The following is a 55,095-nucleotide window of genomic DNA, read 5'->3' on the forward strand; positions in this document are numbered from 1 at the left end:
AGGATTTATCTTATAAAAACTTTCCACTTCTTCATGTTCATCACCTTCAATGAGTTCAAAGCTGCCCGGTACATTATACATTATTTTCCGTTAATATATCAATTCCGGTTAATAAATCACCTGCATCTTGAATTACGCCATTTTCATCTTTTACACCCTACAATTCATTATCTAAACCTTTTTAACCGGCTTAATCTTTCCAAGAGAATGGAACCGCGCCGATGTATTAAAAGCAATTGACGAAGCTTATCATACTAGAAAACAAGTACGTTCAAATAAGTATAGGGGAATCACTTCAACAGGAATTAAAATTGAAATGTATTTAAATAGTGACGGAACAATAGCAACAGCATATCCGTTATATAAAAAATAATCTTAAAGGTGACCGTGACACATGAAATATTCGTATAGGTTTGATAAAGATCCATTTGGTGATATAAAAATAGTTTTACCAGAAGAAATCAGTCTTTTCTCTGAATTCATTGAAAATATTACAACAATAGAACAAACTGATGAGTATATAGAATACATTCAGAATGTTTTAAATGGGATACATGAGGATTTTGAAATTGATTTAAATGGGGTAAGTGTATTGATAAAAAAAGATGTTACCGATGTTGAAAACCCTTTTTTAATCGATGACCCTTATAAAAACTCAATAGAAACAGACCAATTTAAAGAGTTGTTATTAATATGGAGAAATAAAATTCCTGAGATCTTTAAAGATTAAGTACATTCATTATTCTACACGGTGAAATGTGGTTCTTAACCTTTATTGAGCCGGTATTCAAATTTCCCAGAGTCTAAGATATTAAAGCCTTTCTCATAAGAGATGGGCTTTATCTGTGTTTTCAATAGGATAGACTTTCTTCAGTCCGTAGATCCCATCAGCATCAGGCTGGCGGCAAAGAACCTTGCAGTATACAGCGAATGTACTTCAAAATCAGCTCAAAAAAGTTTCATCGGCAAACGGATATGTAAAAAACCCTTGCTGTGCAAGGGTTTTGGTTATGATTCCGACTGGGCTCGAACCAGCGACCTCTACCCTGTCAAGGTAGTGATTAACTTCTGATACGAACAGACGTTTTATTTTGAAACCTTATTTTATAAGGTTTGCTGACCAGTCTTTCTGATAATAAATCTTCTGTTTTGGCTAAAAATGAACAAGTTGGTCCCCAATTCGTCCCCAACTGTCCCCAAATCAGATTTTCCGACAACGGAACCTACGTTCGTATATCATCCTTACAGGAGTTGAATTGCAATGACCAATTTTGAACGGAAAGTGTATCGGATTATTTTTAATATGACCCGCTTCGGGAAAAATCCCTCCATGGAACAATTAAAACCGGGAAAGATGAGCAGACGATCCGTGCTGCTGTGCGAAGCTTAATGATGAAGGGTGAATTGAAGTGGGATAAGCAGAAAAAACGTTGGGCTTTCAATTAATAAAAAAACTCTCTATATTAGAGAGTTTTTTAAGTTGCATATTGATGATATTGAATAATCAGATCATCTGTAATCTCACAATTTTGGCCAGGCTTGTAAGCTCTAGCCCATGGTCCACCTTCCTGATGAGTCTTGTCAACTAAATGAAAAGCATCTAATTCACCATACTTCAACAGAGTATCTTTTATGCATTGCAAAGCAGCTGTTCCATACTCAGAAGTCCAGATTTTTATTAGAGAGGGCGTGTATGCAACCTCTTGAGTTCTGAGTAAAAACGTTTCGTCTTCTTTATAATCAATTTCAGAGCTTCCGTGTATTCTATACCTATGAAATACGTCTTCGACCACAGGACCATATTTAAAGGCAACGATTGGATCTTTAAATAACTTTGATCCAGTTCTAAGTAAGAATTCAGAGTAAATATAGTAAAGTAATTTTTGTAATTTCAAATGTGATACAGGATAAATGGCAAGTACGAATTTAGCAACATCATAAGCAGAAAGTTGTTGATCGTTTGATACAACTTCTATAAAATCATCAATTCGATTTGTAATTATAACATCATCAAAGAAAGAGTCCATTTGTACTACCGAATCCCAAGAGATATCGTCTGTTGTTAACTTATGAATTCCGAATTGCACATGTCCACATTCTTTTTTTATCCTAGTTATAAATAACTTGATATATTCTTTATCAAGCTGGTCTTCACTCGAATAATGCCAACCGTATCTTCTTCCGCCAGAGAAATCACTTACGATTGCAATAAAATGAAAAGCCATAACTAAACACCTTCCATTTCCAGTTCAATTTCCGTTGAATTTTTGTAAATTTCAGCCCACTTTTTATGTTCTTGTTTGTGATCTTTATGTGACAAATCATTTTGTGTTCGATCTTTTAAACACCAGATTTGTATTTCCCAAGGAAAGTATTTCCATTCCTCGCCGTATAAATAAATATGAAAAGCTTTATAATCGCCTTTCGAAGAATCCATGAAATCAATTCGATTATTATAAATCTGTTTTAGTTGTTGACATGTTTTTTGAAAACAGTTCTTATTATGATCAAAAAACGTTGGGTGTATTCTAAATCCTAATAAATCATTTAAACATTTATTTATCGGGATTTTCCCCTCTTCCTTTTTGCCAACAAGATAATACTTAAGTTTGTTAACAATCGAAGTAGTTTCTTTCGTCCTTAACCTTAGAATTAATTCTTTGTATTTATTCTGCAAATCAGTATATGCACTGTAAAGAAGTAATTCCTCCCTGTAATTAGAAATTAACTGCAAGAATAAACTATCGACTGAAAAAGTATTCTCCTCATTAATATGAGTAACATGATTAATTTGTTTTCTTTTTAAATTTATTAGATCATCTTTCTTTTCTAGATGAAATTCAGTTGAAATTTCTTTATGCGCATTATTAATATCAATAATTAATTCATAAAAGGTATCACAGAATGATTCCATTTCACATGTACAATTAATCACTTTTATTCCCCAATTTAAAATTATCGGATTGGTGTTTAATTCATCTAATTCCTTTTGATTCCGTTTGATTCCGTTTGATTCCCTTTCATTTTACTCTTTCTTGTTTCCATCTACAATGATTTGGAACCAATTTTTAAAAATTCTATTACCTAAACTTAAATACATTAAACCTTATGCCAGTCTTTAATTCATCAAATCATTGAACCCCCCTTTTTAAATAAGCGAAAAAGTATGACAAAAAACCTTCCTCATCTCGAGAAGGGCTTCATTCATCATTCGGACGATACTTCTTCCGGCCGGCTTCTAATTCATTTTTAAGAGCTTGAACATGTCCGAGCAAAAACAATGCGACTGTCCCAACCTTTTTAATCGGCTTGAGCATTCCAAAAGTGACAAGGGGGCCTCAAACGCTGCCGGGTGATTCCAAGCAAGCTACCAGCTGATAACCCTCATTACTTAAATGTTTAATTACTCAGGGATAAGCAAAAAGACTCAGGCCAAACTATTCATTTTTCCCTTTTGAATCGCACAGCGATCTTTTTCTTCATTCTTCCATGGTAATATCTTGTTGAAGTATTTCGAATGAAAGGATATGGTCATGAAAGTTTTCGAAGCAACCACCCTCCTCGCTGCCGCCAAACAACGCGCAAACGAATACAAAGAACTCCGCAACCAAATGGTCAATCTAAAAAAAGCCTTTCAAGGCATGGCTGATCTCGGTGACAGCGACTTCTCAGGCCGGGGCGCTGACAATATCAAAGCGTTTTTCAAGGACCACGCCGGCGTCACAGACAGCTGGCTTGATCTGATCGATATGAAAATCGCATTTCTCACAAGCCTTCCCGGCAAGGTCGAAGACGCCGGACTTTCCAATTCGCATGTGGAGGAATCATTTCTGGAGCACGAGCTCACCCACGCCCTTAGTAAATCAAAGGCGATTATGGAAGAGCAGAAAAAGGACATGGGGTCCATCCTCGGAGAGATCGAAGGCATCATCTCGCTCGAATTGTTTTCAACCGAAAGCACAGATCAGAAGCTTTCTTCAGCTGACAAAAAAAGAAGCGAAACGATACATAAACTCGGCAAACTTGATCACGATCTAACGAAAGAATACGCAGAAACCGAAGCGAACGAACAGTTCATCCAAGCTGACTTCCAGCAGCTCCAAAACGCTACAGGCAAAGGAAAAAGCGCCACGCCGCTTCACTACAACGCCAAAGCGTATCGCGAAAGCGACATCCATAAGAAAAAAGGCGAGATTGCAAGACATTCGGATGCTTATTTGACGATTAAAAAGGAAGAAGCGAAAGAGCGGGAGATCAAGGATCTGAAGAAAAAGCTTGCTGATGGTGTCACCGATCCGGATGAGTACTTAGAAATCGCCAAAAAAGTTGGCTATGAGAATCTCACCCCTGAACAGCTTGAATTTGTTTCATTTCTGGAACAGCGTAAAGCTTTCATGGATAACGGAAAAGAAGCATTGCAAATCATAGGTGATGGCGCCAAAGGTCTGCTTGTTGGTGTATACGATCTTGCCAAGGATACCGGTGAAGGAGCACTTCAACTCGGACGGAATATCGGTTGGACAATTGACAACTTAAACAAAGATCCTCAAAAAGTTCTGGATACTGTTCTGGAATACGACTATCTAGGTGTCTTTCAAAGTATGGTTGACACATTGAAGGATGATTGGGATAAAAAGATGATTCACGGCGATGCATATACACGGATGCACTATGTTACTTACTTGGGCGGAAGTCTTCTGTTATTGAAAGGCGGAAAGTCCTCTGTCTCAACAGGCTCAAAAGATCTTGCTAAAGCTGGTGGCACAATTAAGAAAGGCGGAAAGTCTGTAAAACAGTTTTACAAATCTCCTGTCAATCGGTATACTCCTGCATTAGAAGGAATCCTTCAAGATGCTGAGAATACTATTAATGTGAAGAATACACCACTCCTAAAAAGAATAGCCGATTCCACTAAAGATAGTGTACTCTTTAAATCAATCAATGGTAAGTCATCAAAAAACAAGGCAGTTAAAAAAGGCCTTTCCAAAAAATCAAGAGAAGTTGCGCTTCCAAAGGTAGACACATATGAACAAGCTAGAAATGAGGCGCTAAATCTAATTGGTGATTTAGGAATAGATTCAAAGCCTTTTATAGGTACTTTATCTAAAAGCGCAGGCTTTGGTAAAGTTACTGGCCGAATGTCTGGAGATAATAAAGTCCTTTGGAGATTAGATTATGACCCCGAAAAGGGACCTCATATAAATGTTGAGGATTATAGAAATGGAAAAGGAGATAAGGCAAAGAAATATTATATACCTTTTAACGGAAACGAAGATACTTATAAATCCCTTTTAAAACATTTAAATAAATAGGAAGTGTTAATATGACCTTATACGAAGAATGTCTAGAAGCTCTTGGAGATAACAAAGAAGTCCTCACTATTTCTGAGACACGTAAATATCATGAGCAACTTGGCGAAAGTTTCCCCTTCACATCATGGGGAAGAATTAAATGGGATGAAGTAACTTATCACAGATCTATTGATTACGCTGAAGATATTGATGAATGGTTAGTTGAGAATAAAATATATAATAAAACTGTTATTCTCCTTTGGGCTTACGGTGATTATCCAGCTGTAAAAACCAGCTTAGACAACGCCTTAAACGTAATTGATGATGTAACTGCTGTAGGTTCAGATACCTTCATGTTCAGCGAATCTGGTTATGTTATTGAATTTTTCCATGATGGAGATGTAACAATAGGAAAAGCAATATGAAAATATTAGCCCTTCTTAGTTAAGAGAATCAATATGAATTTAGAGAAAAAAATGAAAGATATATTAATTAAAAGAAAAAAACTTAATCTTAATGATGACTATGGCATTCAAAAAAGTTGGGATGAAATAATTGAAGTGCTCTCAGAAAACGAAGAAAATATAATCAGCTATCTAGAAAATTGTAATAAAGAAGATTTATATTGGGTCAGTGAGGTATTTGAAGATTTAGCTGAAAGTTTGCAAAGTAAAGAACTTATTGATTATTTAAGAAAATTAGATGAAAAATACCCTGACCTAGAAATGACAAATGATATTGATATAGCAGAAAGTTATATAGAATAAGATACGCACCATTTCCCAGATTTGAAGTTAACATTTCTTGGTGGTGATAAGTAATGATTGAAATTAAAGTTTCTGATCCTGTATTTAGATTTCTCGGTGGACATTTTCACCAAGATATAGAGTCTCCGGAAAATACACTTGATGAATATTTAAATGAAGCATCACAAAAACTAAAAGAAAGAAATTTATTAGCACTAACTGAGTTTGTAAATAGTGATTATTCAGAAGAAGACAAGAATGAATTTATAAAGGAAGCAGCGGATGGTATATACTTTCCTGAAGATGATATAACTCCATTAGAATGGCTTAAGCAAGTCACTGAACAAATTAAAAAACACCTTAAAACAACATAGTTAGAAAAAGAGCCCTCTTATAAGAAGGGCTTCTTTTATTAATTCAATTTCGCTTCAAGCTTGCTTTCGTTTTTGGTCCGTAAATGCCGTCTGGCTTCAAACCATACATGAGCTGAATCGTACTGAATCGTTCAGCCGCATTTACTAATGTAAGTGTATTTGAATAAATTGCAGAAAAACCCTCCTCGTCTTGAGAAGGACTCTGACTTATACTTCTTTTTCTCTAAATCAGTCCGAAGCAAAAAACTGATGCCGCTCAACTTTTCAATCGAAGTGCTTCTCAGGTTCTCCAACTATTTGCCCCTATGCTTTTCTTTTGCTTTTTGTTTTCTGATTAAATATTTTTGTTCCTTTATTTTTTCTCTTTATTTTCTATTCAGTTGTTTTTTCTTTTCTTGTTTCAAGCTCCTGTTTTATCGCTTTTTATGCCTTAGTTGATATCCGATATTTTTCATCTCTTTAGAGGCTTGTCGTTGCAATCTTTTTGGGTTTAATTTCTTAGATTTTGCTTTAACACAAACCTCTTCTTGTCAGTGTGGGAGAGAGTCTGTAAAAAAGGAAAGGGTCTCCGCTTATTTTAACAACACTTCAAGTTTTACTTTGGTTCAAGCGCATAAATTCCATCAGCTTTTAATCCATTCATCAATTGAAATCGAATTACTGCATTCGCTGTCTTCGCTCCATATGCACCATCAATCCCGAAGTTCTTTCGCTTTAATGAAGGGCGACAGCGCCGTTCGAATCTGTTTTACGCTCTCCCCTCGGAATTTAATGGGTTTTCAACTTTAAAAAACCGGAAGACAAGAGGAAGGATGCTTTCTTGCCTTCAGATGAAGAGCCCCCTGAATCACTTCTTTATCATCGACGGCAAAATGATGGCTTGTCGATTCGCTGTTACCCGACATATAACTGATTTCATTGGCGGCCGCATGCGTCATTTCCTGTATTGTGAATGATTTTCGGAGTGCCGCTGTATTTGCCATAAAAAACTAAATATTCCGTTGCTAATCGTTATCACTTTAGCCGTTCAGTGATACGAAATTTCTGTATTTCTCTGAAATGAACAGGTTTCGGCAAAGACCGCCGCCTTAAAGGCGATGTTTATCTCCCTTGCAGTATACAGCGAATGTACTTCAAAATCAGCCCAAAAAGCAGTTCCGTCCCCAATTCGCCCCTCGATGAATGATGACAAAATCAATAAATAAGCATTGTCGGGCTCAAAGGTTCCGGCTCAGCTGTAAAAGTATCAAGCAAGCTCGCTAAAACAGGTGCCGCCAAAGTGGATAACGTCTTGGAAGCCGGTGTAAAAGCGGCTGCAAAACATGTAAAAACAGGGTTTGAAAAAGGAAAAGACTATATCAATTCTGTTTCGAAAAATAAGTACGAACCCGCACTTGCCGGAATAGCACAGGATATTGAAAATACTCATAATGTGAAAAATACTCCTTTGTTGAAAAGTATTATTGAAGATCAGAAAGAGAGTGTGCTCAGTAAGTCTGTGACTTCTGACAATAGCGGTATACATAGTGTTAAACAAGGAGACAGCAGCCCTCTCGCACCTGGCGGCGGATTAGCTGCTCACGAAGCAAAAGGCGGACACCTTATAGAAAGACATGTTGGGAAAACAGATAAAGAATTAATAGAAAGACTGAAAACTGATCCTAACCCACATATTACAGCTTCATCTACTTTTAAAGATAGGGCTACCGCTGAAAGAATTGCTAATTCAGTTTTAAACGATCCAAAAAATATAAAGAAAATCGAAAATTGGATTGATGATCCTAAAAAACCTAAATTAATGTTAAGATACATGGGCGATGGAGAAATAATCGGCAGAAGTGTATCAAGAAATTCAGAACTAGTAGAAAACGTTACAAACGCAAAAATTATACTCAAAAAAGATAATAACGGTAACTTTATTCTTACAGGATATCCAACCAAATAGAAAGAGAGGAAGTATCATGGATGAAAGGTATGATTTCTTAGATGAATTAGAAAATTTTTTAGGTGCAACATTTCATCAAGATATCCAATCCCCTGAACACGCCTTAGACGAATTTATTGAGGAAATTAGTAAAGAAGGTTTGCTATTTACAATAAAGTATTGCGAAGAGTTTCTAAATAGCGATCTAACTAAAGAAGAAAAGGAAGACATTATAAAGTGTAATGCAGAAATATATTTCCCGACAATTGGCTTACTCCCTATAGAATGGTTGAAAAGTGTAATAGAACAACTAAAAGAAGCTATTTAAAAGAAACACTGAAAGGCCCCCATTTTATGAGAGGGCCTTTTTATATTGATACCGAATTTTTTGGCTTTCTTATCCGGATAGAAATGCAATACCGACAGTGCGGTTTGGATCTACTTGACGGCATCACCAGCTGAACTTTTCAACAATTTTGACCCTAAAAAGAGATACGGACAATAAATTTCGAGCCAAAAAATCAAGTTCGCCAACAGTTTGCCAACAACTTGCGAATTTGATAAACCGGCTTTATTAAGAGAAAGTAAAAAACCCTTGCTACGCAAGGGTTCTGGCTATGATTCCGACTGGGCTCGAACCAGCGACCTCTACCCTGTCAAGGTAGCGCTCTCCCAGCTGAGCTACGGAATCATGATATGTATGTGTTGCTGGGTATGTTGTTGTCTCTCTGACATTTATAATTATATATCCTGATTTCTCATTCGTCAACACTTTTTTTATCTAAAATAAAAAAAAGGGCGCGTCGCAAAATTGACGGCGCCCTTTTCGTTTATGATCTCACTTGGGCGGGGGTTATTTTTTTCAATGCCTGTTCGAAGTCCCGTTCTAAATCTTCGGCGTTTTCGACTCCGACGCTCAGGCGCAGAAGGCCGTCTGTGATGCCGCGTTTCTCCCTCTCTGCTTTCGGCATGGCGGCATGCGACATGGCTGCAGGGTATGAGAGAATGGACTCGACGGCGCCGAGGCTGACGGCAAATACCGGAAGCGATACGTTTTCGACCAGCTTTTTGACGGCTTCTTTGCTTTCCAATTCAAAAGACAGGACGGCGCCCGCTCCGCTCGCTTGACGTTTATGGGTATCAGCTCCCGGGTGTCCGGCAAGGCCGGGATAGTAAACGTTTTTGATGGCAGGATGCCTGTTAAAATAGGCAGCCAGCCGCTCAGCCGTCCGGCTCGCTTTTTCCAGTCTGACCTGCAATGTTTTTAAGCCTCTCAATACGAGCCAGCAGTCCTGAACGCCGAGCACCGCTCCAAATGAGTTTTGCAGCTTATACAGCTGATTGCCGAGCTCTTCATCCTTTACGGCAGCAAGGCCTGACAGCACGTCACTGTGGCCGCTTAAAAATTTCGTCGCGCTGTGGAGCACGATATCTACGCCGAGATCAAGCGGACGCTGCAGAGCAGGCGTCATGAAAGTATTGTCAAGGTATGTCAGACAGCCGTGATCCTTTGCCAGTTTGACGACGCCCTTAATATCCGTGATGCCGAGCGTCGGGTTTGACGGTGTTTCCATATAGATGGCTTTCGTATTCGGCCGGATGGCGCGGGCGACAGCTTCTGTGTCCGTCATATCGACAAAGGTATGTTCGATCCCGAAACGGGACAGAACCTCAGTCACCATGCGGAATGTTCCGCCGTACACGTCCTCCGTGACGAGGACATGGTCGCCTTGGGATAAGAGCAGAAATGCCGTCGAAATCGCCGCCATACCGGAGCTGAAAGCAAAACCTCTCGTTCCGCCTTCAAGACCTGCGATCGTTTCTTCAAGCGCTGTTCTTGTCGGTGTGCCTGAGCGGCTGTAGTCATATGTCCCGAATTCTTCAAATGAAGACTGATGGAATGTGGAAGCATGCTGGATCGGGACGCTGACGGCTCCGGTGGCTCCATCTGTTTTAAATGGATTGTGCACGAGCTGGGTTTCCAGCGTCCAATTGTGATTACTCATATGACACGGCCCCCTCTTTTACTTGCTGTAATGCCTGCTTTACATCCCGCTTCAAATCTTCTGCATGTTCAATGCCCACTGAAAATCTCAGCAGACGGTTGCAGACACCGTTTGCGATACGGATGTCTTCCGGAATGTCCATGTGCGTCTGTGTCGCGGGGTATGTAATAAAGCTTTCCACCCCGCCGAGACTTTCTGCGAAACAGATCGTTTTCAGCGCCTTTAAAAACGGATTGACCCATTCCTCTTTTTGCAGCCGGAAAGACAGCATCCCGCCTTTTCCGGGATATAACACGTCGGCGATTTCTTCTTCCTGTTCTAAAAATTCTGCAAGTTCCCGGGCGTTTTCTTCATGACGGCGCATTCTGAGTCCGAGTGTTTTCATCCCTCTCATTAAAAGCCACGAATCAAACGGCGGGAGAACCGCGCCGATCGCATTTTGGTGATTAAACATGATCTCGCCGAGCTCTTCATCCTTAACGACAGCCAGACCGGCAAGGAGATCATTGTGCCCCGCTAAATATTTTGTGGCGCTGTGAATGACGATGTCCGCTCCCAGTTCAAGCGGGCGCTGGAGCACCGGGGTATAAAACGTATTATCCACAATTAAAAGCAGGCCGGCTTCTTTCGTAATCCGGGCGATTTTTTCAATGTCCGCCTCCTGCATTAACGGGTTTGTCGGTGTTTCAACAAATACCGCTTTCGTGTTTTCCGTTATTTTGGAGCGTAAACAGCCTTCATCGCTGAAATCATCGTAAATAAAGCTTAAGCCGTATTTTCTCCATTCGTTTTCAAACAAACGGTACGTGCCTCCGTATAAATCGGAGGATACAATCAATTCATCCCCGCTTTTAAACAACGCCATAATGGTTTGAATGGCTGCCATTCCCGAGCTGAAAGCAAATCCTCTCGCACCGTTTTCCAACACGGCGATGGCGTCTTCGACGAGCTGGCGTGTCGGGTTTTTCGTGCGCACGTAATCAAAACCTGTAGATTCTCCTATTCCTCTATGGCGGTAAGCGGTGGACAGATAAATCGGCGGACTGACCGTTCCCGTTGCTTCTTCGCTTCTATTTCCGATTTGGGCTAATTTTGTATCAACATGCTGCGTCATCAGTAAGCACCATCCTTTTTCAAAAATAAAAAAGCCCCCTCTTCATAAGAAGAAGGAGCTTTTCTCTTCCTCTTATCTTCCAAGCATGTGAATCGCTTGCTGGATTTAGCACCTTGGCACTTTGCCTTCCCGCGGCAAAGCAAACCGGTTGCTGAGGTTTCAAAGGGCCAGTCCCTCCACCTCTCGTGATAAGAATATTGTTTTGTATTTTCTGATTGTTCTATATTAACGCACTATAAAATGAATTTCAATAACTTTTTATTTATCTGAACTCTCGCAAGAAGTGCATCTGAAGAAAGAAATTTCTAATAATTCATGGTACAATAGGAAAAAACCATCAAGACAAGAAGCGGCCTGGAGGAATGCGATGTGGCATCAAAAAACGGAATCATTCACGAGAAAAAACTTTTCTCCCATGAGCTTGAAGAGGAAATGACCGTTTTGGTCTACCTGCCCGCCACCTTCTCCCCCCTGTATAAATATCATACGGTCATCGCTCAGGACGGCCATGATTATTTCAGATTAGGGAGAATCGGGCGGCAGGCGGAAGAGCTTATGTCAAAAGGGGAAATTGACCGCTGCATCATTATCGGCGTCCCTTATAAAAATGTGCAGGAGCGAAGAAACACATACCATCCAGAAGGCTCTAAATTCGCCTCATATAAGCGATTTATCGCAAATGAGCTCGTTCCTTTTATCGACAAAGAATACCCGACTTATCAAGTCGGATACGGCCGCACCATGATCGGGGATTCCCTCGGCGGAACCGTTTCGCTCATGACGGCGATTGACTATCCGAACATGTTTGGAAACGTCATCATGCAGTCTCCGTATGTTGACGGACACGTGCTGGATGCCGTCCGGCAGTCGGAGGATCTCAAACAGATTTCCGTTTATCATCAAATCGGAGAAAAAGAAACCGGCGTTCACACGACGGACGGCCAGGTTCTTGATTTCACCGCGCCGAACGAAGAGCTCAAACAGCTGCTGGAAAGCAAACAGTCTGAATACACGTATGAAACCTTCGACGGGGATCATAAATGGACCTACTGGCAGCCGCTCATCACGCCGGCGCTGAAAAAAATGCTGTAACCATTCATTTAAGGAGGGAACTTTCATGAAATACGGTATTGTTTTATTTCCATCAAAAAAATTACAGGATCTCGCAAATTCGTACCGGAAACGCTACGACCCGAGCTACGCGCTCATTCCTCCGCACCTGACGCTAAGAGATCCGTTTGAAGCGACAGAACAGGAAATCGAGCAGGTCGTATCACAGCTGAGACAGACGGCGAAAGAGTCGCATCCGCTCGTTCTGAAAATCACAAAATACAGCTCGTTTTCTCCTGTGAATAATGTGATATATATGAAAGCAGAGGCGTCGGAGGAATTAAAATCTCTGAGTGAGAAATGCTACTCAGGAGCATTATCCGGCGAGCCGGAATACAGCTTCGTTCCGCATGTCACGGTCGGCCAGAAGCTGTCGTCAGATGAACATTCCGACGTACTCGGACAGCTGAAAATGCTGAACATTTCCCACGAAGAAGTCATCGACCGTTTTCACTTGCTCTATCAGCTGGATAACGGCTCATGGACTGTGTATGAAACATTTTTATTAGGCGGAGGAGAATAACTGCTTGGAATCCATCATCGCAAAAACTGAAAAACAGCTGAACGACGCTTTTTTCGTCAGAAAAGAGGTCTTTGTTAAAGAACAGCACGTTCCGGAAGAAGAAGAGATTGATCAATTCGAAGACACGTCAGAGCATATAGTCATATATGACGGCGGCCAGCCGGTCGGAGCCGGCAGATGGCGCTTGAAAGACGGGCATGGAAAATTAGAGCGCATCTGCGTGATGAAAAGCCATCGTTCTTCAGGCGTCGGAGCCATCATTATGCAGGCGCTTGAAAAAGCGGCGGCAGCCAAGGGTGCCGACAGCTTTATCTTACATGCGCAGACGCAGGCGGTTCCGTTTTACGAAAAACAAGGATACCGCGTCACATCCGGCGAAGAATTTCTCGATGCGGGCATCCCCCATCTGGAAATGATAAAGAAACACAAACGATAAAATCAAAAGCGCTCCTGTTTATAGCAGGAGTGCTTTTTTTATGAAAATAATACTATTTCATGAATTTTATTGAATTTTATGGAAGGTTAATGTATGTTTAGTATACGAAGTATTACAATTCATACAAAAAATACAATTCACACAACGGAGGGATACACATGACAGCACCTAAAGGAAAGCATATATTCGGGACTGTTAAAGTGGGTACAAAAGGACAGATTGTCATTCCTAAAGAAGCAAGAGATGTTTTCGATATAAATCCGGGGGATTCACTGCTTATGCTTGGGGATGACCAGCAAGGTATCGCACTTGTTAAACAAGAACTCTTTTTCGAATTTGCAAAAGATATTTTAAACGCTAAGCAAATCGATGAAGATGGCGAGGATGAGTAAATGCACGCGATTGAGCTGAAGCAATTAACGAAACATTATAAAGAAACCGCCGCCGTTGACCGTCTTGAGTTCTCAGTTGAGAAAGGAGAATTTTTCGCTTTACTCGGTGAGAACGGAGCCGGAAAAACGACATTAATCAGTATGCTTTGCGGACTCCTTTCTCCGGATGACGGTGATGCATCAGTGCTTGGACACAGTATTTTGACTGATTTGGATAAAATAAAACCGAAATTGAATATGTCCCCGCAGGAAACAGCTATCGCGCCTCATCTAACCGTACGGGAAAACTTAGAATTTATAGCCGGAGTCTACGGAATTCCGAAAAAAGAAGCAAAAAAAAGAACAGATGAGATGCTCGAATTGTTTCAATTAAAAGAGAAAGAAAGAGCAAAAACAAAAACATTATCAGGAGGAATGCAGCGCCGCCTCAGCATCGCAATGGGAATGATTACAAAACCGGATATTTATTTCTTAGATGAGCCGACATTAGGGCTGGACGTCCGTTCACGCCGCGAGTTGTGGAAAAATCTTGAGGCATTAAAGGGAGACATGACGATTATTTTAACGACACACTATTTAGAAGAGGCTGAAGCCCTGGCAGATCGTATTTGCATTTTAGAAAATGGGACTTTAAAAGCACTGGGCACGGCGGAGGCTCTGAAAAAGCAAACTCATTCAGCCACATTTGAAGATGCCTTTTTAGCGATTTGTGACGGGGAGGCGGGTCTTTATGCTTGATTTCGCCATTCGCAACCGCAAAGAAATTTTTCGTGACCCCCTGTCTATTATCCTTGGAATCGCACTGCCTGTTATTCTATTGTTTCTGTTTACGGCCATTGAAAAAAATGCGCCGCTTGATACCTTTAAAATTCAGCACTTAGCACCCGGACTCATTGTTTTCGGTTTCGCTTTCCTTACGATGTTCTCTGCATTGCTGATCGCAAAAGACAAACAGACCGCCCTTTTGACCCGTTTGTTTGCTTCCCCTTTAAAAACAGCCGATTATGTCATCGGTTATGCACTGCCGATGCTGCCGTTAGCCATTTTACAAATCGTCATTTGTTTTATCGCAGCAGCGGCTGCCGGTTTATCCGCCGAGTGGATGAATCTTCTCGCAGGTATCGCTGTCTTGCTGCCGATTGCGATGATGTCCGTTTTCTTCGGTTTATGTTTAGGGGCTGTGTTTACGGACAAACAAATTTCAGGTATCGGAACGATTTATATTACACTCGTGCAATTTCTGGGCGGGGCTTGGATGGAGGTGAGCCTGCTCGGTGACACATTCAAACATATCGCTTATGCCTTACCGTTTGTTCACTCGATCGAGCTGGCCCAGGAAGTCATATTCGGAGATTATTCTTCCTTTCATCAGCATATTTGGCCGATAGCGGGATATACCGTTTTGGCACTTGCACTTGCTTTCCTCAGTTTTATGAAAATCAGGAAGAGATAAAAAAAGCCGGCACTCCGTAATGGGAGCGCCGGTCTTCTTTATTACGTTTCTTTCAGAAGGTTTATCGTATGCGGCAGCAGACGGTCATCCCCCGGACTGCCATGGCCCGGAACGACAATGCTGATGTCCTGATATCTTTTCATGACTTTGCTGACGGTGCGCGGCCACTGATCCGGATAAAAGCCTGGAGTAGGCACGATTTCCTTTGTTTCTAAAGCCTTGATTAAACATCCGCCGAATAAGAGCTTATCCTCAGGCAGCCAGACGGTCATATTGTCTTCCGTATGCCCTTTTCCCGGATAATACGTTTCAATTTTCATATCGCCAAACTGCAGCTTTGTCACGTTTTTCAAATCTCCGAGCGGCCGGTCATATCCCTGCTGTCGGGCGAAGTCGGCGGTCAGCTTCGTGCTGTGCACCTTTACACCGTATTTGTACAGGGTGTTCAGACCGCCGATACGATCGTCATGGGCGTGTGTCACAATGGCATCGGTCATCCTTTTGCCGGGAAACCGCTGTTTTATTTGTGTCATTAATTGCTCTGTGAGACTGTCATTCCACGGAGTATCAATCAGTACGATTCCTTTGGAAGTCTCAAGAAGCAATCCGTTCGCAGGGACGGGACTTCCGTCTGCCGTACCGGTGCTTGTATGCATCCAGACATGCGGCGCCAGCTGTGTGAGAGTGACATCTTTTGCTGCGGAGCCCTCCGCCGCGTGTGCCGGTTTCATTCCGGCAGTAAAGAGGCCGAATAGAAATAACCCCGCAATCAATAATGAAAGCCTTCTCAAATTGAATCATTCCTTTCCGCAACTTTCATATATACGACCAAAAAAAACCCGGGTATATCCGGGCTTTTTCACACGTATTGATTTATCAGCCGGCCTTTTCCCATGATTTGCGGCAGACGGGAAAGAGAGCGCTTACGTTTTTCCTCATGTACTTTCTTTTCTGCGGCTGCGGTGTTTTCCTGGCGGCGCTCCACCTCTCTGTACAACCTGTCATTGGCGAGGGCGGCCGCTTTCGTAATGCCGGCGTAATCAGGCTTATAACCCGCTGCCCGGTTTGCGTATTGAGAATACTGCTGGTTTTGAATCCGTCCTGCATAAATCATATGTACCCCTCCCCTTCGCTTTTCATTTCCCTTAATCTTACTTTTTGAAACGCGGTTCTTTTGTTATGATATTCTTTGTCTATCAAATGGATGAACACCTTTTAATGGGAGGACCCCTTTTTGAAATGCGCCCGACTGAATAACCGAACGATACATTTACATACATATTCCAGAGAACATTACCAATTCCTTTTTGAAGAAGCTCAAAAAGGAAATATTTTTTGCGCACATTGTGACCAGCCCGTCTTGATGCGGCTTTCAATTTTAGAGCAGCCGGCATTTTATCACCGGCAAAAGGGAGACTTCACCGCCTGTGAAAAAGCATGCGCGGCCGAGGAACCGCAAGCGGAGAAAGAAAAAGAAGAGTATAAGGAAGCCGGCATGTTCCGCCTGCCGAAAGGAAAAGCGATTTCAGAGAATCCGAAACCGATCGTCTCAGAATGGAAAAGCCCGAAAAAAGTGCCTGCGGCCGAACCGTTTTCACCAACATCCGAGGCGGCTGATACATCTTTGTTCCCCGGCATCGGCCTGAACCGTGAACAGATGAAGGCAGTTACTGAAACGGACGGGCCTTTATTAGTGCTTGCCGGAGCGGGAAGCGGAAAAACAAGGGTGCTGACAGCACGCGCCGCCCATATGATTGAACACCTCGGCATTTCACCCGAGAATATGCTGCTTGTGACCTTTACGACAAAAGCCGTCGCCGAAATGAAAGAGCGGATGGCGAATGAGTACGGTCTGGCAGCCGGAAAAGTCTCCCGTCTCGTGACCGGAACATTCCACAGTTTTTTCTATAAAATACTCTATCATTATGATTCTTCAAAATGGAACGGCAGCCAGCTTTTAAAAATGGAGTGGCAAAAAGAGCAATATGTGAAAAAGGCGCTCTATGAAGAAAATTTGGATGAAAAAGAGTTTCCCGTCGACCAGGCGCTTCAGCTTATCGGCTGCTGGAAAAACACGTATCTCCCCCATGAGACAATTCCGCTTGCGGACGACTGGGAGAAAAAAGTGTACAGGCTCTACGAACATTACGAACGGCAGAAGCGGGAAAAACACCAATTTGATTTTGATGACATGGCCCAAGGCTGTTATGAACTGTTTCAAAGCCGGCCTGATATTCTCGCGCAGTACCAAAACAGATTTTCTCATATTTTGATTGATGAGTTTCAAGATATCAACCCTGTTCAGTACAACATTATGCAAATGATCGCAAGCCCTGAGAATAACCTGTGCTGCGTGGGTGATGACGACCAATCCATTTATGCGTTCCGCGGCAGCAGCCCGTCTTTCATTCTTGATTTTCAAAAGGATTATTCGGCAGCAAAGACCATTTACTTAACGGCAAATTACCGATCGCCGCATCCGATCGTCTCAAGCGCTCATGCTGTCGTAAAGAAAAATAAAAAACGGTATGAAAAAACACTATTTGCCGTCAAAGACGGCGTTCACAATCCCGTGGTGTTTTATCCTTACGATGAAGAAGAAGAAGCGACCATGATCGTTTCGGATATGAAAGAGAAAATTCAAAACGGGGCGAGTCCTGACGATTTTGCCGTGCTTTACCGGACAAACAGCGCCGGACGGGCCATTTATGAAAGACTGCATCAATCATCGATTCCTTATCATGCCGACCGGGGCGTGCAGACGTTCTACAGCCGCAGAATCGTACGCCAGATCCTCGCCTACTTATATGCGAGTCAGAATGAAGATGATCCGGATGCGGTGAAAGACCTGCTGCCCGCCTTATTTTTAAAGCAATCCGCCCTGCAAACGTTAAAGGCGCTGTCAATCACGGAAGATTGCACGATGATTAAGGCCCTGACGAAACTGCCTGACCTGAAGCCTTTTCAAATAGGAAAGATCAAGCAGATCGTTCCGTTTTTCGCAAGCATCCGGACAATGAAGCCGGTTGAAGCCATCACCTTTGCAGAAAGCAAAATGGGTTTTTCCGATTATTTAAAAAAACGGGGCAATGAGGGAAACAAACTGGAAAAAGGCTCTGATGATCTCAGGGATGTCAAAGTGGCCGCCAAAAAATTCAAAACCATTCCCGATTTTCTTGCGCATGTCGATCATATGCGCGCCGCTGAGAATCTGAAAACCGATGAAAACGGCGTCGAACTGCTGACCATTCATCGCTCTAAAGGTCTTGAATTCAATACTGTCTATATTTTAGGCGCGGCTGACGGCTCGATCCCCCATGACTTCGCGCTTGAGACGGCGAGACAGGGCGATCCCGCTCCGCTCGAAGAAGAAAGACGGCTTCTGTATGTCGCAATGACAAGGGCCATGCAGCATTTATATGTATCTTGTCCCGCGTACAGGCGGGGAAAAACAGCGCGCAGCTCAAGATTTCTCGAGCCCCTTCTTCGGACGGACAGACGGAGCGCACTCAGGATATAAAGAACCCGGCAGATCACTGCCGGGTTCTTCTCACATAAAAAGGCCTTTTTAGCAAGGCCGGCTGACGCCTATTTATTGTTCAGCATTTTAGAAATGGTGCCAAAATCAAGTTTCTCTTTACCGCTTGTAATAGATTGAACGATTTTGTCTTCCAATTCTTTCGGAACACGCTTGTTAGCCAGCTGGGACACCTTCTGAATGACGCCTCTCACCGTGTTTTCATCTTTGAAATTGGCATTTTGCAATGATCCTGCAAGGTTCATGACATCCTTCATGCTGACGCCTGTTTTCTTCTCAATATTTTTGAAAAATTGATTATCCATGGTGTGCCTCCTTTTGTGGAGTAATACGATATTGTATGAATAAAGAGCGGAACATGTGCCCGTAAGACAAGGAAAAAATTCCGAGTGCCCCGTCTCTATACTCCTTCATACATCAGGGAAGCACGGGACTGAACGGTCCCGCGCTTATCCAAGGTCTTGCTAAGGTTTAGCCAAAAAAGGATGCACCGACAATGATCAGAAGGATGAACAATACGACAACAAGAACAAATGTTGAGCCGTATCCGCCTCCGACATAGCCGCCTCCGTATCCGCCGTAGCCGCCGCCGAATCCGCCATATCCGAATCCCATATCTAAGCACCTCCTTTACTCTCTATACTCTATGTGAGCCGACTTGTTTGGCTTGGATAAATGCATAGGGCCGGTGCGGATTTCATTCATTTTAGTGAGAATGCTCATTTTTTTTCAGTTTTGCTTCTGTTTCGGCGGCAAACACATCTATCCATTCCTCAAAGCGCGATCCCGCCTCATCAAACTCAGACAGCTGTTTTTCAATAGATAAGATATATTTGTCATGCTCCCGCTGGTTTTGATTGTGCCGGCGGTATTTACCGTTTATGAATGATTCAAATATATTCATAACATCCCCTCCTCCTATGATCTATGCCGAACAGAGGCCGGCGTTCGGCAAAAAACAAAAAAAACCGGAAGTTCCGGTTTTTTAGAAAACGGCTATTTCGGTTTTTTCTTTTGGCCGCAGCCGCAGCCTTTTTTCTTAATTTTTTTTTCGTAAGGCTGATGCACAGTTGATTTGTATGGAGAATGTTGGGAAGGTTTGCTTGATTGATTCATGGTGATCCTTCCTTTCCTTATGTCATATATGCCAGTTTATGCCGAAAGTGACGGTAAGTTGCTGGTGGAACCGCCTTATTCCTGCAGAAGACGAGAAACCGCAGCTTCAATGATCCCGGCCGCGCCGGCGATGGCTAACAGCAAAATCAGCCATTGCGCAGCCTCGGGTACCAAAATCTGCGCCGCAATTAAAAAGGCGGCACACCACACGCCCGTACACCAGTAGCAGCTGAGAAGTTCACCGATAAATGCCCTGATGCCTTTTCCTTTTATGACAATGTAGGTTTCTGTCGTGCCGTCTGGTGCGGTTTCTGTTTTTTCCTCGTGAAAAAGGCTCCGAAGCGGCGCCATAATGGTGTCAAATACGAAAAGCCTGGCCAGCCGGAAAACGGCAAACGATAACAGAATAAATGAAAGCCAATTGATAACCACCTGTTCACTCCTTTTCAAAACTTGACCTCTTTATACATATGCGAAAACCCTGATCTTCATGAATCGCACCTTGTCCGGTAAAAAAATAGGTGCGATTTAGTTGTTTTTCTTATTCCGCTCGGCGTTTCATTTGCATTATATAAAGTATGAATGAGAAAGGAGTGAAGGTTATGTCGTTTGAAGAAAAAGTCGAAACACTGCAACCGCAAATATTCGAACAATTATCCAACGAATTCGAGCAGAAGATCGAAGTGATTGATTGCGAAAATGTCACAATAGATACAACACTTATAACGGCCGCTCTTTCAATACAAGCTTCAGTTACTGCGGCGATTATCCTTGCGACACAGCTCGCGATCGCAGATGAAGACACAGCCGACCAAATGGCAACCGAACTGCTGATCCTCGATGATTGCCAAATCAAAAAGCGAACCCTCATTCAAGTCATTAACAGCCGCAATGTCAAAATCACACTGACAGCAGACGATATCATGGCCTTTGTACAAACTTTGTTTCAATTATTAAATATACTTTTTGCTGAACTAGACATCCTTTAACCTTTCTTTTCAAATATTTAAATAGAGGTGAGAACAAATGGCAGATAACGAAAAATTAAAAAAAGAACTCGAAAGTCTACCAGAAGTGGATCCGCTTTTAAAAGTGCTTGTCAGCAATGTCTTCAAAAAACACGGCGTGACAAAGGATAAAATGCGGGATATCCCTGATGAAGAAAAAGAAATGCTGATCGCATTAGTCAAAGACATGCAGGCGAAATCAGAAGCTTTTCTTGAAAGCCAGAAACAGAAAAAAGAGCAGGAAAAAGCGCAAGAACAGCAGACAAATCCAAAAACCCGCAGAGAACAATTAATCGAACAGCTCCGGCAAAGACGCCAAAATCCCGGTCAATAACTAAAAAATAGTGATTTTTATCAGGATAGATGCCTGAGTCAAAGTAAGGGGCCGGCTCATTTAATATTAGTAAAAGAAAAGGAGGAATAGATATGGAAAGCAGACCATACTCTTGGGTTGCACTTGATCCTGAATGCGAACATCCGCGAGAAGAAAAAGAAGAAAAAGAAGGCAGAAGATGCAGTGTTTGCTGTAACGGAAACGGATTCGGCGAAGATAATGCCTTCATCGACCAGGACCTGGCTCAAGCGAATCTCAACAAACAAGTTTCTGAAGAAGCGATTATTATCAGAGACTCTTGTGATATTAACGTAACGTCAACAGACGTTCAGGCAGTCGCTTCAGTCATGACAGCTCTTAATGCAGCAGTCGTAACAGCCACTCTCACTTCAATCGCTGACGGAGTCATCGCTGAATTGGTCGCACAAGACTTATTGCAGCTAACAGCTAACAAACAAATCAACCGTCAAAAACTGCTCATCGAAAACTCCCGCGGCGTAAACGTGACAACAGTAGATGCCGATATCGCAGTGTTGATCTCAACAGCGACAAATACACTGGTTGCCATCTTAGTCATCACCCTGATCCTCTAAAAAGAAAAAGCAGAGCTAAAAATGCTCTGCTTTTTCTTATTTTCTCCGCATATGATGAATATATAGACGTTCACCCACACCAAGTGAGGCTCGCGTACATATGTTGTTAAAGACAAAAGTCAAATACCCTAAAAGAAGGAGCTGAAATCCATGAGCTGCGGAAAACACCATGGCCGAGATGAAAGTTGTGTATGCGATGCAGTCGAGAAGATTTTAGCAGAACAAGAGGCTGTTGAAGAACAATGCCCGACTGGATGCTATACGAATCTTTTGAGCCCGACGATTGCAGGTAAAGACACCATTCCGTTTCTCGTATTTGATAAAAAAGGCGGATTGTTCTCCACATTCGGGAACGTCGGAGGATTTGCGGATGACAGCCAGTGCTTTGAGTCCATTTTCTTTCGTGTAGAAAGACTATGCGATTGCTGCGCAACGCTTTCAGTATTGCGCCCCGTAGATGTGCACGGCGACACCCTCAGCGTCTGCCATCCTTGTGATCCTGATTTCTTCGGTTTAGAAAAAACAGAATTTTGCATTGAAGTTGATCTGAGCTGCTTCAGCGCCATTCAGTGCCTTTCACCCGAGCTTGTTAACCGGCCTGCGCCGCACAAAGAGAAAAAGCATCACGGATAGTCATTGATTCGCATCTTTCCTAAAGAAGAATCCCCTTCCAACCTTCTATTACAGATGCAATCATCAGCCCGCCCGGACTTCCGGGCGGCTGACTCTCCGCTATCGTTTAAACCGGTACCATTTAAAACGTGAAGTCAGGAGGGATATTATGAGCAAGCATACAACATACTGTGTGCGTGAAGCGGTAGAAAATATTGAAGACCTGCAAAATGCGGTTGAAGAAGATTGCCCGACAGGCTGTTATTCTAAACTTTTATCTCCGGCTTATACATTAGGCGATACAGTGCCGTTCGCCATCTTCACCTCAAAATCGAAACCGTTCACCGCATTCGGAAACGTCGGCGAACTGGATAACGGTCCGTGCTTTAATACCGTTTTTTTCAGAGTTGAAAGGGTCTGTGACGGCTGTGCCACATTAAGCCTGCTTATTGCTTTTGACGAGCATAAGCACATTCTTGATTTTACAGATAAAGACTCTCTCTGCGATGTATTCCGTTTAGAAAAAACGAACTATTGCGTTGAAGTCGATCTCCATAGCTTCTGCGCCATCAATTGCCTGAACCCGAGACTGATCAACCGCACACATTCTTAAATCAAAAAGCATAAAAATAAGCTGCCGGATGAAAGAATTCAGGCAGCTTTTTGTATGGTTAAAATCCAAGCGGATGCAGCGAGGTAATATCGTCTATTGCGAGTTCTGCCGGCGCTCCGTTGCTTGTCGTCCGCAGGAAGATCGCATTATTTTTTCTGCCGACGATTACGCCTCTGTAGGTTTTCCCGTTGGCTTCTATCAGACAAAGGGTCCGCGGCATATTATGCGGCAGCTTCGTTAAGAAATCAATTTTTTCAAGAATGGACATTCTGCTCATCGGCTTTTTCACGCGCTTTGGCGGAACCTTTTCCTCTGGGGCGGCATTGTGAACCGCTTCAGGCTCTTTTTTAGCGGCATCAGGCTCTTTTTTAGCGGCGTCGGGCTTGGCAGTGTCCTGCTCCGCTTGCGCCGGAACTTCTTGAACGGCTTCTTCTGCGCGGCTGTGCTGTTCAGGTACTTGCTTTTCTGGTTCGACAGCCACTGCTCCTTCAGGCTGAGTTTGACATTCTTCCTCCCGCTTTCCATGCATCGGCTCTTCTTCCGGCGGCTGAGACGCTTTCCTTTTTTTGATTAATATGTCCTGCATTGATGATTGCGTGTCTGAATAATCCGCCTGAACAATATACATGAGCGGTTTTTTTTCCGCGTTTCTGTTTTGTTTTGACATCTTCATCCCTCCGATTCTGTCATGTTTTATTTATATGACGGAATGATTAAAATCAGAAGAAAGAAAAAAGCAATCCCTGAAAGGGACTGCTTGTTATTTAACGTGCGGTAATATGGAATCCTGAATCAACGTGAAGATTTTCGCCCGTGATGCCTCTTGACAGGTCACTGAACAAGAATGCAGCCGTGTCGCCCACTTCTTCAGGTGTTGTCGTGCGGCGCAGAGGCGCGCGCTCTTCAATTTCTTTCAGGATGGAGTTGAAATCACTGATTCCTTTTGCAGACAGCGTACGGATCGGTCCTGCTGAAATGCTGTTGACGCGGATGTTTTCTTTTCCTAGGTCAGCGGCTAAATATCTGACGCTCGCATCAAGAGACGCTTTTGCCACGCCCATTACGTTATAGTTTGAAACGACGCGCTCTCCGCCGAGGTAAGTGAGTGTAACGATGCTTCCGCCTTCAGTCATAATCGGACGCGCCGCTTTTGCGACCGCTGTCAGAGAGTAAGAACTGATGTTATGCGCAAGCAGGAATCCTTCGCGGTTCGTATTTAAATATTCGCCGACAAGCTCTTCTTTGTTTGCGAACGCGATGCAGTGCGCAATGCCGTGAATCACGCCGACCTGCTCTTTAATGCTCGCAAAGCAAGTTTCGATCTCAGCGTCATTTGTTACATCACACGGAAGGATGATGGAATCATTTCTTTCTAATGTAGCCGCAAGGTCATGAACTGATTTTTCCAAGCGCTCTCCCGCGTAAGTGAAAATGAGGCGCGCTCCGGCTTCATGCAGCGAACGGGCGATTCCCCATGCGATACTGCGTTTATTGGCAACGCCCATCACAACGATGTTGCGGCCTTCAAGTGAGAAATTCATATGTATAAAGCCTCCTGTAATCGTCTTAAAGACATAGTTTTAGTACCTGATCTTAATTTTTATCATATCATAACCTTGTCCAGATTGAAAGCATGGGAAAAAGACCGCGGATGTTGAAGCGGTCTCTTTTTTATCTCGTCTGCAGACTGTTCCTTTTAAAGGCAAAATGATTGGTCGGGCCGTGTCCCGCTCCGATGCCGAGCGTATGTTCCACGGCTTCCCGCACAAAATTGACGGCTGTCTCAAACGCGGTCTGAATGTTTTTCCCCTTTGCCGTTTCCGCCGTCAGCGCGGCTGCGAACGTGCAGCCTGTTCCGTGGGTGTGTTTCGTGTCAATATAAGCGTGGCTGATTTGGGTAAAAGACGAACCGTCAAATAATAAATCAACGATTCTCCCCTGTTCAGGCTGATGTCCGCCTTTTATGATGACATGCTTTGCACCAAGCTTGCAAAGGCGTTCGGCCGCTTTTTTCCGGTCCTCAAACGTGCGGATTTCCATTCCCGTCAATACCTCAGCTTCCGGAACATTCGGCGTCACCGCATAGCTGCGCGGAATTAACAGCTCTTTTAACGCAGCCTGAGATTCCTCACGCAGCAGGGAAGCGCCTCCTTTGGCAATCATGACGGGGTCGGTGATGACATGATCAAGCCCGTACTGATCCGTTTTTTCCGCAATTTCCGCAATCATTTCCGCGCTCCACAGCATTCCCGTTTTTACAGCGTCAGGCCGCAAATCTTCCGCCACCGCGTCAATCTGGCTGCCCAGCGCTTCCCGGGTGAGCGGATAAATGCCGTGGACGCCCAAAGTGTTCTGGGCGGTTACCGCTGTAATGGCTGACATCCCGAAAACGCCGAGCTCCTGAAAGGTTTTGAGATCCGCCTGTATACCGGCGCCGCCTCCTGAATCTGATCCGGCAATCGTCAATGCTTTGCATATGCTCATGATGTTTTTCGCTCCTTTCGCATTATCCGATCCATTTATGATAAAAGGATTTCGCTCTGCTGATATCACTTGTGCCGTGTATTAATGCTCTGCCGTCACGAAACAGTACCATCTTGAAATTGTCTGTGCAAAACGAAATTAAATACGGGTTGGCTGAAACATCAAGCCCTGCCTGTCTGAGCTGTCCCGCAAGTTTTTGCAGATCAACCTGTTCGGAGATCCCCGTTCTGATCTGCACCGTGTTCCGCCCGCACAGAACTGCCGCTTTTGTCTGATTTTCATAGGATAAAAACGGAAATTCGTTTGTGCCGCAGCTTGGGCAATCAGCCGACTTAAGACGGGCGATGTTTATTTCTGACCGTTCATTTTTCCATAAATCAAAGGAACGGAGAACATGCTCGATAGATCCGCCCGTTAACAGCTTCAGCGCATCTGCTGCCTGAAAAACGGCCGTCTGCAATACAGCCGGGCTGATGATTCCCGCCGTATCGCATGTCATACCGCCTAAAGGCAATGTTTCAAGCAGACAGTGAAGGCACGGCGTGACACCGGGAATGACGGTAAAAGAGAGCCCGTAGCTGCCGACACAGGCGCCGTACAGAAAGGGAATCCCTTTCTGTACAGCCGCATCATTCACAATCAGTCTCGTTTCAAAGTTGTCGGCGGCATCCACGATGAGGGAGGCGCCACGAATCAATCCGGGTGCGTTTTCCGCAGTGACATCCATGACAAATCCCTCGACCTCTACATCACTATTTATAGATCGAAGCCGTTTTTCAGCCGCCGCGGCTTTCGGCATTTCCTGTCTGACATCGTCTTCGGTATAAAGCTGCTGGCGCTGGAGATTACTCCACTCCACATAATCTCTGTCAGCGATCGTTACCTTCCCGACCCCTGCTCTGACTAGCATCTCCGCACTTGCCGTCCCAAGCGCACCCGCGCCGATAATCACGGCGTGAGACGACCGGAGCTTCTCTTGGCCGGAGGGACCGATCGGCTGAAACAGCTCCTGTCTGGAATATCTGTCCGTCATACCGGAAGACCGTCTCGCGGACTGCTTGCAGTTCCGTAATCTTTCACCGGAATTCTCCCGGCTTCATAAGAAAGGCGGCCCGCTTCTACGGCAAGCTTCATCGCCCTGGCCATCTTGACCGGATCATCAGCGCCTGACACAGCGGTATTTAACAGCACGCCGTCTGCCCCGAGCTCCATCGCGTAGGCGGCGTCTTTTGAAGATCCGACGCCGGCATCGACAATGACCGGCACCTTCGCCTGTTCAATGATAAAGGAAAGATTCAGCGGATTTAAAATTCCCTGACCGGAACCGATCGGCGAAGCGCCCGGCATAATGGCATGCACTCCGAGCTCCTCAAGACGTCTTGCGAGCACGACATCGTCTGACGTATACGGAAGCACGATAAAGCCCTCTTCGAGCAGCTGTTTTGATGCTTTCAGCGTTTCAACCGGATCAGGCAAAAGTGACCGGCTGCATCCGATGACTTCTACTTTTATCATGTCACAAAGCCCTGAAGCTTTGGCAAGCCTTGCGATTCGGACCGCCTCTTCAGCCGTTGCGGCTCCGGCCGTATTCGGCAGAAGCGTGTATTTAGACAAATCAAGCTGTTCGAGAAAGTTAGGCTGAGACTCTTCAAAGATGTTCATCCGCCGCACCGCAAAGGTTAAAATATCTGATTCCGAGACAGCCACCGCCTCTTTCTGAATCTCAAAACTCGGATATTTTCCCGTTCCTAACAGCAATCTTGACTGAAACTGTTTTCCGCCTATTGTTAACATCCTCATCCGCCTCCTACAAAATGGACAATTTCTATGACATCGCGGTCACACAAACTCGTATTTTCATAATTCTTTTTTTCAATAATTTCTTTATTTCTCTCCACAACTACGATTCTTTGATCAAGCTGGTACGATTCAAGCAAATCCTGAACCGTCCCCTCTTTTCGATTCCAATCAATTTGTTTTCCGTTCAGCTGAAGGATCATATATGAACAGCCTCCTTGCGATCAATTCGAAACGCTTCTTCCCATTCCTGTTTAATCTGTCTTTCCATGATCATATCCCGCACCATTTCAGCCGTTGCCGGCGCCAACAGGATGCCGTTCCGAAAATGGCCAGCGGCGAAGATGATGCCGCTGTCTTCAGGATGCCGCCCGATAAACGGCTTTCCGTCTCTTGTTCCCGGCCTGAGCCCCGCCCAAAACCGGTCTATTTTCATATGTTCGATGGCGGGAAGCATGGTTTTCGCTTTTGCAATGACGGCCTCAATTCCTCCGATGTCAGGCGTATCGCTCCAGTCGCCCTGTTTCATCGTGGCGCCGATGACTAGCCGGCCGCTTTTTCTCGGGACGACATAACAATGATCATGGTAAAGGGTTTTGATCAGCGGGGTATCGTCATTCCACACGGAAAGGCATTCTCCTTTCACAGGAAAAAAAGGCTGTCCCAAGCCGAGCTGGCTGAAAAACCGGCCGCTCCATACACCGCTTGCAACTGCGACTTTGTCAGCATAAACATCCCCGCCGGACATTGTGATGCAGTATTCTCCGTTCACCCGTTTTACGGAGGTGACTTGTGTGTGCTCATATATGTCAGCGCCATAGCGACGCGCCCCTTTTGCATACGCTTTGCAAACATAGTACGGTTCGACATGGACATCGTCTTTTATAAAACTTGCGCCGAGAATGTCTTTTGAAGCGTAAGGCTCTTTTTCAAGGGCATCTTCCGCTGAAAGCCAAGTGACGGAAGGCAGATCATCCATCTTCCGTAGACGGGCGATATCTTCTTCGGTATACGCCAGTTTAAGCATTCCGCCGTTATGGCGCCTGATGTCAATGCCGCAAGCTTCCTCAAGCTCTTGCCCCGCCGCTTCATACAGCCTTTGACTGTGCATGGCAAAATCAAAAAACGCATCCCGGTTTTCACATTCCGCATGAGCGCCCAACATTCCGGCGGCAGCGCTTGTCGTTTTTCGGCCGACTTCTCCGGCTTCAAACAAGACAACGTTCTGCTGCGTCTTCGCCAGCTCATAAGAAATGGCGCATCCGATAATTCCGCCGCCGATCACCGCTGTATCATAGTGCTTCTTCATAATCGGCCTCCCTTACCGCGCGTGCATACCGTTTTGCCGCCTCCTCAGGATTTTCAGCTGAGAAAATACCTGACATGACGGCAATTCCGTCCGGTTTCGCCTGCTTTGTGTGTCCGATCGTCTGCAGTGTCATTCCGCCGATTGCGATGACGGGGATGGAAAGCGTGCGTTTGATCTCTGAAAGCAGGCTGATGCCTCTTGCTTCAAGTCCCTGTTTACATTCGGTTTCAAATACATGGCCGAACACCACATAATCCGCATCTTCCTTTTCAGCTTGGATGGCTTCTTTCAGCGAATGAACCGAACGTCCGATATGAAGATGGGGAAATCTGCTTCGCACCTGCTTTACGGAAAAGCTGCGGGACGGAAGCTGAACACGGTGTATATTGGCAAAAAGCGCGATATCCGCCCTGTCATTGATGATCAATTTGTCCTTATCCGCACCGCCCTTTTTCAAAAGGGACAAAAGCTGCATGATTTCTCCCGCTGTTTTATCCCGCTCACGGATATGGATAAAGCTTACTTCGCGCTGAATCGAAAGAATATCCTCGGCCAGCTCGGCAACGGGTTTGCGATTATCAGTTACCGCGTGCAGCTCCAAAAGATTCCACCTCTTTTCCGCCCTTCTCGGACCAGCCTTCTTTTTGATAGGCCATTCCCCAAAATTGATATTCATAATAGCTTGAAATCACAAAATTCTCTTTCATTTTCGCGCGGATGTCCTCTGTGCTGTTTTCAGCAATCTCGTCAAAACGGCTGATCTGTTCTTCGACTTGCTGTCTGAACCAGTCTCCGCCGTATGTACCGATCCATTTTTCATAAATCGGATGCTCCGGTTTGCACTCCTTTAAGTGTTCGCCGACTTCATAATAAAGCCAATAACAGGGCAGAAGCGCAGCTAATATTTCTCCAAAATTGCCGCTCATCACCGATCTGTACATATGAGACGTATAAGAATAGGCGGTCGGTGCCGGTTTAAATGCCGCACGCTCTTCTTCCGTAATCCCTAAAAGCTCCGTAAACTCGCGGTGCAGCGCCATTTCCGCTTCATATGTCCCTTGAGCATGGCCCGCCATCCTGCCCGTCGTAAACAAGTCTTCCGCATATGCGGCGCCGAACGCCTGAACTTTTGCAAAATGCGTCAAATAGTAGGAATCTTGCAGCACGTAATAGCTGAAACAGTCTATCGGCAGGCTTCCGTCACCGATTCCCGTTACAAACGGATGAACAAAACTTCCGTCCCACCATTCGGAAGCCGCCTGTCTGCATTCTTCAGAAAATGTCATCATGTCTTCCCCCCTGTTAAAATAAAAAAACCACTTTCCTGCATCGGAAAAGTGGTTTGGAATTTAAATGGATAAAAGGAACCCCAAAAAAATACCGCTCCACTTCCCTACGCAGGTCTGAACCTGTTCAAGTTATGAGGGTCTAAAAGTCTCACTTTTATCTCAGCCCTTATGAAGGACACCCCTAGTGGTCATACGATTAATGATTTATTTGTTATGCCTTCTATATTATCACGAATTGCAATTTGGTCAAGCTTCAAGAATTTTTCTCAGTTCCGACACGTAGTTGCGCGAGCCCGTGACGATGAGACGGTCTCCTGTTTTCAGCCGCGTGTCTCCGTGCGGAACGATGCTGTCCACACCTCTGAAAATCCGGACGAAAATCACATCGCCCATCAGCGGAAATTCCCGCAGAATGATGCCGTTATACGCCGGGTTTTCCAGATTGATCTGATATAACGAAGACTCCTCATTCGTCAGGAGGCTCATCACGCCCGGCGCTTCAATTAATGCGCGCAAGAGTGTCTTTGTAGACAGAAGGATAGAAAAAATACTGATGCCCTCTTCTTTCAGTTTTGTTTCATGCTCAACCGAGCCGACGCTTGCGATGATACGCTCAGTCCCTTTCTCTTTCGCTATTAAGGCGATTTCGGCGTTCACATCTTCATTTCCCGTCGCCACGACAAGAATATCCGTTTTGAAAATACCGTGCGACTCAAGCGTACCGGGCTCGTAATCAGAAATCGTGTCAACCGAAAAAACCGATTCCGCAAGCGTTTCCCCGGTATTTTCCTGATACACATGGACGACCCGTACTTCATATTCCTCCTCAGGCAGTTCCAGCGTAACCGGAAGTGTCATTTGGTTGGCGCCGATAAATGTAATGCGCTTTTTTTCCTGCGGCGCGCTTTGCCGTTTGTATAATTTCTTAAAGCCGATCGGCGTGATGATGCTGGCAATAACCGCAACTAAAGTCAGCGCGCCGGACATATTGGCGCTGATAATGTGGAGCCTTTCTCCGATCGTAGCCGCCGCGATAACAAGCGACAGCGTGGACGTCAGCAAAAAGCCCGAAGCAAACACGGTTCTTTTGTCATACCATTTCTTTAAATAAAACACCGGAAACATTTTGCTGATAAACAGCGCAAGCAGAAGCAGCGGAATCATCGTTAATGTTTTCGGATCTTGGAAAAGCGTCCAAATGTCCAATTTCACCCCGACCATGACGAAAAAGATCGGAATTAAAAACCCGTATCCGAATGAATCCAGCTGTTCCACCATTTCTTTATTCGGAGACAGAAGCGATACCAGAACGCCTGCCAAAAACGCGCCGAGAATATTTTCCGCCCCGAGAGATTCCGATAAAGCGACAAGCACGATAATCAGTGTGAAAATGGCCCGCGTGCCGATCTGCACGGTGCCTTTAGACATCGACTGCACAAATGAACGGTGTTTAAAGATCCTGCCGAAGAAATACAGCACGACCCCCGCGGCAAAAAGGATCAACAGAAGCCACATATTTCCGCTGTCTTCTCCGTAAAGAGAAGAAAAGAAAGCGAGCAGAATCATCGTAGCCAAGTCCGCGATAACGGCGACAAGCAGGATGATCTGGCCGATATTGGAGTTCATGATCCGTTCTTCCTTTAAAGTCGGGACCACCACACCGAGTGATATCGTCGAAATAATAAGCGTCATTAAAAATGCGTTTTGTATAAAACCAGCTAATACAAAGGCATAGGACAGCAGCAATGATAAAATAAAGATGCCGAAAAAGATAATCAGTGCGGCAGAAAACGTGTTGGGCGCTTCCTTGCCATTCGGAAGGAATTGTTTTTTCTTCCCTTTCTCAAATGAAGAAAAATCAATTTCCAAGCCGCTTAAAAACATTAAAAAGATAAAGCCGAGAACAGACAGCGTCTCCAGCCACGTATCTCCCTGAACGACAAGATTCAGGCCGCTTTTTCCGATAATAAGCCCCATGATGATCTCCGCGACGACGACGGGGATGCTGAGCTTAAACCGATGTAAAAGGAGCGGCGTCAAAAAAGCGACGATCAGAACGACGACTAAAGATGCGACTGATGTGTGTTCCATTCGTAAATACCTCCTTAAAACAAGGGTTATAAAAGCCCGCTTAAAGCGGGCGAAACCTTACTTTTTTTTAAAAACATAACGCATATTCTAACAAGGCTGAACGCGAAAAAAAAGTGATAAGGCTTTATTTCTTTAATTCTTTTTTTAATTTGTGCAAAAACAGCGTAATTAGGTATAGGAATTAGCCCCATAATAAATAAAAAACCGTTAATAAGGAGGCTGACACGAATGGCTTATGACATCATCAGCGATATACACGGATGTTATGACGAAATGATCGCGTTAATGCAAAAGCTCGGATATGAAGTCAAAGACGGAACGCCCGTTCATTCTGAAGGCAGGACGCTTGTCTTTGCGGGGGATTTAACGGACAGAGGCCCAAAATCCGTAGAAGTGATGCGTTTTGCGGCAAAAGCATATGAAAAAGGAGCCGTCCGTTATGTCCCGGGAAATCATTGCAACAAACTGTATCGTTACTTAAAAGGAAACCCCGTAAAAGTGATGCACGGACTGGAAACGACGGCAGCCGAACTGAAAGAGCTGTCTCCCGCCGACAGAACGGAAGTCTCCAGACAATTTATCCGATTATATGAGTCAGCGCCGCTTTATGACATTTTACATAATGGCGATCTCGTTGTCGCCCACGCCGGCATAAAAGCTGACGATATCGGTAAATACTCGCGTAAGGTAAAAGAATTTGTTCTGTACGGCGATATCACGGGTGAAACGTATCCAGACGGCAGGCCCGTCAGAAGAGACTGGGCCGCCGCTTATGAAGGCAAGGCATGGATTGTTTACGGCCATACCCCGGTAAAACGCCCCCGGATCGTCAACCGTACAATCAACATTGATACAGGATGCGTCTTCGGGAATCAACTGACAGGCTTTCGTTTTCCGGAGCATGAAACCGTCTCTGTGGAAAGCTCAATGCCGTATGATGCTTCACGATTTCGCGAGGATCACGGCAGGGAGGCATGAAAAAAAGCCCGAAACCGGTAAACGGTTCGGGCTTTACATATGTTCAATTAATGTTTTCATATCGTCAGGCACCGGAGCGTGAAAAACGAGCGTTTCTCCGGTCATGGGGTGTACGAATGAAAGCCGCTCACTGTGAAGAGCCTGCCGCGCAATTCCCTCATTTTTTCCGCCGTACAGTGTATCACCGACTAAAGGATGGCCGAGGTAGCTCATGTGCACCCGGATTTGATGCGTCCGCCCCGTTTCCAGCCGCAGGGCTGCAAGCGTAAACGCATGTCCCGCTTTTTCCGTTTGAAAATGCGTCACCGCTCGTTGTCCCTCCGGCGTTACCATCCGCTCAATAATACTGTCGTGTTTTCTTCCGATGGGCGCGTCCACCGTTCCTTCCTTCTGCGGCATGATGCCGTGTACGACAGCGAGATACCGCCTGCTGACAAGCCCCTTCTTCTGCGCTGCTGACAAAAGAGAATGGGAAAGCCGATGTTTGGCGATCAGCATCGCCCCCGATGTATCCCTGTCAAGGCGGGTGACAAGATGAACCGTTGATGGCACGCCGCTTTTTCGGTAGTGGCTGATCACTCCGTTAGCGATGCTTCCCGACGGATGTTCTCTTGATGGAATTGAGGAGACATACGGCTGTTTATTGACCACAAGCACATGGTCATCTTCATAAAGAATATCAAGCGGAACCGGCTCAGGCAAAAGCGTTTCACTCACATGCTCCTTCGGAAATTCAATCTTAAGCACATCTCCGTCCGCTAACACGGTGCGGACGGTTACATGCTCTCCGTTCACAAGCAGGTCTCCCCCGCCGAATTTAATGTCAGCGAGAAGCCGCTTTGAAATGCCGAGCTGCGCCGTATATTCTTTTACCGTCATGCCGGCTTCCTGGGCAGTCATGTTCTTTTGGATAAAAAAGTTGTCCAATCCGTTTCCTCTTTCTATTCGCCTTTTCCGATAAAGGAATCCTGCACCCTTTTCCAAAACGGAAAAGGACGGAATCTTGCAAATCTGACTTTTTCATTTGCCACACGGCATAGAATGGACTTGACATCCTTATGCAGCAAGGTTAAATGATCAATTGTGACTTGAAAGTCGACGTCGTTTCTCGGTTTGATGACACAGTTATGATGATCGGGAAGCAAAAGCGGCGAGCCGACAGTCCTGAACACTCTGTTGTTGATGGATGCCATTTCCGCAAGCTGAATCGCCCTGATGGAAGGGTGGATGATTGCGCCGCCTAACGCCTTATTATAAGCCGTGCTTCCGGAAGGTGTGGACAGACATAAACCGTCTCCCCTGAACGTTTCAAACAGCTGGCCTTTAATTTCCACGTCAGCGACGAGACTGCCTTCTATGCTTTTGATCGTACATTCGTTCAAAGCCAGATACCGCTCCTCACGCTCTTCATCATGATAAGTGACAATCACCTCAAGAAGGGGATACTCCACGGTATGATACGGCGTTTTGGCAATGGCCAGAACGAGCTTTTCTATCTCCTGCGGAACCCAATCGGCATAAAAACCCAAATGCCCCGTGTGAACTCCGACAAACGCCGTTTTATCGAGACGGTCGCTGTACCTGTGAAATGCGTAAAGAAGTGTTCCGTCACCGCCGACGGAAATAACGATTTCCGGCTCTTTTTCATCCAAGGTCATATCAAAATCGAGTAAATACGCCTGTATTTTGCTTTTCAGTGTATCTGAAACCTCGTCTCCTTTTGAAGAAACGGCAAATTTCATGCCATTCCCCTCCTTTCCTACTGGTGGTCTCCCGCTTTTTTCTTTCGCGAGAACGCGGCTTGGGCTTCCTGGATTTCTCCGCGGATTTCTGACATTTCTTCATCGAGCCGTGATGCGGCTTCTGAGGCCCGCTGCAGCCTCAGCTTTACTTTTTCGGGAATGTTCCCGCTGTATTTGTAATTCAGTGAATGCTCAATGGTTGCCCAAAAGTTCATGGCAAGCGTCCGAATCTGTATTTCCACAAGAACGTGCTTTTCTCCGGACGTTGTTTGTAAAGGATATAAAACGACAAGGTGGTAAGACCGATATCCGCTTTCCTTATGCTCTGCTATGTAATCCCGCTTATCGACAACGGTAAAATCTTTTCTGGCAAACAGCATATTTTTGACGATCTGGATATCATCGACAAATTGGCACATAATACGCAGCCCCGCGATATCCTGCATCGTTTCAATCTGATGAAGCGGTATGCTTTTTCGTCTCGCTTTTTCAAGTATGCTCGCCACCGGCTTCACGCGGCCTGTCACAAACTCAATCGGTGAGTGGTCATCTTCATACTCATAAAGGGTTCTGACGCCTTTCAGCTTCACCTTTAATTCTTCAACAGCCTGGCGGTATGGCGCTAGAAATTGCTCCCATTGTTTGTCATCCATCGTACATCCCCCAATTCCGAACCTGTTCTAAAGAAATACGCTTTTCACTTTTTCTTCCATATCTCCGTAGTTTGCATTATCTTTAATATTTTCAAGAAGATAATCGAGTTCTTCATGCAGCCCTGAAAGTTCAACCGTTTTTCCGCCGGCCTCAAGGACCGCCGGTTTTCTTTGGTCTAAGGCTTCTTTCAGATCCGGCCAGATATGTTCTTTTATAATGACATATTCAAAAGAGTCAGCTGATTCAAGTATGTATACAAAAGCAAAGTGATCGGAATCAACAAGCATTTGACCTGAGGCTTTGCGTTCCGCTCCGCTTAAGTCCTCTCCGCACTTCAAGCGGAGCGCGTCTTCTGTTAATGATGCATTTTGGATTTCAATTCTCTTTTGCATAATGTTCTCCTTTTTTAACAAAGTACAGCATTTATTTTATCATATCAAGGTCGATATTGATAAACGTAACCTCTAAAGAGATAATGGGAATTATACAATTTTTCGTCCTGAAAGGAAGACTGTCATGACCCAAGAAATAGAAATTGAATTCAAAAACCTGCTGACAAAATCAGAATTTCTGAAGCTGAGTGAAGCACTCTGCATGAAAGAACATGATTTTAAACAGCAGGTCAATCATTATTTCGACACGAAAGATTTTTCCCTGAAACAAAAAAAATCAGCACTCCGCATCCGAGAAAAAGACGGCGCGTTCGTTCTGACGTTAAAAGAGCCTGCCGCGGTCGGTCTGCTGGAAACCCACCAAGAGCTTGCGGCACCTGATCTTGACGTCTTCAAGATCCCGGAAGGCTCCGTCAAACGTCAGCTGGAAGGTCTCGGAATCAACTCAGAACACATTTGCTATTTCGGGACGCTGTCGACCGCACGCGCGGAAAAAGAATCAGAAAAAGGCTTAATCATTTTAGATCACAGCCGATATTTAGAGAAAGAAGACTTTGAATTGGAATTCGAAGCTGCTGATTGGGATGAAGGAAAACGGGCGTTTGAACAATTGCTCAAGCAATTCGGCATCCCAGAGCGGATCACGAAAAATAAAATCCAGCGTTTTTATGAACAGAAACAAAAAAAGGTGGAATGACACAGTGAATATAACGAATTGGGCGGCCCTTCTCCAGCTGCAATCAATGGCGCTGCAATCAATCTCTCATACAAGCACGGCTTCAGGCGGACAATCTTCAGAAAGCCCGCTTGCCAATTTCAGCGCGCTTCTCAGCCAGTATACGGACACAGCCGTCCGGCAGCAGCCGGAATCAGGAATTTTAAACGGTGTGCGGACCGCTCACGCTTCATATTCACCGAGAATTCCCGTTTCATCCGGCTCCGCGGCTGCTTCACAGACCGCTTCCCCGGGCATAAAGTCTCCGGATGCGGCTTCTGATATCAGCACCGGAAACTTTTCAATAGACAGCGCCATTCAGAAAGCGGCCGAAAAATACGGAGTGGACGAAAAGCTGATCCGCGCGGTTATTAAACAGGAATCAGGCTTTAATCCGAAAGCGGTCAGCGGTGCGGGGGCAATGGGACTGATGCAGCTCATGCCTTCCACGGCAGAATCACTCGGGGTGTCAAACCCGCTTGATCCCGTCCAGAACGCTGAGGGCGGCACAAAGTACTTAAAGCAGATGCTCACGAAATACGACGGAAATGTATCTCTGGCGTTAGCCGCCTACAACGCAGGCCCCGGCAACGTAGATCGGTACGGAGGCATTCCGCCGTTTAAGGAAACACAGCAATATGTTAAAAACATAACCAAACAGTATTACGCGTAAACCAGAGAGGCTTCCTTCGCCCTCTGGTTTTTTTGCGGAGTGAAATCTTACACATGAATGAAGGCATGTGATATGATATGAAATACAAGCGCCTGACAGAAAGGCACTTTGTTTGTAGAAATAAAATGTTATTGCTAAAATATACAGTAACTGAAGATAGTAAAACTGAAAGATAAATTCGCAATGGGAATTATGATTCCTATTAGCCATATAAAGGAGTAGTCAACATGGGACAATCGTTTAACGCACCATATGAAGCGATTGGAGAGGAACTTCTATCGCAACTTGTTGATACTTTTTATGAGCGTGTCTCGTCTCATCCCTTGCTGAAGCCGATATTTCCAAGTGATTTGACTGAAACGGCCAGAAAACAAAAGCAATTTTTAACCCAGTATTTGGGCGGACCTCCTCTTTATACTGAAGAGCACGGACATCCCATGCTCAGGGCAAGGCATCTCCCCTTTCCGATTACGGACGAGAGGGCTGATGCGTGGCTAAGCTGTATGAGCAAAGCGATGGATGATGTCGGGCTGGAGGGCGATATTCGTGAATTTCTGTACGGGCGTCTGGAACTAACGGCCAGGCATATGGTAAACCAGTCAGAAGCGGAGGATCGATCATATTGACGAATTATCAGCATGAGCAATACTTCGCCCATTGCCACGGACATCCAAAAAAACCGCTCGAAATTTACATGTTTGTCGACCCTTTATGTCCTGAATGCTGGTCGCTGGAGCCCGCCATAAAAAAATTAAAAATCAAATACGGACGTTTTTTTACGCTGCGGATCATTGTTTCCGCGAGCATTACATCGCTGAATAAGCAAAAGCGGAAAAAACACCTTCTTGCCGAAGCTTGGGAAAAAATTGCGAACCGTTCCGGGATGCCCTGTGACGGAAGCCTTTGGCTTGAGCAAGATCAGCCTCTTTCATCGCCCTACCTTGCCGCACTCGCTTTAAAAGCGGCCGAACTGCAGGGAAGAAAAGCGGGCATTCTGTTTCTCCGCAACATGCAGGAAAGCCTGTTTGTTTCCAAGCAGAATATTACGGATGAAGACGTTCTTTTAGAAATTGCCGAAAAGACGAAATTGGATGTTGAAGAATTCAAGCGTGACCTCCATTCGCAAAGCGCGGTAAAAGCGCTTCAGTGCGATATGAAAATCGCGGCGGAAATGGACGTCACCGTCAACCCGACATTGACGTTCTTTAACAGCCTGCATGATGATGAAGGGCTGAAGGTCCCCGGCAACTATTCTTATGACGTATACGAAGAGATCTTATTCGAAATGCTCGGGGATGAACCGAAGCCTTCTGAAACGCCGCCTTTGGAATGTTTCATTGAATATTTCCGGTTTGTCGCATCGAAAGAAATCGCACTCGTTTATGATTTGAGTCTAGAAGAAGTTGAAAAAGAAATGAAAAAACTGGCATTCGCCAAAAAGGTCGCCAGAGTGGAAGCAAAGCACGGTCTGTTTTGGAAGTCTCTTTCCGGCACCCAGGAGGATGTCACCTGTTGTGATCATTAAAAAAAGCTGATTCCTTACGGAGCCGGCTTTTTTTGTGCAAATAAAGAAACCGCGCCGGGATAAGCGCGGTTTCATATGTCTTAACGACAACAAAGGGGATGGGAGAAATTTTTCACGGTCAAACAAAGGGGTAATGTTTGTTTGTGATCAATTTCACATCCTTATCATATCAAATCTTGTCGAGTTTTGACAAGCCATAAGATTAATGTTCATATTTTTGTCACAAAACATAACTGACTGCTTGTTTTCATAGAATATATCAATGAAAAACAAGGAGGGAAATCAATGCTCCGCACCGTATTGATCATCGGAATGATTGTGTTTTTCTTCTTTTTAAACCTGCTGGCCATGATGCATATGCTGCCGATTTACATTACATCTCCCCTGCTGTTTCTGTCCATATTGTTTGCCTTGTACCGGCTGAACCATAGAAAAACGTTTAAAGGGTTTTAGAAAAAGCCTGCGCATCTTATGCACAGGCTTTTTTGAATTACGAAGGGTTCACTTTCGAAAGAAGCTCTTCCATTTCATTCAGTTTCTCTTCAAACATTTTGCAGGCCGCCTCGATCGGTTCAGGCGATGTCATATCGACTCCCGCTTTTTTCAGTATGTCGATCGGATATTCCGAGCTTCCCGCTTTTAAGAATTCGGTATAGCGCTCCACCGCAGGCTTGCCTTCTTTTAAGATCTGGCTGCTCAGCGCTTGGGCCGCACTGTAGCCTGTCGCATATTGATACACATAATAATTGTAATAGAAATGCGGAATTCTTGACCATTCCAGACTGATTTCTTTATCAATCACCATGTTGTCACCGAAATACTTTTTATTCAGATCATAATAAAGTTCGTTCAGCAGTTCAGGCGTCAGCGGCTCGCCTTCCTGCGCTTTCGTATGAATCAGATGCTCAAATTCAGCGAACATCGTCTGTCTGAACACTGTGCCTCTGAATCCTTCAAGCATGTGGTTGAGCAGGTACAGACGCTGTTTTTCATCCTTTAAGCTGTTCAGCATATATTCACCGAGCAGCGCTTCATTAGTCGTTGAAGCGACTTCAGCGACAAAAATGCTGTAGTTACCGTACGGATACGGCTGATATTTTCTCGTATAGTAGCTGTGCACGGAATGGCCGAACTCGTGAACGAGCGTAAACAGATTATTAACATTATCATGCCAGTTCATCAAGATGTACGGATTCGTGCCGTATGTACCGGACGAATAAGCACCGCTGCGTTTTCCTTTGTTTTCGTATACATCGACCCAGCGGTTTTCAAGTCCTTCTTTTAAAATAGACGCGTATTCCTCGCCCAGCGGAGCAAGTCCTTTGAGCATATAATCTTTCGCTTCCTCATATGTGACCTTCATTCCCGAATCTTTTACAAGGGGTGTGTAAAGGTCATAAATATGGACTTCATCAAGGCCGAGCACCTTTTTCCGCAGGTCAATGTAACGGTGTAATAACGGAAGATGTTTATTGATCGTTTTAATAAGGTTATCGTAAACTTCTTCAGGGATGCTGTTATTGGATAAAGCCGCTTCCCGTGCTGATTTATATTTTTTCACACGGGCATAAAAATTATCTTTTTTCACAGTGCCGCTGAGTGTAGTCGCCATCGTGTTTTTATACTGTCCGTATGTTTTATATACAGCTTCAAATGCGTTTTTGCGGACTTCACGATTGCTGCTTTCCAGGAAATTAATAAAGTTGCCGTGTGTGATTTGAGTTTCCTTGCCGTTTTCATCTTTAATCGACGGAAACGTAATATCGGCGTTATTTAAAACGCTGAATGTATTGGAAGGCGACGACAGCGCTTCAGAGGCTTCCGCAAGCAGGGCCTCTTCTTGTTCGCTCAGCACGTGCGGACGCTGTTTTGTAATTTCTTCAATTGCATGGGAGTAAAGCTTAAGCTCCTCTTTTTCCAGAATAAACTGGTGCAGCTTGTCCTCCTGAATCGCCAGAATTTCCGGTTCAATGTAAGCAGTCGCGCTGGCAGCCTGAGAATACAGGCTTGCGGCTTTATCGTTCAGCCCTTGGTAGAAAGAATTTCCCGTATCCTGGTCTGAGCGCATATGCGCGTATGCATAAAGTTTCCCAAGGCGGTTCGTCACTTCATCCTGTGCCGTAAGCGCAGCGTATAAATTATCAGCCGAATGAGCAAGCGTGCCTTTAAAAGAAGATAAATTCGGGATTAATTCTTTAACTGCTTGAAATTCTTTATTCCAGGCCTCATCACTAGGAAAAATATCCTCTAGTCTCCATGTATGCTCTGCCTTTACTTCACTTCTGTCAGGCAGCTGTGCTGCTTTATTTTCCTCAGTCATGGTGATCCCCCTCGTTTTCTTTACTTCAAGCCAATTGAAAAAACGATTGTTTCTCCAAAAACTTGTGTTGTGATTATCTTCCGGCTTTTCACTGCCTTTTGTCAAATCATATGCGGCATATAAGAGCGAGCATACCAATAATACAGTGAAAAAACGAAAACAAACTGCTTGTACGCCCCTCACATTCGCCACCACCTTGACGTTAGGGTGAACGAAATGAAGCATTCTCATTCCCCAAAAAAGAGCAGATCCCGCCGGCGCAGCTCTTCTGCCGTTTGAGGGAGCTTCCGTTGAGATGAGGGCATATATACTTCATTCTCAATTTCCCTTAAAAAATCCTGCAAGCATAAGAAATCAGCATATTGTTTTACCGCCATTCTGATAAGGCTATCTTGTGAACCATACCGCATCCGGATCTCCTTATGCCTGATTTTTTGCCGTAAATCATGAACCATGCCGGATAATCGGATCGGCGCGCCTTTTTTAGAAAGTTCCGCAAGCCGTAAGTATAAATGGCCCTGCCACACAAAAACGGGACTTGCAAACACAAAGCCCGCTGAAACGGGAATAAACACTTCAGATGGGAGAAATGGAAATGCAACCTGATGTCTTTCGTAAAAAAGACGCCGGATAAGACCGGCATCTTCTGATAAAAACCGCCCGCTTTTGTTGCGGAAACCGGCTACGGCACGTCCCCACGAGGGAAGTCTGACGCTGTGCCGCCCTTCCGGATGACAAATGTCTTTCAGGTTTGCTTTGTGAAGAGGGATTGCGGTTAAGCCGGCATAAGAATAGCCGGTGTAAAATGGAGTGATGGAATGCAGCCTGTAAAAGGAGCGGGCGTCGGGGCAGTAAAACAGTAAGGAGGAAAATGAATGGACTTCAAAGAACTGCCAGTGAAAAGCAGAAAGCCGGAAAAATTGCGCGGCCATCCGTTTTAACCGTTTTGCCCCGATGATCCAGACCGGCCGGTACCCGGCGTTTTTCAGGCCTGCCGTCCGGCTCTTTAAAGAGTCCGCCGAAAGGTTCGCACATTGAAATTCAAAAGCCACCCTCTCTTCTCCGCTTTCTGCCGTCAAGTCAGGCCGCTGTCCAGCGGAAGTCAGATACGGTTCCAGGCTGACGCTGCACCCTTGTGTCTTCAGCCAGAGAAAAAGCTGCCTTTTTCCTTCCAGATGGTATTCGCTTTCAGGTTCGGATTCCCCGGGACACAGCCTGCTTTTTTTATGAGCGAAGTGCGGCAGTTTCTCCCGTCCCAGTTTGATATCAAGCTCACTTTTGCAAACGGGGCAGAACCAGCGTTTCTTTCTCAGCTCCGCCGCTTTTTCCTTTGAATAGCTTCCGGCCAGCTGAATGAGCCGTCCGTCGGCAGTCACAGCACTGAACATGTTGCATCTTCTCCTTTCCTGAATCTTGTTGTATTCAGCAGGAAGAAGATATAATCCTGTTTGCGGATGAGAGCCGTTATACGATTTTCAGCCGTTCATCCTGTCATTCAGAACAAAAAAAACCGATTTCTGCTGAGAGAAATCGGTTTGTTATGATGCAAAGTGTTTTTTTATTGTATATAACGCATGATCAGCGATCACCAATTTGCCGTATTCTTCAAGACGGTGAATGCTGACTGATGATTCGTGCGCGTACTCCAACAGGATGCTTAGCTGATTTTCAACCTCTTCATCAGTTTGCTCATAAAAATCTGCATATAAATAATATCGGTCTTCAAACGAATACAGGGTCGTTTTAATTCCGTTAAGATTCAATTTTGATAGCGAGATGAGATCCTCAAAATCATCGAACCGCAAAGTGAACTGAAGCTTTTGCTCCTTATCTTCCCGGTTCTCGGCCTGCTCTTCTTTCTGGAAATCATCAAGTAAAGCATCGAGATTTTCATCTGCCGGCTCTTGTTTTTTATCTTCCGGGATCGGCAGTTCGAGTTTTTGTCCGTCCTTGGAAAGCTGGGCTTTTGTTACGATTATTTCCAGTCCTTTGTCCAATGCCTGAACCTGAATCCAAAGAGGACCCTCGACAGCGAATTCCTCTTCATCATGCACTTCATCCATGACTTCCCAGAACAGTTCTTCACTGCGCTCGCGATTGTACCAGATTTCTTCTCTGTCAAAACCGCGATCTTCAATATCACCATAAGACATATAAAATTTTACAGTATGCTCATTAATTCTTTCTATTTCCATTTTGCCAACCTTCCCTTCTTTATAAGATGTTGAAGGGACATCTAAGCTCCCGATGAATAGTACTTTACTACACTTTACCCATTCCGTCCACATCTTAACCTTATAGAAGACAGCGCAAATTCTTTATATTTCTATTTTATGATAAAACAGTTATAAAAGAAATAAAAAAGCATTTTCACACCGAAAAACAGGCTTTCTCCCGGTTCCCATCATAAATAGCGCACTGCTTCATATATTAGCTGTACAAGCAATCGATCTATAAGCGAGGTGTTCCCATGCCGCACGATTACCTGCTGTCCCTTCTGCTTATTATCGGGATTGACCTTATTCTCGGCGGTGACAATGCCGTCGTCATCGCGATGGCCAGCCGGAATCTGGCCCATAAACAAAGACAGCAAGCGATCATCTTCGGAACATTTATCGCAGTCGTCTTGAGAATCGTTCTGACGAGCGCTGCGGTCTATTTATTGAATGTTCCTTTTTTGCAATGCGCAGGCGGGGTATTTTTATTGTATCTCGGCTATCAGCTTCTGATTGAGAAGAAAGATGCGCAGCATGTGAAAAGCAGTTCTTCTCTTTGGAAAGCCATCCGCACAATTGTTCTGGCTGATATCTTTATGTCGCTTGACAATGTCATCGCAGTAGCCGGCGCTTCTCACGGTGAGCTGACACTTGTAGTGATCGGTCTCTTCATCTCGGTGCCGATTATCATTTGGGGCAGCAAGCTCGTTCATGCCGCCATGGAAAAAATGCCTTTATTGATGTATGCCGGGAGCTGTCTTCTCGCATTTACCGGCGGTGAAATGATTGCCAGAGACAGCAAGCTGTCATTTTTCATGGCTGAACACGGCATTATACAAATGATGCTGCCGATTTTGACCGTCGTATTTGTTATCCTCGCCAGTATGATTTACCAGCAGACTGAAAAATAAAAAAAGCCCAAACCGCGATGGTTTTGGGCTTTTTCCATGCTTATCGTAAGCTTATATCAGTTGGCAAGACGCTGTGCTTCTCTTAATTGGAAAGAACGCACTTTTCTTGGCAGGAATCGTCTGATTTCATCTTCGTTATAGCCGACTTGCAGACGTTTTTCATCAATGATGATCGGACGGCGGAGCAGTCCCGGATGCTCATTGATTAAAGTATATAAGTCTTGAAGCGGCATAGATTCAACATTTACGTTCAGTTTCTGGAATACTTTAGAACGGGTAGAGATAATTTCATCCGTACCGTCTTCAGTCATACGCAGAATCTGCTTGATCTCATCAATTGATAACGGCTCGGAGAAAATGTTTCTCTCTACAAACGGAATCTCGTGCTCTTCAAGCCAAGCTCTTGCTTTTCTGCATGACGTACAGCTAGGTGATGTGTATAATGTAACCATTAATCTTCACTCCTCTAATTAGTAGGATGAACATGTTTGTATTCTCAAATTGAAATGACTTTAAAAAAGGAATCTTTATAGGTATTATACTATAAAAAAGTAAGTGTGAACAGTCTCCTGAGAAAAAAATGTGTCAATCCGGCAAATTTACGGCTGGCGGATGTTTCCCCATTCTCAATTAGCTCAGCTGATCGAAAATGTTTTTTCGTTTTTTCTCATCAATGACTTTGAGAACTTCATCCGTTTTTTCGTATGATTCTCCGTACCATTTTTCATCTTTATAAGTGTGAATGTTTTCATATGTCTGTTTCATTGCTTCAAACATTTCTTCTTCTGATTCCGTCTTAGGTGACCAGTACAGAATCTCCATTTTGTTCACTTCATTCGTAGCCAATGACCGGCGCCGATACCCGATTGACTGCGCGTGCTTGAAATGCTCTCTTTGATAAAAACGCAAGCGTTTCTGTGTATCCGTGTCATCCTCGTCAACAGGCTCCACCTCAAGCAGAATCGGCTTGTTTTTCTTTTTCAGCCTGCCGATCAGCTTGCTTCCGAGGCCTTGTCCTCTGGATTTCTTTGACACAAACAGGTAATCAATAAAGATGAAAGAGTCAAATTCCGCATACATCAGCACGTGGTACTGCCCCTCTTCTTTATGATAAACATCGCTTTGCTCCTTTAACAGAGCTTCCATATGCGCTTTTGATTTCATTTCTTCAATCGGAAAATATTCACTCAGCTTTTCGTACCAGTTCATTCATTTGCTCCTTATGGGTTCGTTGTCTTCACACTTTTAGATATACCCCATTTCCGATTGTTTAAACAATCTTACATCTATTAAGACGTGTGATCCTTTAACATGGTTTCAATTTTTTTAAAATGGTGTGTAATCGACGTTTTTGGTATAGCGGTTTGCCGCGTCCCACAATAAAAATTCGTCAATTCCTTCGTCATGCAGCGCCTTAACCTGGTCTTCCACCTGGCGTTTCCCGTACTTTTGATAATTTCCGTTTCCGAGATATGATGCCGTGAAGTCCTGAAGCCACGGACGCGATACAGGCGGGTGTTTCAGCTTAGACAGTTTTTTATTTTCCACCTTCGCGTATTCTTTGACGACTTTGTAAGGCTCAAGATCCGGTTTATCAATGCCGAAATAGCTTGTCCAATGACTCGGATAAATCATGGATGAAATGACATCGACCTGTTCTGAAATTTTGCTGAAATTCTGGCCGATCCCAGGCGCTTCCGGCAGCGTGGCTGAATAGCCGAAAATATCAACCGACACATCCGCGCCGTACGGCTTGAGTTTTTTCTTCGCATAACCGACAAAATCGGTGACGGCGTGAACGCGTTTTTGCACATTGCTGTCTGCTGTTTTTCCGTAATCGCCGTGACCGTATGTCAGTTCGTCATCACGTTTTTCAAATCCTTCAGGAAAACGGACATAATCAAACTGAATTTCTTGAAAACCCATCTTTACGGCTTGTTTTGCAATCTTTACATTGTAATCCCATACTTCTTTCATAAACGGATTGACGAACGATTCGCCGCGGCCGTTTTTCCAGACACTTCCGTTTTTTTCTTTAAAGGACCACTCCGGCTTTTTGTTCGCGAGTTCGCTGTCTTTAAATACGACAATACGCGCAATCGGATAGATCTTTTTTTCCTCCAGCTTTTTCATCATCTTTTTTGAGTCTTTGATGTACGGCTTGGCGATTTCGGCATACTCAGAATGGCCGTCCGGCTTAAAGGTGAGGTTTCCGTTGTCATCCTTGACATCAATCACCATTGTATTGAGTTCCGTTTTGTCCACAAAGTCTGTCAGCTCCCCGAATTTGCTTCCTCCCGCTGAATGCCCTGTGACGTAAATGCCCCGCACCTTATCAGGATGTGAAAAATGCAGCCCTGACGGATAAGCGAACCGTGCATTTGATTTCGGCAGTTCTTTTTCGGCCAGCGCTATTTTTACAAGCGGCTGCTCCTCTTTCACAGCGGCGTGAGCCGGATAAGCGGCTGCACTGATAAACAGTCCCGCACAAATGGCGCACAAAATGGTTTTCATACTGATCTCCCCCTTTTTTTCCATTATAGAAAAACGGGAGCAGGCTTAATAAACTTGAATGTGCGCAAAAAAATCCTCCAAGACTGAGTCTTGGAGGATGATAGGTTTATAGGTAGGTTTTAAATTCATCTTCACTGCACATGACAAAGTGTCCCGGTTTCACTTCTCTGAATTCCATCTTTTCTCCGTCTTGCAGCTGATGAATGGACGGATCGTATTTCTTTCGCGTGCGATTTCTTTCATAGTCCGGATCAGGGAGCGGGATAGCGGACAGCAATGATTTCGTGTATGGGTGAAGCGGGTTTTCGTAAAGCTCATCCGCCGGCGCAAGCTCCACCAATTTTCCGAAATACATGACGCCGATGCGGTCGCTGATGTATTTGACCATTGATAAATCATGGGCGATAAACAGGTAAGTGAGCCCTTTTTCTTTCTGCAATTCTTTCATTAAATTGACGACTTGCGCCTGAATGGAGACATCAAGCGCCGAAATCGGTTCGTCCGCGATGATAAACTCCGGATCAACCGCCAGCGCTCTGGCGATTCCGATACGCTGTCTCTGTCCGCCCGAAAATTCATGCGGGTAGCGGTTGGCGTGCTCTTTATTTAAACCGACCGTTTCCAGCAGTTCGTGAACCCGCTGCATCCGCTCTTTTTTCGTTTTTGCCAGGCGGTGAATATCTATTCCCTCGGCAATAATGTCGGCGACTGTCATTCTCGGATTTAAAGATGCGTACGGATCCTGGAAAATCATCTGCATTTTCCGGTTAAACTCCAGCAGTTTCTTGCGGGATTTTTTCCCGTGGACATTTTCCCCGTTAAAGAGAACTTCCCCGCCGGTTGCCTCATACAGCCGGATAATACTGCGGCCCGTCGTTGATTTACCGCAGCCCGATTCTCCGACAAGGCCGAGCGTTTCGCCTTTATAAATATCAAATGACAAATCATCTACGGCTTTTACCGTTCCTTTTTGCGTGAAAAAATGCTGTTTTAAATGTTTGATTTCGAGTAGTTTCTCAGTCATTTTTTTCACCTTCCTTCATTAAAACAGGATGCTGATACGTATTCGGAAGCTGACGGATTTTAGTCTTCACCGCTTCAGGCGGCTCGACCTTAGGCGCATCAGGATGCAGAAGCCACGATTTCACAAAATGCGTATCAGACACTTTATACATCGGCGGTTCCTGTTCAAAGTCAATTTTCATCGCATATGAGCTGCGGAGCGCAAATGCATCCCCTTTCGGAGGATTCGTCAGATCAGGCGGTGTGCCCGGGATGGCCGTCAGTTTTTCCTGATCGGTGCTGTCCAGGCTAGGCATTGAGGCAAGCAGTCCCCACGTATACGGATGGCGCGGATCATAAAAGATTTCATCCACCGTGCCCGATTCGACGACCTGACCTGCGTACATGACGGCGACCCGGTCGGCGACATTGGCGACAACGCCGAGATCATGCGTGATAAAAATGATAGACGTATCAATTTTCTTTTGCAGATCTTTCATCAGCTCAAGGATCTGTGCCTGAATCGTCACATCAAGCGCCGTTGTCGGTTCATCGGCAATTAACAGTTTCGGATTTGCCGCAAGCGCCATCGCGATGACGACACGCTGTCTCATCCCGCCTGAAAATTCATGGGGGAATTGGCCGATTCGTTTTTCGGGCATCGGAATTCCGACGAGATCAAGCAGCTCTATGGCGCGCTTTTTCGCCGCTTCACTTGAGATTTTTTCATGTTTGAAAAGCACTTCCGTAATTTGTTTGCCGACTCTCATCGTCGGGTTCAGAGAGGTCATCGGATCTTGGAAAATCATTCCGATGTCCTTTCCTCTGATAGCCTGCATTTCTTTTTCAGACATCGGCACGATATCGCGTCCGTCAAAAAGAATCTGTCCTCTTTTAAAGTAGCCCGGCGGCATCGGGATCAGTTTCATAATCGCTTGGGAGGTCACACTTTTTCCGGAACCCGACTCCCCCACGATCGCAAGCGTCTCTCCTTTATTCAAATGGAAATTCACGCCGCGGATTGCCTGTACCTCTCCGCCGTATGTTTTAAATGAAATGGCTAAGTCTTTTACTTCTAGCAAGCGTGTCACTCATATCACTCCTTATTTGCGTAACTTAGGATCCAGCGCGTCTCTTAACCCGTCGCCGACAACGTTAAAGCCGAACATCGCCAGGCAGATAAAGCCGGCAGGGAAGAACAAGCGCCAAGGGTAATAGGTTAATGCAGGCAATCCGTCTGAGGCCATCGTTCCCCAGCTCGCAAGCGGCGCAGGTACGCCGAGGCCCAAATAACTTAAAAACGCTTCTGTAAAAATCGCCGTCGGAACCGTCAGTGTCATCGTTACGAGGATAGAGCCCATCGCGTTCGGAACGATATGCTTAAACAAAAGCCGGCCGGTTTTGGCGCCAAGTGTCTGTGAAGCAAGCACATACTCCTGATTCTTTAATTGCAGCACCTGTCCGCGGACGATCCTCGCCATATTGATCCAGCCCGTGATCGTCATGGCGACGATAATGGTCAGCAATCCTTTCGGCAGGACAACCATCAGCAAAATAACCATTAATAATGAAGGAACAGCCCACAGAATGTCGGCGATGCGCATCATCACTTCATCTGTGCGTCCGCCGCGGAATCCGGAAATGCTGCCCCAGATTACGCCGATTAATAAATCAAGCACGGCAGCTGCGACACCGATAAAGATGGAAATCCGCGCGCCCACCCATGTCCGGACGAATATATCCCTTCCAAGGTCATCCGTGCCGAACCAATGATCTTTCGACGGCGCTTTATCCGCATTTAATAGATTGGTAGTGGCATAATCATACCTTGAAAAGACAGGCGCAAAAATCGCCATCAGAATAATAAGAACGATCAGTACGAACCCGACCATCGCAAGCTTATTGCTGCGGAAGCGGAGCATGGCGTCTTTCCAGAGGGAAAGGCTTTTTTTATTTATTTTTTCGGCATCGCCGGCATTAGCTGAAGCTGGTTCAAACATATTTTTAGGAATGTTCTGCATGGTCTAGGCTCCTTTCTTTGCTTTGGAAAGCTTGATTCTCGGATCGATTAATCCGTACAGCACGTCTACAATTAATACGCATAAAAGCAGGAGCACGCTGAAGAACACGGTAACTCCCATAATGACCGTATAATCACGGTTTGTAATGCTGTTTACAAAATGCGCGCCTAAACCGGGAATTCCGAAAATGGATTCAATGATGAAACTTCCCGTTAAAATGGATGCCGCCATCGGCCCCATATATGTCACGACCGGCAAAAGCGCGTTTCGAAGCGCATGGCGCACGGTGACTGACGGACGGGAAAGTCCTTTAGCTTTTGCAGTCCGTATGTAATCGCTGTTTAACACTTCAATCATGCTTGAACGGGAGAGTCTGGCAATGAACGCCATCGGCATGGAAGCGAGCGCAATAGAGGGCAGAAAGGTGTATGCCCAGGATTCCCACCCTGCGACCGGGAACAGTTCTAATTTAATTGAGAAAATATATTGCAAAATCGTCGCCAATATAAAGCTCGGAACTGAGATCCCAAAGATCGTTAAAATCGCAATGGTATAATCCTGCCATTTATTATGGTACAGGGCAGCAAGCACCCCGAAAAGCACACCGAACGCTAAAGCGAGGAGAATAGCTTCTGCACCGAGAGTGAATGAGACGGGGAAGCCTGAATTGATTAAATCATTAACACTTTGGCCTTTATATTTAAAAGAAGGTCCGAAGTCCCACATCGCCACAGATTTTAAGTAGCTGGCATATTGAACGAAAAGAGGCTTGTCCAGGCCATAGTGTTCGTTTAAGTTTGCCTCAATTTCAGGCGGCAGCTTTCTTTCGCCGGAAAATGGTCCGCCCGGCGCTGCCTGCATTAAGAAGAATGTGGCGGTCACAATCACAAACAATGTGATGATCATGTAAATGAATCGTTTACCGATATATTTCAGCAAGGTGAACACCTCCATGTTTTTTACAATTTTATACGTAATCAGTAAGAAAGGTATATGGGGACATCCTCCCCATATACCTTGGGCCTTTTGTTTTCAGAACCGTCTTTTATTCAAAAGAAGCGTTTCTGAAGTAAACTTCGCCTGTTCCTGTCAAGATCACATTTTTGAGGTTTTTATCCTGCACCCAAGGATCCGTATAGAAATAAACTGGCGCGACCGGCATTGCGTCAATAAAGATCTTTTCTGCTTTTTTCAGCTCTTCGATACGTTTATCCGGATCCGTTTCAAGCTGAGATTGGTTCAGCAGCTTTTTAAACTCAGGATCTTCCCATCCGGTATCATTGTTTCCGCCTTCTTTATCACGGAACAATTCAAGGAAGTTGATCGGATCGTTGAAATCGCCGAGCCAGCCCATACGCGCGATTTGGTAGTTCTGGCTGTGCAGCTTGTCGATGTAAACATTCCATTCGGAGTTATCAAGCTCAACTTTGACGCCCAAGTTCTTTTTCCACATTTCCTGTACGGCCTGCGCGATTTTCGCATGCGCGTCATCCGTATTGTAGGACAGTTTGATCGCCGGAAGGTCAGAGGCATTCTTGACGCCTAATTCCTTCAGTCCTTTATTTAAGAATTCTTTAGCTGATTTGACGTCATTGTCTTTGAAATAACCTTTTGTGTTATCCTTGAATCCCTTCATTGACGGCGGCACCGCAGCCATGGCCGGGATTTGTTCGCCCTGCGTTACATTTTTCACGATGGACGAGCGGTCGATCGCATAAGCAAGGGCTTTACGGATGTTGACATTGTTAAGCGGTTTCGCTTCTGTGTTGAATTTGTACCAATACACGCCTGCGATCGGTTCAACGTGAAGAGATCCGTCTTTTTTCAATGTCGGCAGAGATTCAGTCGGAAGCTGGCCGAGCGGCATTCCTGCCCAGTCAAGCTCACCGGCCTGGAATTTTTTCAGTTCGGTGTTGTTATTGTTAATCATCACCATGTTGATTTTCTTCAATTTCACAGCGTCTTTATCCCAATATTGATCGTTCTTTTCGAGCGTGATGGAACCGCTGTGTTTCCAGGCCGTCATTTTGAACGGGCCGTTTGACACATAATTTTCGCCCGCGTTTGTGTTCCAGTTTTTATGTTTTTCCGCAATTTTCTTGTTGACCGGCATATACGTATAGAATGAAGTTAATTGCGTGAAATAAGGTGTCGGGTTATTCAGTTCAACCTTTAATGTTTTGTCATTTACGGCTTTTACGCCTACATCATCAATCTTGCCTTTTCCTGTATTGGCAGCTTCAGCGCCTTTGATGTAGTAGAGCTGATAAGCGTATTGTGATTCGTTGTTCGGGTCAAGCGCCCATTTCCACGCGTATTCAAAATCCTGCGCCGTCACAGGGTCGCCGTTAGACCATTTCGCACCGTCACGAATCGTAAATGTATAGGTCTTTCCGTCTTTGCTTGTTTCAATTTTAGATGCCATTCCTTCTTCAGGCTCACCTTTGGAGTTTACGCGTGTCAATCCTTCAAAAGTCTGTCGGATTACGCCTCCTGAAACGGAATCATTCGCTAAACCCGGATGCAGTGAGAACGGCTCGGTTTTAATATTGATATTAAGTGAAGTCTGTCCTTTGGTGTCTTTTTTACCGCCGCCTGATCCGCCGCTGAATCCGCCGCACGCACTTAATACAAGCGAAAAGATAAGCATCAAACCTACAATAGACCAACGCTTTTTCATGCACTAACCCCCTAATCAAATTTTTCAGCCTTTACTACTAAATACTCAGAAATATCAGACAAAATAACTTAATATTTTTCTAAACTTTAATTGTGTTCCGTCTTTTCTGATTATTTTATGTAAAGAAGCTGTAACAATAGAGTGAACAAGTTCATTATAATGAAATGAATAATTTATTGCAATACTATTTTCTCAATTTAAAATATTTAAATTTGGTCAGTTTTTCTGTCAAAAAGGTGATACACTTCTATAGTTTAAAGCATGACCTAACTAAATTTTTTTATTGCAATTTCCAGTTCATATTGCTTTTTACATATAATATTCGTTATACGAAATGTTGATATACGTTATCATTTAAGCATTTTCAGTTCTTTTTGAGGATTTCCACCCCTTAAGCAAACTGGAAATAAGCTTGTATTCCTCTGATGACATTTGGCTATAATTGATTTATAATAGATCAATCAAATACATTTGTTGTGATTGCGATGATGAAGAATAGTACACATTTTCATCCGTTTGAAGAGAGTCTGCGGTGCTGGGAGCAGGTAACGGGCAATGTGGAATGGACTTCTGAGCAGCTGACCGAACGTTAGTAGGCCCAGCCGGAGCAGCCTCCGTTACCAACGTCTCGAGCGATTCCATTGTAATGGAATAATCAGGGTGGCACCACGGTTCATTCGTCCCTTTTTTCTACGGGAAGAATGGGCTTTTTTTATTATGTTTTAAGAAATGAGGTAAGAACTATGAAGAAAACGATTTTTTCTGGCATTCAGCCGAGCGGTTCCGTTACCCTCGGCAACTACATCGGCGCAATGAAGCAATTTGTCGATTTGCAGCATGACTACAACGGCTACTTCTGCATTGTCGATCAGCATGCGATTACGGTTCCGCAGGATCGGCTTGAACTGCGGAAGAACATCCGCAATCTCGCGGCTCTTTACGTGGCCGTCGGACTTGATCCTGAGAAAGCGACTCTCTTTATCCAGTCGGAGGTTCCCGCTCATGCCCAGGCGGGGTGGATGCTCCAATGCGTCGCATATATCGGCGAGCTTGAGCGGATGACGCAATTTAAGGATAAGTCAAAGGGCAAAGAAGCCGTCGTGTCAGGACTGTTAACCTATCCGCCGCTGATGGCCGGCGATATTTTACTGTACGGAACGGATCTTGTTCCGGTCGGAGAAGACCAAAAACAGCATCTTGAACTGACCCGCAACCTGGCGGAACGCTTTAATAAAAAATACAATGACATCTTCACGATTCCTGAGGTGAAAATTCCTGAATCAGGCGCGCGCATCATGTCACTGGCTGATCCGCTCAAAAAAATGAGCAAATCAGATCCGAACCAAAAAGCATACATCACGCTGCTTGATGAGCCGAAGCAGCTCGAGAAGAAAATCAAGAGCGCCGTGACTGATTCTGAAGGCATTGTAAAGTATGATAAAGAAAACAAACCGGGCGTTTCTAATCTTTTGACGATCTATTCTATTTTAGGAAACACATCAATTGAAGAATTAGAAGCTAAATATGAAGGCAAAGGGTACGGTGAATTCAAAAGCGATTTAGCCGAAGTCGTTATCGGCGCATTGACACCGATCCAAGAGCGCTACCGTGAATTAATTGAGAGCGACGAGCTTGACCGCATTCTCGACGAAGGAGCGGCGCGCGCAAACAAAACGGCCGGCAAAATGGTGAAGAAAATGGAAAACGCCATGGGTCTCGGACGGAAAAGAAGATAAAGAAAAGAGGCGGGATTCTCCCGCCTCTTTTTTAGTTCACTTTTGATTCCTGCTCCATTTCCCAAAGCTTTTCGAAAAACGGCTGCCCTTTAATCAAATTTTCACAGAACGCAAGATGTTTATCTGACCAGCCTTCAATTGTTTCATTGTAAAGCATGTCCCAGATCTCTTCAAAGCTCATCCGTTTGATCTGCTCATACATATGCGGATTCCATTCCGTGTACCAATACACAATTTCCGCACGGTTTTTCAGCCCTTTCAGCTGGTCGAGCGCCATAAACATCAGCTGCTTGATCTGCCGCTCTTTTCTCGTCAGCCCTCTGACATGCTCCGGCGCCAATGACAAAATGTGATATTCCTTTGAAGAGTCCAATTGCGCCGGCTCAAATTGAAACGATTCCGGTTCTACATCCTTTACCATTTCATAAACAAGCTGCTCCTGTCTCGGAATCAGGCGGCTTTTTCTGACCGGAATGGTATACCCGATCGTATCCACGGCAATGATGCCGATCCCGTCTGTCACGACAAAACAATACTCCAGCTTTGTCCGCTCATGATTTTTTCGCACGTATGACTTTTGGTGGACTTGGTCAAGCAGCTCTTTCGGAAGCTCTGATAAGTCGTTTTCTATGTAATGAAATAATACCGACGGCACTCTGAGCAGCGGCGTCTGATCCAAAAGCTCAACCGTGTCTTCCTTCCGCCATTCGTGAAAATGGCATACATTGTAGCCGTTTTCTTCCCCTTCAAACCAATTGACCCATACATCATGAAGAAATAACATATTCGACCCCTCACTTTATAAAAACTGTTGTCCACAGTATAGGCAAGGGGTAGATAAATTATTCCATTTTAATATGAGAT

The 55,095-nt window shown here is 44.7% G+C and carries 64 protein-coding genes, 1 tRNA gene, 5 pseudogenes, 2 riboswitches and 1 other annotated feature; of the genes and pseudogenes, 29 read left to right on the forward strand and 41 right to left on the reverse strand.

Annotation, left to right across the window (positions count from 1 at the left end; genetic code table 11):
• The first annotated feature begins 193 nt into the window (after positions 1-193).
• The 3 genes and pseudogenes from OQ477_RS09265 (at position 194) to OQ477_RS09275 (ending at position 1,446) form a co-directional block, all read left to right on the forward strand.
• Positions 194-373: an EndoU domain-containing protein gene (locus tag OQ477_RS09265; protein ID WP_260867305.1), complete on the forward strand. Its 180-nt coding sequence runs from the start codon at positions 194-196 to the stop codon at positions 371-373.
• Positions 374-394: 21 nt separating this feature from the next.
• Positions 395-730, forward strand: coding sequence for a hypothetical protein (locus OQ477_RS09270; RefSeq protein ID WP_025649608.1), 336 nt, complete (start codon positions 395-397; stop codon positions 728-730).
• A gap of 531 nt (positions 731-1,261) precedes the next feature.
• Positions 1,262-1,446: pseudogene (locus OQ477_RS09275) on the forward strand (hypothetical protein).
• A 29-nt stretch (positions 1,447-1,475) separates the two neighbouring features.
• Here the strand turns inward: OQ477_RS09275 and OQ477_RS09280 are convergent.
• Both OQ477_RS09280 and OQ477_RS09285 read right to left on the reverse strand, forming a co-directional pair.
• Positions 1,476-2,225 (reverse strand): Panacea domain-containing protein, encoded by a 750-nt coding sequence (locus tag OQ477_RS09280; protein WP_025649607.1) that lies wholly within the window; start codon positions 2,223-2,225, stop codon positions 1,476-1,478.
• Between the two features lie 2 nt (positions 2,226-2,227).
• Positions 2,228-2,935 carry a hypothetical protein gene (locus tag OQ477_RS09285; RefSeq protein WP_025649606.1) on the reverse strand — a complete coding sequence of 236 codons (708 nt, stop codon included), beginning with the start codon at positions 2,933-2,935 and terminating at the stop codon, positions 2,228-2,230.
• 598 nt (positions 2,936-3,533) lie between these two features.
• On the opposite strand from OQ477_RS09285, the gene OQ477_RS09290 reads away from it, so the two are divergent.
• The 4 genes from OQ477_RS09290 to OQ477_RS09305 are packed head-to-tail and all read left to right on the forward strand — an operon-like array spanning position 3,534 to position 6,411.
• Positions 3,534-5,312, forward strand: a complete 1,779-nt coding sequence (locus tag OQ477_RS09290) for a T7SS effector LXG polymorphic toxin (protein WP_265972172.1) — start codon at positions 3,534-3,536, stop codon at positions 5,310-5,312.
• Between the two features lie 11 nt (positions 5,313-5,323).
• Complete coding sequence (locus OQ477_RS09295; RefSeq protein ID WP_265972174.1) at positions 5,324-5,716, forward strand: hypothetical protein; 393 nt, start codon at positions 5,324-5,326, stop codon at positions 5,714-5,716.
• Positions 5,717-5,749: 33 nt separating this feature from the next.
• Positions 5,750-6,058, forward strand: coding sequence for a hypothetical protein (locus OQ477_RS09300; protein ID WP_265972175.1), 309 nt, complete (start codon positions 5,750-5,752; stop codon positions 6,056-6,058).
• Positions 6,059-6,111: 53 nt separating this feature from the next.
• Entirely contained in the window at positions 6,112-6,411 is a 300-nt protein-coding gene (locus OQ477_RS09305) for a contact-dependent growth inhibition system immunity protein (RefSeq protein WP_265972176.1), read from the forward strand.
• A gap of 43 nt (positions 6,412-6,454) precedes the next feature.
• Here OQ477_RS09305 and OQ477_RS21040 read toward each other — a convergent pair.
• The 4 genes and pseudogenes from OQ477_RS21040 to OQ477_RS09315 form a co-directional block, all read right to left on the reverse strand.
• Positions 6,455-6,553, reverse strand: a pseudogene (locus OQ477_RS21040) (peptidoglycan-binding domain-containing protein); the annotation flags it as partial.
• 151 nt (positions 6,554-6,704) lie between these two features.
• Positions 6,705-6,964: pseudogene (locus OQ477_RS21045) on the reverse strand (DUF2992 family protein); the annotation flags it as partial.
• 42 nt (positions 6,965-7,006) lie between these two features.
• On the reverse strand, positions 7,007-7,108 hold the full coding sequence (locus tag OQ477_RS21050; RefSeq protein WP_079978564.1) for a peptidoglycan-binding domain-containing protein: 102 nt from the start codon (positions 7,106-7,108) through the stop codon (positions 7,007-7,009).
• Positions 7,109-7,250: 142 nt separating this feature from the next.
• Positions 7,251-7,365: pseudogene (locus OQ477_RS09315) on the reverse strand (N-acetylmuramoyl-L-alanine amidase); the annotation flags it as partial.
• A gap of 250 nt (positions 7,366-7,615) precedes the next feature.
• On the opposite strand from OQ477_RS09315, the pseudogene OQ477_RS09320 reads away from it, so the two are divergent.
• A pseudogene (locus OQ477_RS09320) lies at positions 7,616-8,356 on the forward strand (RNase A-like domain-containing protein); the annotation flags it as partial.
• Between the two features lie 16 nt (positions 8,357-8,372).
• Positions 8,373-8,663: a contact-dependent growth inhibition system immunity protein gene (locus tag OQ477_RS09325; RefSeq protein WP_265972178.1), complete on the forward strand. Its 291-nt coding sequence runs from the start codon at positions 8,373-8,375 to the stop codon at positions 8,661-8,663.
• A 290-nt stretch (positions 8,664-8,953) separates the two neighbouring features.
• Here the strand turns inward: OQ477_RS09325 and OQ477_RS09330 are convergent.
• The 3 genes from OQ477_RS09330 to OQ477_RS09340 form a co-directional block, all read right to left on the reverse strand.
• A tRNA-Val gene (locus OQ477_RS09330) sits at positions 8,954-9,026 on the reverse strand.
• A gap of 139 nt (positions 9,027-9,165) precedes the next feature.
• Complete coding sequence (gene metC, locus OQ477_RS09335) at positions 9,166-10,341, reverse strand: cystathionine beta-lyase (protein ID WP_265972180.1); 1,176 nt, start codon at positions 10,339-10,341, stop codon at positions 9,166-9,168.
• The gene (locus OQ477_RS09340; protein ID WP_265972182.1) at positions 10,334-11,455 is read right to left on the reverse strand and encodes a methionine biosynthesis PLP-dependent protein; all 1,122 of its coding nucleotides are present in this window, start codon (positions 11,453-11,455) and stop codon (positions 10,334-10,336) included. The genes metC and OQ477_RS09340 overlap by 8 nt, the downstream gene beginning before the upstream one ends.
• 69 nt (positions 11,456-11,524) lie before the next feature.
• A riboswitch (SAM riboswitch) is annotated at positions 11,525-11,650 on the reverse strand.
• A gap of 174 nt (positions 11,651-11,824) precedes the next feature.
• On the opposite strand from OQ477_RS09340, the gene OQ477_RS09345 reads away from it, so the two are divergent.
• From OQ477_RS09345 to OQ477_RS09370, 6 genes are all read left to right on the forward strand, one after another.
• A complete protein-coding gene (locus OQ477_RS09345) occupies positions 11,825-12,547 on the forward strand; it encodes an esterase family protein (protein ID WP_007610692.1) in 723 nt (240 codons plus the stop codon).
• Between the two features lie 25 nt (positions 12,548-12,572).
• The gene (locus tag OQ477_RS09350) at positions 12,573-13,088 is read left to right on the forward strand and encodes a YjcG family protein (protein WP_265972184.1); all 516 of its coding nucleotides are present in this window, start codon (positions 12,573-12,575) and stop codon (positions 13,086-13,088) included.
• A 4-nt stretch (positions 13,089-13,092) separates the two neighbouring features.
• Positions 13,093-13,524 (forward strand): GNAT family N-acetyltransferase, encoded by a 432-nt coding sequence (locus tag OQ477_RS09355; protein WP_265972185.1) that lies wholly within the window; start codon positions 13,093-13,095, stop codon positions 13,522-13,524.
• Between the two features lie 158 nt (positions 13,525-13,682).
• Positions 13,683-13,916, forward strand: a complete 234-nt coding sequence (locus OQ477_RS09360) for an AbrB/MazE/SpoVT family DNA-binding domain-containing protein (RefSeq protein WP_265972186.1) — start codon at positions 13,683-13,685, stop codon at positions 13,914-13,916.
• A complete protein-coding gene (locus tag OQ477_RS09365; RefSeq protein WP_007409079.1) occupies positions 13,917-14,654 on the forward strand; it encodes an ABC transporter ATP-binding protein in 738 nt (245 codons plus the stop codon).
• Complete coding sequence (locus OQ477_RS09370) at positions 14,647-15,369, forward strand: ABC transporter permease (protein WP_265972187.1); 723 nt, start codon at positions 14,647-14,649, stop codon at positions 15,367-15,369. Before OQ477_RS09365 ends, OQ477_RS09370 begins: the two co-directional genes overlap by 8 nt.
• 41 nt (positions 15,370-15,410) lie before the next feature.
• Here the strand turns inward: OQ477_RS09370 and bla are convergent, their stop codons facing one another.
• Both bla and OQ477_RS09380 read right to left on the reverse strand, forming a co-directional pair.
• Positions 15,411-16,160: a subclass B1 metallo-beta-lactamase gene (gene bla / locus OQ477_RS09375; protein WP_265972189.1), complete on the reverse strand. Its 750-nt coding sequence runs from the start codon at positions 16,158-16,160 to the stop codon at positions 15,411-15,413.
• A 68-nt stretch (positions 16,161-16,228) separates the two neighbouring features.
• Positions 16,229-16,483 carry a hypothetical protein gene (locus OQ477_RS09380; protein ID WP_032874485.1) on the reverse strand — a complete coding sequence of 85 codons (255 nt, stop codon included), beginning with the start codon at positions 16,481-16,483 and terminating at the stop codon, positions 16,229-16,231.
• A 120-nt stretch (positions 16,484-16,603) separates the two neighbouring features.
• Between OQ477_RS09380 and OQ477_RS09385 the strand changes: the two genes are divergently transcribed.
• A complete protein-coding gene (locus OQ477_RS09385; RefSeq protein ID WP_265972190.1) occupies positions 16,604-18,889 on the forward strand; it encodes an ATP-dependent helicase in 2,286 nt (761 codons plus the stop codon).
• Between the two features lie 68 nt (positions 18,890-18,957).
• Here the strand turns inward: OQ477_RS09385 and OQ477_RS09390 are convergent, their stop codons facing one another.
• The 4 genes from OQ477_RS09390 to OQ477_RS09405 all read right to left on the reverse strand — a co-directional run bounded on the left by OQ477_RS09390 (position 18,958) and on the right by OQ477_RS09405 (position 20,455).
• Positions 18,958-19,212, reverse strand: a complete 255-nt coding sequence (locus OQ477_RS09390; protein WP_003154986.1) for a stage VI sporulation protein F — start codon at positions 19,210-19,212, stop codon at positions 18,958-18,960.
• 166 nt (positions 19,213-19,378) lie between these two features.
• Positions 19,379-19,522 carry a YjcZ family sporulation protein gene (locus OQ477_RS09395; protein ID WP_044802821.1) on the reverse strand — a complete coding sequence of 48 codons (144 nt, stop codon included), beginning with the start codon at positions 19,520-19,522 and terminating at the stop codon, positions 19,379-19,381.
• A gap of 91 nt (positions 19,523-19,613) precedes the next feature.
• A complete protein-coding gene (locus tag OQ477_RS09400) occupies positions 19,614-19,811 on the reverse strand; it encodes a hypothetical protein (protein ID WP_012117306.1) in 198 nt (65 codons plus the stop codon).
• A gap of 287 nt (positions 19,812-20,098) precedes the next feature.
• The gene (locus tag OQ477_RS09405) at positions 20,099-20,455 is read right to left on the reverse strand and encodes a DUF1360 domain-containing protein (protein ID WP_032875197.1); all 357 of its coding nucleotides are present in this window, start codon (positions 20,453-20,455) and stop codon (positions 20,099-20,101) included.
• Between the two features lie 170 nt (positions 20,456-20,625).
• Here OQ477_RS09405 and OQ477_RS09410 point away from each other — a divergent pair, with 170 nt between their 5' ends.
• From OQ477_RS09410 to cotZ, 5 genes are all read left to right on the forward strand, one after another.
• Complete coding sequence (locus OQ477_RS09410; RefSeq protein WP_022553545.1) at positions 20,626-21,012, forward strand: spore coat protein; 387 nt, start codon at positions 20,626-20,628, stop codon at positions 21,010-21,012.
• A gap of 37 nt (positions 21,013-21,049) precedes the next feature.
• A complete protein-coding gene (locus tag OQ477_RS09415; RefSeq protein WP_265972193.1) occupies positions 21,050-21,364 on the forward strand; it encodes a spore coat protein in 315 nt (104 codons plus the stop codon).
• 92 nt (positions 21,365-21,456) lie between these two features.
• Positions 21,457-21,957 carry a spore coat protein CotX gene (cotX, locus tag OQ477_RS09420; RefSeq protein ID WP_014417434.1) on the forward strand — a complete coding sequence of 167 codons (501 nt, stop codon included), beginning with the start codon at positions 21,457-21,459 and terminating at the stop codon, positions 21,955-21,957.
• Positions 21,958-22,107: 150 nt separating this feature from the next.
• Positions 22,108-22,590 carry a spore coat protein CotY gene (gene cotY, locus OQ477_RS09425; RefSeq protein ID WP_007409090.1) on the forward strand — a complete coding sequence of 161 codons (483 nt, stop codon included), beginning with the start codon at positions 22,108-22,110 and terminating at the stop codon, positions 22,588-22,590.
• Between the two features lie 148 nt (positions 22,591-22,738).
• Entirely contained in the window at positions 22,739-23,182 is a 444-nt protein-coding gene (cotZ, locus tag OQ477_RS09430; RefSeq protein ID WP_015417224.1) for a spore coat protein CotZ, read from the forward strand.
• A gap of 58 nt (positions 23,183-23,240) precedes the next feature.
• Here cotZ and OQ477_RS09435 read toward each other — a convergent pair whose 3' ends face one another.
• The 10 genes from OQ477_RS09435 to OQ477_RS09480 all read right to left on the reverse strand — a co-directional run bounded on the left by OQ477_RS09435 (position 23,241) and on the right by OQ477_RS09480 (position 32,152).
• Complete coding sequence (locus OQ477_RS09435) at positions 23,241-23,849, reverse strand: CotO family spore coat protein (RefSeq protein ID WP_323054503.1); 609 nt, start codon at positions 23,847-23,849, stop codon at positions 23,241-23,243.
• Between the two features lie 97 nt (positions 23,850-23,946).
• Complete coding sequence (gene fabI, locus OQ477_RS09440) at positions 23,947-24,723, reverse strand: enoyl-ACP reductase FabI (protein WP_003155001.1); 777 nt, start codon at positions 24,721-24,723, stop codon at positions 23,947-23,949.
• 130 nt (positions 24,724-24,853) lie between these two features.
• The gene (gene thiD, locus OQ477_RS09445; protein ID WP_007610664.1) at positions 24,854-25,666 is read right to left on the reverse strand and encodes a bifunctional hydroxymethylpyrimidine kinase/phosphomethylpyrimidine kinase; all 813 of its coding nucleotides are present in this window, start codon (positions 25,664-25,666) and stop codon (positions 24,854-24,856) included.
• Between the two features lie 22 nt (positions 25,667-25,688).
• Positions 25,689-26,699 (reverse strand): thiazole biosynthesis adenylyltransferase ThiF, encoded by a 1,011-nt coding sequence (gene thiF, locus OQ477_RS09450; RefSeq protein ID WP_265972196.1) that lies wholly within the window; start codon positions 26,697-26,699, stop codon positions 25,689-25,691.
• A complete protein-coding gene (gene thiG, locus OQ477_RS09455) occupies positions 26,696-27,466 on the reverse strand; it encodes a thiazole synthase (protein ID WP_088462285.1) in 771 nt (256 codons plus the stop codon). Before thiG ends, thiF begins: the two co-directional genes overlap by 4 nt.
• Positions 27,463-27,666 (reverse strand): sulfur carrier protein ThiS, encoded by a 204-nt coding sequence (gene thiS, locus OQ477_RS09460; protein WP_003155008.1) that lies wholly within the window; start codon positions 27,664-27,666, stop codon positions 27,463-27,465. Before thiS ends, thiG begins: the two co-directional genes overlap by 4 nt.
• Positions 27,663-28,772, reverse strand: a complete 1,110-nt coding sequence (thiO, locus tag OQ477_RS09465) for a glycine oxidase ThiO (RefSeq protein WP_265972197.1) — start codon at positions 28,770-28,772, stop codon at positions 27,663-27,665. The genes thiS and thiO overlap by 4 nt, the downstream gene beginning before the upstream one ends.
• Positions 28,756-29,373 carry a thiazole tautomerase TenI gene (gene tenI, locus OQ477_RS09470; protein WP_012117296.1) on the reverse strand — a complete coding sequence of 206 codons (618 nt, stop codon included), beginning with the start codon at positions 29,371-29,373 and terminating at the stop codon, positions 28,756-28,758. The genes thiO and tenI overlap by 17 nt, the downstream gene beginning before the upstream one ends.
• Positions 29,351-30,058, reverse strand: coding sequence for a thiaminase II (gene tenA / locus OQ477_RS09475; protein WP_265972438.1), 708 nt, complete (start codon positions 30,056-30,058; stop codon positions 29,351-29,353). Before tenA ends, tenI begins: the two co-directional genes overlap by 23 nt.
• Positions 30,059-30,145: 87 nt before the next feature.
• Positions 30,146-30,254, reverse strand: a riboswitch (TPP riboswitch).
• 53 nt (positions 30,255-30,307) lie between these two features.
• Positions 30,308-32,152 (reverse strand): monovalent cation:proton antiporter family protein, encoded by a 1,845-nt coding sequence (locus OQ477_RS09480; RefSeq protein WP_265972199.1) that lies wholly within the window; start codon positions 32,150-32,152, stop codon positions 30,308-30,310.
• Positions 32,153-32,380: 228 nt separating this feature from the next.
• Here OQ477_RS09480 and prpE point away from each other — a divergent pair, with 228 nt between their 5' ends.
• Positions 32,381-33,130, forward strand: a complete 750-nt coding sequence (gene prpE / locus OQ477_RS09485) for a bis(5'-nucleosyl)-tetraphosphatase PrpE (protein WP_022553552.1) — start codon at positions 32,381-32,383, stop codon at positions 33,128-33,130.
• A 33-nt stretch (positions 33,131-33,163) separates the two neighbouring features.
• On the opposite strand, the gene OQ477_RS09490 is transcribed toward prpE, so the two are convergent.
• From OQ477_RS09490 to OQ477_RS09505, 4 genes are read right to left on the reverse strand one after another with little or no spacing between them, the layout of a single operon-like run.
• On the reverse strand, positions 33,164-34,057 hold the full coding sequence (locus OQ477_RS09490) for an RluA family pseudouridine synthase (protein ID WP_265972200.1): 894 nt from the start codon (positions 34,055-34,057) through the stop codon (positions 33,164-33,166).
• Between the two features lie 14 nt (positions 34,058-34,071).
• Positions 34,072-34,872, reverse strand: a complete 801-nt coding sequence (locus OQ477_RS09495) for an NAD kinase (RefSeq protein ID WP_003155018.1) — start codon at positions 34,870-34,872, stop codon at positions 34,072-34,074.
• Positions 34,873-34,889: 17 nt separating this feature from the next.
• Entirely contained in the window at positions 34,890-35,525 is a 636-nt protein-coding gene (gene yjbM / locus OQ477_RS09500; RefSeq protein WP_007610625.1) for a GTP diphosphokinase, read from the reverse strand.
• A 27-nt stretch (positions 35,526-35,552) separates the two neighbouring features.
• Positions 35,553-35,918 carry a hypothetical protein gene (locus OQ477_RS09505; RefSeq protein WP_003155020.1) on the reverse strand — a complete coding sequence of 122 codons (366 nt, stop codon included), beginning with the start codon at positions 35,916-35,918 and terminating at the stop codon, positions 35,553-35,555.
• 124 nt (positions 35,919-36,042) lie between these two features.
• Between OQ477_RS09505 and OQ477_RS09510 the strand changes: the two genes are divergently transcribed.
• From OQ477_RS09510 to OQ477_RS09530, 5 genes are all read left to right on the forward strand, one after another.
• Positions 36,043-36,615: a CYTH domain-containing protein gene (locus OQ477_RS09510; RefSeq protein WP_032874470.1), complete on the forward strand. Its 573-nt coding sequence runs from the start codon at positions 36,043-36,045 to the stop codon at positions 36,613-36,615.
• Positions 36,616-36,619: 4 nt separating this feature from the next.
• A complete protein-coding gene (locus OQ477_RS09515) occupies positions 36,620-37,306 on the forward strand; it encodes a lytic transglycosylase domain-containing protein (protein WP_007409105.1) in 687 nt (228 codons plus the stop codon).
• A 227-nt stretch (positions 37,307-37,533) separates the two neighbouring features.
• On the forward strand, positions 37,534-37,932 hold the full coding sequence (locus OQ477_RS09520) for a thiol management oxidoreductase (protein WP_007610618.1): 399 nt from the start codon (positions 37,534-37,536) through the stop codon (positions 37,930-37,932).
• Positions 37,929-38,831, forward strand: a complete 903-nt coding sequence (spxH, locus tag OQ477_RS09525) for a protease adaptor protein SpxH (protein WP_265972205.1) — start codon at positions 37,929-37,931, stop codon at positions 38,829-38,831. Before OQ477_RS09520 ends, spxH begins: the two co-directional genes overlap by 4 nt.
• Before the next feature lie 285 nt (positions 38,832-39,116).
• Positions 39,117-39,284 carry a hypothetical protein gene (locus tag OQ477_RS09530; RefSeq protein WP_003155026.1) on the forward strand — a complete coding sequence of 56 codons (168 nt, stop codon included), beginning with the start codon at positions 39,117-39,119 and terminating at the stop codon, positions 39,282-39,284.
• Between the two features lie 37 nt (positions 39,285-39,321).
• Here the strand turns inward: OQ477_RS09530 and pepF are convergent, their stop codons facing one another.
• The 3 genes from pepF to mecA form a co-directional block, all read right to left on the reverse strand.
• Complete coding sequence (pepF, locus tag OQ477_RS09535; RefSeq protein WP_003155028.1) at positions 39,322-41,151, reverse strand: oligoendopeptidase F; 1,830 nt, start codon at positions 41,149-41,151, stop codon at positions 39,322-39,324.
• Between the two features lie 227 nt (positions 41,152-41,378).
• Complete coding sequence (locus tag OQ477_RS09540) at positions 41,379-42,539, reverse strand: competence protein CoiA family protein (RefSeq protein ID WP_265972207.1); 1,161 nt, start codon at positions 42,537-42,539, stop codon at positions 41,379-41,381.
• A 150-nt stretch (positions 42,540-42,689) separates the two neighbouring features.
• Entirely contained in the window at positions 42,690-43,346 is a 657-nt protein-coding gene (gene mecA, locus OQ477_RS09545; protein WP_265972209.1) for an adaptor protein MecA, read from the reverse strand.
• Between the two features lie 275 nt (positions 43,347-43,621).
• On the opposite strand from mecA, the gene OQ477_RS09550 reads away from it, so the two are divergent.
• Complete coding sequence (locus OQ477_RS09550) at positions 43,622-44,278, forward strand: TerC family protein (RefSeq protein WP_265972211.1); 657 nt, start codon at positions 43,622-43,624, stop codon at positions 44,276-44,278.
• A 56-nt stretch (positions 44,279-44,334) separates the two neighbouring features.
• On the opposite strand, the gene spx is transcribed toward OQ477_RS09550, so the two are convergent.
• From spx to OQ477_RS09590, 8 genes are all read right to left on the reverse strand, one after another.
• The gene (spx, locus tag OQ477_RS09555) at positions 44,335-44,730 is read right to left on the reverse strand and encodes a transcriptional regulator Spx (protein WP_003155034.1); all 396 of its coding nucleotides are present in this window, start codon (positions 44,728-44,730) and stop codon (positions 44,335-44,337) included.
• A gap of 178 nt (positions 44,731-44,908) precedes the next feature.
• On the reverse strand, positions 44,909-45,487 hold the full coding sequence (locus OQ477_RS09560) for a GNAT family N-acetyltransferase (RefSeq protein WP_007409110.1): 579 nt from the start codon (positions 45,485-45,487) through the stop codon (positions 44,909-44,911).
• A 117-nt stretch (positions 45,488-45,604) separates the two neighbouring features.
• On the reverse strand, positions 45,605-46,792 hold the full coding sequence (locus tag OQ477_RS09565) for a putative glycoside hydrolase (RefSeq protein WP_265972212.1): 1,188 nt from the start codon (positions 46,790-46,792) through the stop codon (positions 45,605-45,607).
• A 106-nt stretch (positions 46,793-46,898) separates the two neighbouring features.
• Positions 46,899-47,816 carry an oligopeptide ABC transporter ATP-binding protein OppF gene (gene oppF / locus OQ477_RS09570; RefSeq protein WP_265972214.1) on the reverse strand — a complete coding sequence of 306 codons (918 nt, stop codon included), beginning with the start codon at positions 47,814-47,816 and terminating at the stop codon, positions 46,899-46,901.
• On the reverse strand, positions 47,809-48,885 hold the full coding sequence (locus tag OQ477_RS09575; protein WP_265972216.1) for an ABC transporter ATP-binding protein: 1,077 nt from the start codon (positions 48,883-48,885) through the stop codon (positions 47,809-47,811). The genes oppF and OQ477_RS09575 overlap by 8 nt, the downstream gene beginning before the upstream one ends.
• A 12-nt stretch (positions 48,886-48,897) precedes the next feature.
• Complete coding sequence (gene oppC, locus OQ477_RS09580) at positions 48,898-49,815, reverse strand: oligopeptide ABC transporter permease OppC (protein ID WP_007409113.1); 918 nt, start codon at positions 49,813-49,815, stop codon at positions 48,898-48,900.
• A gap of 3 nt (positions 49,816-49,818) precedes the next feature.
• Positions 49,819-50,754: an ABC transporter permease gene (locus OQ477_RS09585; protein WP_014417417.1), complete on the reverse strand. Its 936-nt coding sequence runs from the start codon at positions 50,752-50,754 to the stop codon at positions 49,819-49,821.
• Positions 50,755-50,860: 106 nt separating this feature from the next.
• Complete coding sequence (locus tag OQ477_RS09590; RefSeq protein ID WP_061581909.1) at positions 50,861-52,495, reverse strand: peptide ABC transporter substrate-binding protein; 1,635 nt, start codon at positions 52,493-52,495, stop codon at positions 50,861-50,863.
• Positions 52,496-52,971: 476 nt separating this feature from the next.
• Positions 52,972-53,183, forward strand: a binding site (T-box leader).
• 55 nt (positions 53,184-53,238) lie between these two features.
• On the opposite strand from OQ477_RS09590, the gene trpS reads away from it, so the two are divergent.
• The gene (trpS, locus tag OQ477_RS09595) at positions 53,239-54,231 is read left to right on the forward strand and encodes a tryptophan--tRNA ligase (RefSeq protein WP_012117281.1); all 993 of its coding nucleotides are present in this window, start codon (positions 53,239-53,241) and stop codon (positions 54,229-54,231) included.
• Between the two features lie 31 nt (positions 54,232-54,262).
• Here the strand turns inward: trpS and OQ477_RS09600 are convergent, their stop codons facing one another.
• The gene (locus OQ477_RS09600; RefSeq protein WP_265972217.1) at positions 54,263-55,015 is read right to left on the reverse strand and encodes a YjbA family protein; all 753 of its coding nucleotides are present in this window, start codon (positions 55,013-55,015) and stop codon (positions 54,263-54,265) included.
• Positions 55,016-55,095 lie beyond the last annotated feature (80 nt).

The organism is Bacillus sp. ChL18 (genome assembly GCF_026241425.1).
Taxonomy (GTDB): Bacteria; Bacillota; Bacilli; order Bacillales; family Bacillaceae; genus Bacillus; species Bacillus velezensis.

Bases quoted from the DNA above. Each gene is read 5' to 3' on its own strand.
- OQ477_RS09550 (WP_265972211.1), top strand. From the start codon at position 43,622: ATGCCGCACGATTACCTGCTGTCCCTTCTGCTTATTATCGGGATTGAC.
- OQ477_RS09300 (WP_265972175.1), top strand. From the start codon at position 5,750: ATGAATTTAGAGAAAAAAATGAAAGATATATTAATTAAAAGAAAAAAA.
- OQ477_RS09510 (WP_032874470.1), top strand. From the start codon at position 36,043: ATGACCCAAGAAATAGAAATTGAATTCAAAAACCTGCTGACAAAATCA.
- thiS (WP_003155008.1), bottom strand. From the start codon at position 27,666: ATGATCCTTCAGCTGAACGGAAAACAAATTGATTGGAATCGAAAAGAG.
- OQ477_RS09520 (WP_007610618.1), top strand. From the start codon at position 37,534: ATGGGACAATCGTTTAACGCACCATATGAAGCGATTGGAGAGGAACTT.
- OQ477_RS09435 (WP_323054503.1), bottom strand. From the start codon at position 23,849: ATGTCAAAACAAAACAGAAACGCGGAAAAAAAACCGCTCATGTATATT.
- OQ477_RS09565 (WP_265972212.1), bottom strand. From the start codon at position 46,792: ATGAAAACCATTTTGTGCGCCATTTGTGCGGGACTGTTTATCAGTGCA.
- metC (WP_265972180.1), bottom strand. From the start codon at position 10,341: ATGAGTAATCACAATTGGACGCTGGAAACCCAGCTCGTGCACAATCCA.
- OQ477_RS09290 (WP_265972172.1), top strand. From the start codon at position 3,534: ATGAAAGTTTTCGAAGCAACCACCCTCCTCGCTGCCGCCAAACAACGC.
- OQ477_RS09340 (WP_265972182.1), bottom strand. From the start codon at position 11,455: ATGACGCAGCATGTTGATACAAAATTAGCCCAAATCGGAAATAGAAGC.
- oppF (WP_265972214.1), bottom strand. From the start codon at position 47,816: ATGACTGAGAAACTACTCGAAATCAAACATTTAAAACAGCATTTTTTC.
- OQ477_RS09400 (WP_012117306.1), bottom strand. From the start codon at position 19,811: ATGAATATATTTGAATCATTCATAAACGGTAAATACCGCCGGCACAAT.
- oppC (WP_007409113.1), bottom strand. From the start codon at position 49,815: ATGCAGAACATTCCTAAAAATATGTTTGAACCAGCTTCAGCTAATGCC.
- OQ477_RS09370 (WP_265972187.1), top strand. From the start codon at position 14,647: ATGCTTGATTTCGCCATTCGCAACCGCAAAGAAATTTTTCGTGACCCC.
- OQ477_RS09415 (WP_265972193.1), top strand. From the start codon at position 21,050: ATGGCAGATAACGAAAAATTAAAAAAAGAACTCGAAAGTCTACCAGAA.
- thiD (WP_007610664.1), bottom strand. From the start codon at position 25,666: ATGAGCATATGCAAAGCATTGACGATTGCCGGATCAGATTCAGGAGGC.
- OQ477_RS09280 (WP_025649607.1), bottom strand. From the start codon at position 2,225: ATGGCTTTTCATTTTATTGCAATCGTAAGTGATTTCTCTGGCGGAAGA.
- OQ477_RS09365 (WP_007409079.1), top strand. From the start codon at position 13,917: ATGCACGCGATTGAGCTGAAGCAATTAACGAAACATTATAAAGAAACC.
- thiO (WP_265972197.1), bottom strand. From the start codon at position 28,772: ATGAAGAAGCACTATGATACAGCGGTGATCGGCGGCGGAATTATCGGA.
- fabI (WP_003155001.1), bottom strand. From the start codon at position 24,723: ATGAATTTCTCACTTGAAGGCCGCAACATCGTTGTGATGGGCGTTGCC.
- OQ477_RS09505 (WP_003155020.1), bottom strand. From the start codon at position 35,918: ATGCAAAAGAGAATTGAAATCCAAAATGCATCATTAACAGAAGACGCG.
- OQ477_RS09540 (WP_265972207.1), bottom strand. From the start codon at position 42,539: ATGTTCAGTGCTGTGACTGCCGACGGACGGCTCATTCAGCTGGCCGGA.
- tenA (WP_265972438.1), bottom strand. From the start codon at position 30,058: ATGACATTTTCTGAAGAATGCAGACAGGCGGCTTCCGAATGGTGGGAC.
- OQ477_RS09410 (WP_022553545.1), top strand. From the start codon at position 20,626: ATGTCGTTTGAAGAAAAAGTCGAAACACTGCAACCGCAAATATTCGAA.
- OQ477_RS09270 (WP_025649608.1), top strand. From the start codon at position 395: ATGAAATATTCGTATAGGTTTGATAAAGATCCATTTGGTGATATAAAA.
- OQ477_RS09305 (WP_265972176.1), top strand. From the start codon at position 6,112: ATGATTGAAATTAAAGTTTCTGATCCTGTATTTAGATTTCTCGGTGGA.
- prpE (WP_022553552.1), top strand. From the start codon at position 32,381: ATGGCTTATGACATCATCAGCGATATACACGGATGTTATGACGAAATG.
- cotZ (WP_015417224.1), top strand. From the start codon at position 22,739: ATGAGCAAGCATACAACATACTGTGTGCGTGAAGCGGTAGAAAATATT.
- cotX (WP_014417434.1), top strand. From the start codon at position 21,457: ATGGAAAGCAGACCATACTCTTGGGTTGCACTTGATCCTGAATGCGAA.
- OQ477_RS09380 (WP_032874485.1), bottom strand. From the start codon at position 16,483: ATGATTTATGCAGGACGGATTCAAAACCAGCAGTATTCTCAATACGCA.
- thiF (WP_265972196.1), bottom strand. From the start codon at position 26,699: ATGACGGACAGATATTCCAGACAGGAGCTGTTTCAGCCGATCGGTCCC.
- OQ477_RS09530 (WP_003155026.1), top strand. From the start codon at position 39,117: ATGCTCCGCACCGTATTGATCATCGGAATGATTGTGTTTTTCTTCTTT.
- trpS (WP_012117281.1), top strand. From the start codon at position 53,239: ATGAAGAAAACGATTTTTTCTGGCATTCAGCCGAGCGGTTCCGTTACC.
- spx (WP_003155034.1), bottom strand. From the start codon at position 44,730: ATGGTTACATTATACACATCACCTAGCTGTACGTCATGCAGAAAAGCA.
- OQ477_RS09495 (WP_003155018.1), bottom strand. From the start codon at position 34,872: ATGAAATTTGCCGTTTCTTCAAAAGGAGACGAGGTTTCAGATACACTG.
- yjbM (WP_007610625.1), bottom strand. From the start codon at position 35,525: ATGGATGACAAACAATGGGAGCAATTTCTAGCGCCATACCGCCAGGCT.
- thiG (WP_088462285.1), bottom strand. From the start codon at position 27,466: ATGAGGATGTTAACAATAGGCGGAAAACAGTTTCAGTCAAGATTGCTG.
- OQ477_RS09350 (WP_265972184.1), top strand. From the start codon at position 12,573: ATGAAATACGGTATTGTTTTATTTCCATCAAAAAAATTACAGGATCTC.
- OQ477_RS09325 (WP_265972178.1), top strand. From the start codon at position 8,373: ATGGATGAAAGGTATGATTTCTTAGATGAATTAGAAAATTTTTTAGGT.
- pepF (WP_003155028.1), bottom strand. From the start codon at position 41,151: ATGACTGAGGAAAATAAAGCAGCACAGCTGCCTGACAGAAGTGAAGTA.
- OQ477_RS09600 (WP_265972217.1), bottom strand. From the start codon at position 55,015: ATGTTATTTCTTCATGATGTATGGGTCAATTGGTTTGAAGGGGAAGAA.
- OQ477_RS09480 (WP_265972199.1), bottom strand. From the start codon at position 32,152: ATGGAACACACATCAGTCGCATCTTTAGTCGTCGTTCTGATCGTCGCT.
- OQ477_RS09390 (WP_003154986.1), bottom strand. From the start codon at position 19,212: ATGGATAATCAATTTTTCAAAAATATTGAGAAGAAAACAGGCGTCAGC.
- cotY (WP_007409090.1), top strand. From the start codon at position 22,108: ATGAGCTGCGGAAAACACCATGGCCGAGATGAAAGTTGTGTATGCGAT.
- OQ477_RS09560 (WP_007409110.1), bottom strand. From the start codon at position 45,487: ATGAACTGGTACGAAAAGCTGAGTGAATATTTTCCGATTGAAGAAATG.
- OQ477_RS09590 (WP_061581909.1), bottom strand. From the start codon at position 52,495: ATGAAAAAGCGTTGGTCTATTGTAGGTTTGATGCTTATCTTTTCGCTT.
- OQ477_RS09295 (WP_265972174.1), top strand. From the start codon at position 5,324: ATGACCTTATACGAAGAATGTCTAGAAGCTCTTGGAGATAACAAAGAA.
- OQ477_RS09395 (WP_044802821.1), bottom strand. From the start codon at position 19,522: ATGGGATTCGGATATGGCGGATTCGGCGGCGGCTACGGCGGATACGGA.
- OQ477_RS09360 (WP_265972186.1), top strand. From the start codon at position 13,683: ATGACAGCACCTAAAGGAAAGCATATATTCGGGACTGTTAAAGTGGGT.
- mecA (WP_265972209.1), bottom strand. From the start codon at position 43,346: ATGGAAATAGAAAGAATTAATGAGCATACTGTAAAATTTTATATGTCT.